This window comes from Sporolactobacillus caesalpiniae (assembly GCF_040513385.1).
Taxonomy (GTDB): domain Bacteria; phylum Bacillota; class Bacilli; order Bacillales; family Sporolactobacillaceae; genus Sporolactobacillus.
This window is the reverse complement of the sequence record NZ_JBEVCB010000008.1, coordinates 57,672-115,342: the sequence shown is the minus strand read 5'-3', so window position 1 is coordinate 115,342 and position 57,671 is coordinate 57,672. Positions and strand designations below refer to the sequence as shown.

Sequence of the window (57,671 nt, the reverse complement as noted above, 5' to 3'; positions counted from 1 at the left end):
GTGCCGGCGGATTGATCCGCGCTTACGCTCACGCAGCAAGCAACGGTCTCAACGCTGCGGAAGTCGTGAGACAGGTACCTTCCGATCAATGGAGCGTTAGCGTTGACTATCATCTGAGCGGCACGCTGGAAAATAAACTACGCGAATCGCATTACGCCGTCAATAATGTGAGTTACAGTGACAAGGTCACCTTTGACATTTACACGAGCCAAGTGGACAGTCCCATTTTTAGTGAATGGATCACCAATCTGACAAGTGGGCAGGCACAGACGCGCAAACAACGCGAACTTTATATATCGGAAAAGATTTCATCCTAAAGAGTTTACGTTTGTACGACTAATGTTTCAGCAACCAGGTGAGTGACCCATTCGACACATTTCATAGATATTTTGCGAATTTTGCCGAAAAAACGCGGATTTCACATTGATGGAATAGGTGGACTTAGGTAAAATAAAGCTATTATTAAGAAACATGACGATGGACCTATTAGAAAACTTGGCTTCGCCAAGCCTCTGGCGAAGGCGAAACCTTAGTTGCGACGGCCATGGACGGCCTAGTGTCCGGTGAGCCGCAGGACGCGGCGTTTTTTCGGACCACTTACACTCGTTTCCTTGAATCTTTAATTTTTTTATACTTTCTTATCAGTGTTAGAAAGCTTGGCTTCGCCAAGCTTTCTTGCGAAGGCAAAAACTTAGTTGCGCTTATCTGTGAAAGACTGAGAACCTGAAGGAGAATACGTCGAAGATGGCATTGAGCAGAATAGAAAACCAAAAGAAAAAAAAGCATGGCAAGCGAAAAGCAATTATTTTGATTATTTTAGCCGTTCTTCTTGTTCTGGCGGGAAGCGGCGCAGCATACGGCTATTACTTAACGAAGAAACTTGAAAACGTAACAAGCCATGCACAGAACAAGCTGTCTCGCGGGAACAAATCGGATCTTCGAGCTGAGCAGGTCGATCCGGTGAAAGACGATTTTTCTATTTTATTTATGGGAATTGACAAACGAAAAAATGAACCAAGCCGCTCCGATGCACTGGTCTTTGCCACCTTCAATCACTCAACCAACAAGGTGCACATGGTCAGCATTCCGCGCGACTCAAAAGTACAAATCATCGACCCGACTCATACACGCAATTATGGCATATCTAAAATCACGCACGCACACGCTTATGGCGACGCAAACAACAACCAAGGCGCGGATTACACAATTGCTACAGTTGAGAACCTATTCCAGGTTCCCGTCGACTATTACGTTCAAGTAGATTTTGATGCATTCATTAAGATCATTAACGCCCTTGGCGGTGTCGAAATGAATGTTCCGGTCAAGCTTCGCACTCAGAACAGCAAGGATAAGACAGGCAAAGACGCTATTGTTCTTAAGCCTGGGAAACAGTTGCTTAACGGTGAACAGGCTCTTTCACTGGTTCGAAACCGCAAATCGCCGGGTTCCGGAGGTGATTTCGGACGTGGGAAACGACAAATGGCCATGATTGAAGCGATCGTTAAGAAAAGCGCAAAGCTCTCTTCAGTGACAAAATACAGTAATGTAATTGATTCACTCGACAAAAACTTCGAGACGAACTTGACATTCGGGCAATTGCTCAGTCTACGAAAATATGCAGGCTCGCTCTCTGAAATTAAATCGTTGCAGTTGAAGGGATCCGATGATATGAGCACCGGCATTTACTATTACGCGCTCGATGATAATTATTTGAACAAAGTGCGTTCTGAGCTCAAGGAGCAACTAAATTACAAGTCAATCGCCGGAAGCAGCAGCGAATCAACCAGTGACGAATCCTCTTCAAGTGCTCCAACTACTGATGATTCCGGACTTGCCACCGACTCGTCCGGAACGAGCAATCAATGAAATAAAGTAATACGTAATAAACACTAGAAAAATTAAAGGACCTTACTTCTATATAGTTTCCGAAGCAAGGTCCTTTCTTGTTGCCTTTTTCCAAGTTGGTTTCACTTTGCAAACCTCCTGATTCATATGGCCGGTGTAAAAATCGGTTATGCTGTCATGCGCCCTCAGCAGATTGCTGCTCGGTTGCGGCTGCCACCTTTCTGTGCTTTCATCAGCAGTTCCAATCATCTGTGTCATTTGATCTATACCCTCAGTCATTTGTTCCATCACTTCATCGATTCTGCACCAACGTCTACAGTCTCGGAAGCCTTGTCCGCATGCGTTCCTGCCGCGTCAATTCTCTTGGAAATCCCTACATACATCGGATAACTCATTAAGTTGCGTTCACAACTTGTTACTATTCATATATAATTAACGCAAAAACCGTGGAGCGGCTCATTGTAACCACTTCACGGTTCTTTTTAACTGATCTCTTTCTTATTCAACTCTAATTATCATTTAACCTTAGCAAAGCTAAGGAGCCGCTTGTACGTGTTCAACAGCGGTTTGTAATTGGCACTCACAAGTCCAACAGTTTCAACGACCAACTCGATCATCAGCATGACACCTATGATGATAATCATTGAGCCAAGCAAAGTTGATGTCGAGAAGACGATCGCCGCCAATGCGAACATCGCACTCATACCATAGATCAGAACAACGGTTTGGCTTTGAGAGAATCCGTAACGAAGCAGACAGTGATGCAGGTGCGACTTGTCCGGCGCAGTTAACGGTCTTCTGTTGACCAATCGGCGAATGATCGCGAACAATGTGTCCGAGATTGGAACCGCCAAAATAATAATTGGAACAACCAGCGAGAACAAAGTCACGTTCTTAAAGCCAAGCAAAGCGAGTACGGAAATAACGTAACCCAAGAAATAACTTCCCGTATCACCCATGAAAATTTTTGCCGGATGAAAATTGTAAGGCAAAAAACCTAATGTGCTGCCAAGAAGAATCGCGCTGACAGTGAAAACAAACAAGTTGCCCTCTGTCAGAGACAATCCGGCAATCGTGAGAAGCACAATACTCGAAACGCCGACAGCAAGTCCATCCAGTCCATCGATCAAATTGATGGCATTTGTAATTCCCATAATCCACAACAAGGTAAGCGGAATGCTAAGCCAGTACAAATGCAGAATCCCATTAAAGGGAAGATTAATAAATTCAACGCTGATTCCGCTATGAACAATTACTAACGCGGCGAAAAAGTGAGCCACCATTTTTACTCTTGGAGACAATGAATACATGTCGTCCAAAACACCTGTGAGAATAATAATGACACTGCCGATAATCAGCGGAAGTGTAAAGCTGCTGTCCGGCCACATAATCAGCATACCAATGATAAAAGCTAAATAAATTGCTAAACCGCCCATGCGCGGCATGATTTTTTTGTGTACTTTGCGGGCGTTCGGCAGATCAGTCGCGCCAATACGAATTGCCAGTTTCCTAACTAAAGGTGTCAAAGCAACCGCAGCAAGAAAACAAATAATGAACGTCACATAGACCATCATTTCAGCCCGCCCTTTATAATAAATTCGGATTTGCGTTCGATACAAGAATAGTAAACTTAAACTTTCTTATACGGAATTATACCACATTGTAAAAACAATGCCACTGGTAACTTAACAATATCTCAACAATCAACACAATCCGTTAAAATTAGTTTACAATATTAAAAGCATTAGACACCAAATTCGGTATTTTTTTGATGATTCAAAGAAGCAACTGAAAGCTCTTGTAGGATAAAACAACACACAAGAAGGCAAAATAAATTATAATCGCTTCATTATAAGGATGAATTTTGATGACAGAAAAAAAACAAGTGGGCACCATCTACATGAATGATTTTCAGACAAAACAAGAATTTGTGACTGTGTTCACCGACAGTCTTGCGGATCACCAATCCATGAACCTCTATTTTCTTAATGATCACGGATTTAATATTGCGCAAAAGGATCACGACTACGCGTCGGTGCTGAACCGTGCCGACTACTTGCTTAACGACGGTATCGGTATTAAATTAGGTGCGAAGCTGTGGGGAGTTACTCTCGAGGAAAATCTAAATGGGACAGACCTTATTCCCCTGCTTCTCGGCGAATGCGCGGAAAATAACTGGTCAATTTATTTACTCGGTTCGACGAAAGAAAATGCGCAGAAGTCAGCACAAAAATTAAAGGAACAGCATCCCATGTTAACCATCGCCGGCGCCCATAGCGGTTACTTTACTTCAAGCCAAGAAATCGTTGAAATAATCAACCGCTCGGGTGCCGACGTTCTGCTCGTCGGAATGGGAATGCCGCTGCAAGAAAAATTTATTGATCGAAATTCCGACGTGTTGAAACCATTGGCGCGTATTGCCGTCGGCGGATTTATCGATTTCGCATCCGGAACGAAGCCGCGAGCGCCAAAAGTGATGCGTCAACTCAATCTTGAATGGTTGTTTCGTATGGCTCTGGAACCTCGAAGAATGTGGAAACGCAACGTTGTTGGTCATGCGCAATTTTTTATGAAGGTGATTGGTTTGAAATGGAGACATGATCATCGAAAATGACCATTTTTATTTTCAGTGATCGGTCATCAGGCGACTTCCTCTCACGATAATGATAGAATTATAGGCGACTATTATTAATGAAAGAAGGATCCTCATGGACAAAAGTTTTTTTATCCGGAATCGCAAGAAGCTTTATGAAACATTGGAGGATCAGTCCCTCACCGTGCTTTTCGCCGGAGAAGCAGCACACCAGTCAGCAGACGAAAGCTATCCATTTTATCCGAATCGCAATTTTTATTATATGACAGGCATCATCGAACCTAAAGTGATTTTCGTTGCTGCTAAGTTCGGTGGAAAAGTTGAAGAAACACTGTTTATTGAACGCGCCGATCCTTGGATGGCCCGATGGGTTGGCGAAACCATTACACCCGATCAGGCGCGCGATGCGTCAGGTGTTGAAAACATCGAGCTGCTCGATAAATTTGAAAGCTATGTACGGTCTCAGATGGACAGCCGTGTTTACATGCATCTGCACCTGGATCTCGAAGCGAAATCATGGGAATTTCCGGCAAAACCGTCCAATAAATTCGCAGCGGAGGCCGCTGTCACTTACCCATACTTGACGATCCACAATTTATATCCAGTCATTTGCAAGTTCCGTGTTGTTAAATCAGCTGAAGAAATTGAGCTGACCCGCGAAGCCGGCAAAATCACTGCGGACGGAATTAAGCACGTTCTCGCAAGCGCGAAACCGGGCATGAGAGAATATGAATTGGAAGCTTACTTTAACTTTGTTTTAAAGAGTCGCGGCTGTACGGAATTCGCTTTCCCGACCATTCTCGCCAGCGGCTTTAACGGAACCGTTCTCCACTACTCCGCAAATACAGGAACAGCTGAAGACGGCAGCCTCGTCCTTCTCGATCTCGGCGCACAACACAAGTACTACAACGGCGACATCAGTTACACCTTTCCTGTCAACGGCAAGTTCACGCCGCGTCAAAAAACAATTTATGATATTGTGCTCCGTTGCAATCAGGAAATCACGAAAATGGCGAAACCCGGACTTGCGTTCAAAGCACTGAATGAATTCACGATCAAATTTTATACAGAAGAATTGATGAAAATTAATCTGATTAAAACGCCTGAAGAATTACGCAAATACTACTTCCACGGTGTCAGCCATTCACTTGGTTTGGATACACATGATGTGGGTCCGTACCGAGATATGAAGTTGGTTCCGGGCGAACTAATCACCAATGAACCCGGACTCTACATTCCCGAAGAAAGTATCGGCATCAGAATTGAAGACGACATTCTCATTACAGAAAATGGCTCAGAAGTACTCACCACCGGGTTACCGCGAACGACCGATGAGATTGAAAGGTTCATGGCGGAAAATAATAAAAATCTTAAATGAGCAGCTAGAAAAAGAGATTCCAGGTATTCAACGGAATCTCTTTTTCTTTGTCGATGAGAGCCGTATTTTGTCATTTCCCCGGAAATAAATGGGACGCGGCATCGCCTGTACCATTGAATCTGATACAATAAAGAAAAAGCGCTTAGTCAAAAGGATGAACACAAGATGAATCAACGAAAAATTGTCATCGCACCCGATTCATTTAAAGAAAGTTTAACCGCACTTGAGGCTGCTCAAGCCATTCAGGAAGGACTCATGCATGTATGGCCTGATGCCGACTATGAACTTGTGCCGATGGCCGATGGTGGTGAAGGAACCGTTCGCTCACTCGTCGATGCTCTACAGGGAGAAATCGTGGAACAAACGGTAACCGGTCCGCTAGGAAGTCCACTCACCGCCTTTTATGGATTGGTCAACAACGGTCGCACGGCGGTAATCGAGATGGCCGCCGCCTCAGGCATTGAGCATACTAAGCCTGAAGAACGTGATCCGCTCACAGCAACCACATACGGCGTTGGCGAGTTAATTCGTTCCGCCATGGATCACGGCGCCAGACACATGATTCTTGGCTTAGGCGGAAGCGCGACCAATGACGGCGGATGCGGCATGGCACAAGCACTTGGCGCGCGCCTTCTTGATCGTGACGGGAATGAGTTGCCCAGGGGCGGTGCGGCATTAAGTCATTTAAATTCAATTGATCTGACCAAACTTGATTCGCGAATAAAAAATGTGCGGTTTGAGGCGGCAACCGATGTCACAAATCCGCTGACCGGAACGAAAGGCGCATCGGCTGTGTTCGGACCTCAAAAAGGTGCTTCTCGCCATGATGTCGCAGAATTAGATCAGGCTCTAAAACGATTCGCAGAAATTGTTATGCGTGACTTTAACACCGATATCGACCAGGTATCCGGAAGCGGAGCCGCGGGAGGCTTGGGAGCCGGCACTCTCTTCTTCTTGAACAGCAGCATTCGTCCCGGTATTAATTTAGTCATTAAAGAATCCGGACTTGAGCGGAAGCTATCCAATGCCGCACTGGTCATTACCGGTGAAGGAAAGATTGATGGTCAAACGATTTATGGAAAAACGCCGATCGGTGTCGCGCGGTGTGCCAAACAGCAGCATATTCCGGTGATCGCGCTTGCCGGAGCATTGGCTGATGGTTGTGACGCTGTCTACGCTCATGGGATTGACGCGCTTTTTTCAATTGTACCCGGCGCGATTCCGCTCGATCAGGCATTAAAAGATGCGAGAGCAAATCTAATCCGCACCTCATCGAACATCGCACGCGTTTGGCAGCTCGCTCATAAGTAAATCGACTGGCTGTAAGCAGCCGCAGACCAAGTTGAATTAAAAGTCTGCGGCTGTTTTCCTGTATACCGTTCTCGCTAATGTGCTCTTTATTAGCGCATCGAGTAGGAGGAGATAATTTCTCCGACCTCTCACACCACCGTACGTACGGGTCCGTATACGGCGGTTCAATAGCTTAAGTGTACATGCTCGAACAGATGGACTAGATTTTTGAGTCCCACCTGTTCGAGTATTTTGTTTGTGATCGACCGATGTAAGATATGGCTACAGGCGATGCGCCAGTAGCCTTTTCGTGTATTTGCCCATTCCCATGCTTTTGGTTTTGGAACGTTAAGTTTCATGAGACTTTTATATCTCGTCTTGACTTTCTTCCAACGTTTCCAAATGATCTGGCGAATTCTTCGCCGGAGCCACTGATCAATATGCCGAATATAGCTCTTCATATAGCTTATGCCATAGTAGTTGATCCATCCTGTGGTTACTTCATTAATTTCTTTAACGATCCCACGGATGTTACCGCTTCGGCTTCTTTTCGTCAGTTGTTTGAGCTTTCGCTCAAAGCGCTTTTTCGACTTGATGTGGGGGCGAAATCCCAATCCCTGCTTGGTCGTGTGCAGGCAGAATCCAAGAAATTTAAGTTTCGTTGGGCTGCCGACCTGAGTTTTCTCCCGATTGACGGTTAGTTTCAGTTTATCTTCCAGAAAGGTGGTGATGCTCTTCATGACTCGTTCGCCCGCTCTTCTGCTTTTGACGTAGATCGTACAGTCGTCGGCATAGCGAACAAACTTATGTCCTCTTCGTTCCAGTTCCTTGTCCAGTTGATCAAGATAAATGTTGCCTAGAATGGGCGAGAGATTCCCCCCCTGGGGAACACCGGCCTCGGTCGGTACAACCTTTCCATTCGTATGCACACCACTGCGCAGGAACTTGCGAATGAGTTGAAGGACGATTTTGTCCTTAATCCGTTTTTCCACGCAATACATCAACTGATCATGATTCACTGTGTCAAAGTAGGCTTTTAAATCAAGATCCACCGCATATCTATATCCTGCTTCGTAGTAAGCCTTGACGCGTTTCATTGCGTTATGGGCACTGCGGTGCGGGCGGAAGCCAAAGCTGTTGTCTGAGAACGTCGGATCAACGATTCGTTCCATCACTTGAAGGATCGCTTGTTGCACCAGTCGGTCACAAACAGTCGGAACGCCAAGGTTTCTTTTTGATCCATCGGGTTTGGGAATTTCCACACGTTTTACCGGTTGTGGCTCGTACGAGCCATTCGTGATCTGTTGGATAAGCTCATCCCTATTTCGCATGAGAAAGGGAAAGAGTTCATCAACGGTCATTCCATCAATTCCGGCTGATCCTTTATTCGCCTTAACACGCTTATAGGCTCGATTTAAGTTCATTCGGTCGGTGATTCTCGTGATGAGATCATGCACACCATCTCTTCTTTCAGTTTCACCGTGAGTCGTACTGCACACTTCTACCGTACCTTCGGATTCCATCCTATTCTTCGATAGATAGCCATCTTTTGATGTTGTCTGTGATTGTCGCATGACTCACACCTCCGCTGCTTCCAAGATTACTATTGTTCAGCCCTTCGTCCTGTCGGACTACTATGGCTTCTGCTGACTTCTTACAGTTCACCAAACCATCACTGGCTCGGTTGCTTCTGTGGAAATTTTCTTTCCTCTTGTCGGAGGCCCCTGTAAGATCTCCCCGGGTAAGAACGACCGCTTTCCTTCCATGTGGCTGCTGCATATACTGTTTGAGATTCGGGCAGTATTGGACTTCACCTTGTTACGCAGGCTTATCCGTCTCTATTCAGCCTTAGTATGCAGTTCTTGTTCATCAGCCCAGAAGTTTGCCTCCGGCTTCCTTCAGATTCCACCTCACGGTGGACACCCTTGCCTTTGGCTAACAGTTCCTACTGCCAAGCCTGTAGCGGACTTTCACCGCCTAGCTGTCGTCCATGCCGGGCGCACATAGAAAAACCGGTACGCGCCAGCGACCGGTTTCACGTGATTCATTTTCATTCTACTTAATCTAAGCCCCACTGATTGCTTATGTAATCAATCCAAATTTTTCGTCCAGCTGTGTTCATTGTTTGCCCATCGTCGCCTACGACATCTGCTCGTCTGGCTCCCTTGGGCCATTTTGCTAAATAATTGAGTACATCGATTTTCTGCTTTTCAACATATGTTTTCAAATCATCAATACGATCATTCATATACGGCTTCTGAGATGAATAGTTCGGTAAGGAAACAAGGAATGCAGCTTTTGGATACGTAATCTTTACCTTTTCCGAAAAAAGAGTGACGATGGTTTCCGTATCTTCGGTGCTGACCTGCCGATCATCGTTATAGAGAAGCGGGGTATAAACCACAAGATCCGGGCTGCCATCAACACTTTGCATCAAGTCTTTTATTTTCGCCTTGTTTAACGTTAGTGAGTTGGTCTTCCCCAAGTCTTGTGCCGATACTTTAAAAAATGACTCTCCATAAACATCGTCCAGTTTCTTTTGCAGCAAAAGTGCCAAGACCTGCTCGCTGTCACTTCCGACCAAAACTATTCGGACTTGTCCGTTTTTCTTATTGGCCTCGGTTGCAGCCTGACGCAATACTTTTGGAAGCTTCGCAATTCTCTTGGTAATGGCGTTATCTGATACGTCTGAATCTGCGGTGTCAGTGCCAGAAAGATCTTGATCTTGCAGACTGCTCGCTGCCTTCACTTGATTTAGTTTATGATTCCAGTACAGCTTGCCTCCAAACACACTCGCAAGACAAAGCACAGCAACTAAAATCAACCAAAATTTTTTCAAATCAGCACACCCTCAAATCGATACAATGATATACGATAGAAATTGCTCATGTATCTAATATATCGGTTAGCCCTACAAGATGCAATCATTTATCAACTGAATCAATGCTTTTTCAACACGAATCACTCGGAATCAATCTTCTTTTCCTCACGGATAATGACAATATTCACACGTCTGTTCATCGCTTTGTGCGTCGGTGTATCGTTTTTCACAATCGGTTTGTACTCACCGTATCCTACAAAGTGCATTCTTTGTGGGATAAGATCGTCCTTTTTGATCAAATAATTCATCACTGTTTGCGCGCGAAGACCGGATAATTCCCAGTTGGAGCGAATAGCTGAACTCTTGTTCCTGAATGGTGTATTATCGGTATGTCCTTCAATACTGATATCATTAGGCACACTTTTTAAAATATTACCGATTCGGCCCAGTACCGCCTTCGCATTTCCTCTAAGGTTTGCTTTTCCAAGATCAAACAAGATGCTTTCACGGAATGTTAGCTGAACCCCTCGCTGCGTCTCCGTAAGCGATACGTCCGGACTTAAGTGATTGTCTTTGATATATTTATCTAATTGAACATAGAGCGCGTCCAGTTTCTTCTTATCCTTTTGTTTTTCCGAATCACTGATTGACTGTGACTTCTTAACTAAAGGAACGCTGGGCTTTGTTTGCCCCTTATCCGCACTTGGATAGCCTATCCCCTGAAGAATCGAATCTCCTTGAAAAGAAGATTTCAACGATGAAACAAGTGCATTAAATTTTTGATTTTCAATGCTGCTCATCGAAAACATGACGATAAAGAAAACAAGTAATAGGGTAATCAAGTCGGAATACGTTACAAGCCAACGTTCTGAGTTGCCGCCACTCTCTTCTTCGTGTCTTGCATAACGCTTTCTTCTATGCCGACTCATGATGACTGCCCCGCTTCTTGAAACTGGCGATTGGTATCGGTTCCCTTATTGCCGCCGCTAAGCGCCTGTTCCACATCCTGGCACTCTTTCTCAGTCAGAAAAGCGTAGAGCTTTTTCTTCAAAATCATTGTACTCTCGCCGTATTGTATGGATAGAATTCCCTCGGTTTTTAACTGACGGATCATAATCTCACTCGCCAAATTGTTCTTAATCTTCGTAAAGATCGGTAAGTAGATGACGTTTGCGCTCCCTACCCCATAAAGTGTGGCAATAAAAGCGACGGCGATCGCAGGACCAAGTGCCGCTGCGTCTTCCAAACTGCCCAAAACATGGACAAGTCCCATTACTGTCCCGATGATGCCCATCGTAGGCGCATAACCTCCGGCTGATTCAAACATTCGCGCAATCGACAGGATCTTTTGTTCGTAGAGTTCTATATCACGATTCAGTATGTCGTCGATAACATCAGAATCTACTCCATCGACAACCATCTGAATGCCATTTGACATAAACGAATCATTCTGGAAGTTGCTCTGTTCACCTTCCAAAGCAAGCAAACCTTCGCGCCTTGAGATATTTGCAAGATCAATAAGCTTAATGATTGTATCGCTTGGACGCTCTTTCGGTTTAACAAACGCATATTTCAAAATAAACGGGGCCTTGGCCAAAATCTTTCCCGGGAAGCTGACAATAACTGCGCCAAATGTCCCACCAAACACAATTAAGAAGGCGGTAATTTTCAAAAGCGCGATTAGTTCGCCGCCTTCCATCAGAAAACCAAAAATCAAAGAAAGCAATCCGACCAGCAAGCCGATGACTGTTGCCACATCCATGTAAGTCAACCCTTTCCGCTGCTCTAATACCATTCTCAATTTTTATCGGCAGTTTTCTTGAATAGTTAAAGAGATTTCTTAAATTCAATGCGGCAGACCTATGAATAATGTTAATTGATCTAGGAGTTTATACCTACATTTGTCGTTTATAAATGCTAGTGAATAGCCTCATCTGATTTTCACCGAAAGAATCATTTGGATAAACTGCTTTCATTTTTTACTTCCGTTTTTTAACAACCCTTGATACAATGATAAAAGCGATTTATTTTCAAAAAAATGAAAAAAAAAAAAAAAAACGTAGTTCTACTTATTCATTGGGAGTCATCCCCCCATCAAACTAACTAAATCGATTTACGCAGCACGAAGGATTTGCAAAATTAATCGGGAGTTATCGAACGGAGTGAATGACTCTTATGTCAACAGTCGTACCACTGGAAAACTTGAAGGAAGGAAGCATTCTAGCCAAGGACATATATATCAAGTCCTCTGTGCTCTACCGAACCGGGATGCTGATTACATCTGAATTAATCAGTTATCTGAAAAGGAGAGGTGTTCTTTCTGTCACAATCTTCGATGCCCCTCCAATTGCGCCATTTCGGAATACCTACACACCGATGTCAAAAATGACGCCTCATAAACGAAAGGAGCTTACTGAACGATTTCAAAATGAGATGACACAGATCGCCGATGAGCTCCGTTGCGGTAGAATTTTACATTCCGAAGACTCGTATCGATGGCTTCACGCTCTCTATTTAAAGTATTTTTCCAATCCAACAGTCCGGTTTCTCTTAGACTGTCTGAAGCAATGGGATCCTGTCTGTTACATCCATTCACTTGATGTATTTGTACTAACCAGCCTCTTTTACAGACATATGCATTGGCATGTAAGTCAGGATTTTATTCTTGGTTGTTTGCTGCATGACATCGGTAAACTGTATACACCGAATGAAATACTATTAAAAACCGGGAAATTGACACAACGAGAATATGAGAAAATCACTTTGCATACCGTTGACGGTTATGACTTACTCAAACGAATGAATTTTCCAGAAGAAACATGCCGAGTCGTTCGCTCTCACCACGAACGGATTAACGGAAGCGGGTATCCGGATCATTTACGTGTGAAGCCAAATGATCGTGATTTAAAATTAATGATGATCGTCGATGTCTATTCTGCTTTGACCTTAAATCGTTCCTATCGAAAGCCGATGCACACAACTAAAGCAATGCAAATTATTCTGAATGACAGTTGCAATAACCATTTATTTGACATAAAGATTTGCTATTCATTTATCAATTTCATACATATATTTCCATCTGCAACACGAGTGCTGCTGTCTACCGGTGAGGAGGGCGTCATTCTGAACAATCCCTCAGGATCGGATATCTTGCCCCGTATACGACTTGAGAAAAGCGGCAAAATCATACAACTGCCCAGTGACCTTTCGTTAACTGTCAAAACGATCACCAGTTGGGACAGCCATGAGGTACTCACGCAGGCAAAACAAATATGGAGTGATTACATCAATTATTTGATTGACGGGGACAGTGTCAAAGCGGTTGATTGTCTCGACGCGCTTTCCGATGGTATGCGAATTGAAGATGTGTTTGTCAAACTTTTCGAACGCTCTTTAGATGAAATTCAAGAACGCTTATCTCAAAAAGAATTCATGACAGCCGATTACATGGTTGCGGCGTTTACGACGCTAAGACTGCTCAGCTGGAAAATGCTGAAGGTCTTTCATCAACTTCCAAACAGCGATATTGGTGAAATTGTAATCGCTAATCTTGAATCATTTAACGGATTGACGCGAACCAAATTAATGGACGATCTATTTGCGATCAGCGGATGGACTACAGACTTTCTGCCGGTAATTGATGGGCTAGCTATGATTCGCAATCAGATTCTGCGAAAAAAGGCGGACTATCTAGCTGTCTTATGTTCCGATTGCGCGCATGACGCATTCCTTATCGATTTGTTGAAGCAGCTCAAGAATGAATTTCCTGGGCTGACGATCTTTGTCCATGGCAGTGAGTCATGTATTGCTGAAAAAGCCGAATTGAACCACTTATTGATCAGTAAGAATCTCAGCGAATTGATTCGCAACATGAAGCAATTCTTTACCACTGAAGTTGTCTTGTAAACATCTCTAATACAATCCATTTAAATTATAAACGGGCAACCTTGGCTAGTACTCAAGGTCGCCCGTTTTTTCACTCAATGATTCGTTAATTAGTTATTCAACTGTTCATTAATCATATCATGGACTCTTTGTTTTTCAGCTGATCCGACGACAAGATAGTAAATTCCATTAATCTTCTGGCCTTGCCCTTTTACTTCGTAATTAATGGAATGCTTCCGCGCGTCACGATAATTAAACGCAAGATTCTTCATGTCGTCAAAAGTCAGGTTTGTCTTCACATTGTCACCAAGTGCATTGAGAATCTGAGTGTAGCGCGAAACTGATGAAACAGTCGCCATCTTATTTACAATAGCCATGATCACATCACGTTGTCTCTGATTCCGTCCGAAGTCTCCTTGAGGGTCGAGGTGACGCATCCGTACGTAGCCCATCGCTTTTGCCCCTGTGTCCAGAGTAATGTTGCCGCGCGCGTAGTGATAACCCTTCTTATAGTAGCCTTCATCGTTCCAGTCAAGCTTGTTATTTACGGTTACGCCGCCGACTGCATTGACGAGTTCACTCATACCTTCCATATTAATTTTAATGTAGAAGTCGAATGGAATATCACCGATAAATTTCTCTGCAGTATCTTCAGCCATTTTCGTACCGCCGTACGCGTACGCCGCATTGATTTTATCAATGGTTCCGCGACCAACAATCTCTGTTCGCGTATCACGTGGGATGGAGATCATCTGCATCGTTTTCGTCGTTGGATTCAAGGTCGTCGCAATCATCGTATCGGAACGACCGCGATCACCTTTACGTTCATCGACACCAAGTAGGAGCAAGCTGATCGCCTTTTTTTGCGAAACCGCCTGATGATTTCCTTTTCCTCCGGAAGTTTCGTACATATTGCCTGCAGTGGCTGCAACCGAATGATACATCCACCAAACATACCCCCCACCCGCGGCGAAAAGGACAACAATAATACTTCCGATTGTCAGTAATATTTTCTTTTTCATGATCTCTTCCCTTTTCTTTATAGATTCATCTTTGTATTCGAGTACATCACAAATGATAGTGAAATCATAACATGTCCCTTAGAGAATGTGAACATCATCATCGTACCCCGAAACATACCGAAAGATAAACTTCGCTCTGTTATTTTGTTAATTAGGGGTTATACGACAAAATAGTTGTTTTTCCGGTACTATGTAAAAAGAAGGCGCAACAGATAAAAAATCCGTCGCGCCTTCTCATTAATTGATTGGTACTAAATTAGTCAACGACTTCGATCTTGTCTTTGCCGCCGAATTTGTCATACCAAGGAGTTGCGTTTTCAGCAAGAATCGCGTTGAGTTCTTCAACGTTCGCCTTACCTTGAGAACGAAGCCATTTAATAGCTCCTTCTTCTCCACCCTTGCCGTATGCTTCAACGCCGTCACGCCATGTAGCGCGGCCGCAAAGTACGCCATTGTATTTTGCACCTGCATCATGTGCGAATACGAGTGTCTTCTGGAAGAGTTCAGTTGAAACGCCTGCGCTCAGCCAGATGTAAGGGATCGTTGTCAGTTTGTCTACTTCGAGGAAGTAGTTCTTTGCTTCTTCAGCAGTGTAAACAGGAGCATTTTCGCCAACACCTTCAACGCGGCTCATGTCAACAGGAACTTCCAATTTCAGAACGTCGATACCATAGCGTTCTTGTGTGAAGACCTTGATCGAGTCAAGAACCTTTTGCGGTTTAATTTTCGCATATGCTTCTTTGTCAGTAACGTTTTCATCATAAGTTACGATTTCGAAGAAGAGCGGAATATCTTCTGCTTTACATTCAGAACCAATGCGTTCTACGAATGCTTTCTTAACATCGTTGATTTCATCTGGTTCATCAGGGTCAAAGTAAACGAGCAATTTAACAGCAGTACCGCCGTTTTCTTTGATACGTTTTACAGACCAGTTAGGAAGAAGGTCAGGAATACGGCCGGCTTCAGTAGCGTCGTAACCTGTTTTTTCATATGAAGTCAAAAGACCACAAGAAGCTGCGCGTGCTTTGCCCGCTGGAATACCATATTCAGGGTCAAGCAGAATTGCGCTTGCATATGGAGTTAATTCTTTAGAAACGAGCGTTTTGAAATCCGCCAGTTCTTCAACCGTAGCGTCTTTACCTTGAGCTGCGCCGATCATTCTCTTCAAAGAACCACGTTGATCGATCGCGAGTGCGGCGATAACGCCATTTTTGTCGGACAACTGTTCGAGAAATTCAAACTTACCTTTGGAAATTTTAACCATTACTGATAACCTCCAGAAAATTTATTGGACAACAAACATGTCCGATAATATAAATAAACGACAAACAACCGTCGCACCTTCATCAGGTGGCCTATCGTTTTTATCTCACAAACTTCATTTTACGTCATTTTCTGTCATAAAGTCAATTTCATAAATTCAATAATCCTGTGAACAATTTTTTTCTTGATTTCAGAGTGAAAGGCCACGAAGTGTTTGATCACGTTCACGGCCTTTTAATAGCACAAGAATCCTATTATTCTGCTTCAGAATACGCTTGATTTCTCTTTTTCATCTGGTGAGCGTACCATACGAACAAACCGATATAAACAATCAATGCAATGATTGCGTATAAAATAAATTGCGCGTTACCTTCAGTCGCTTTACCAACGAGTACCGCAAGAACCTTTTCAAGTGGTCCTTCCATTGTGGAATGGGTTATTAAGTGGGTCGATGCGACACCTGCTGGGAACGCCCCTACCGCCTTAGCTGTTTGTGTCACAAACGGAGCGATCATTGTTCCTGAAACAAGGAACAGTGGCAGCAAAATTGTGCCAATTACGATCATACGAATCAATTTCCCACGAGTGACAACAAGAAGTGCAGGTGTTAGACCCATTGCAATGATCCCGCCAAGTGGAAGAATATGATTGCTTGGTATGATTAAGGCTTCGACAAGCAAAATTGGAGCGAGCACGTTCGCAGCCGCCCAAATTTCGGCGCGGCCTGCGATAAATGGCCAGTCAAGCCCAATATTGAATGTTCTTCCTTTAAAATGCTTGCTTGTCATATTCGTAATTCCTTGAGAAAGCGGCTCGACAGCTGCAATAAACCATGCACCGATTAAAGAGAACAATTCAAGACAAACACCGGCTGTAAAAGCAAGTGTGAATGTATCTTGCAGCGATTGTCGAGACACCAGACCAATGAACAGGCCTAAGTAGACGCCGATAGCAAATTTACTTCCCCAAAAACCAATTTTCTTATTTAATTTTGCGGCATCAAAATCATATTTATCAAGAAACGGCAAAAACTTATCGAAGAATTTATCAAAAAGCATGATGACCGGGTTCAACATATAGTTCATATGCGTCGATGTCATCGGATTACTTTTCGGCGCATGCAAAAGATCAGTAAATGTTGGTTTCATCAAGTCGGAATTAATGATCTTCATGGCACCAATGACAATAACCAATAATGTAGCTACAAGTAGATTATGGCTATAATACATGACGAGAAGACCCGTAATTGATAAATGCCAAACGTCAAAAACATCGACGTCAAGTGTATTAGTCTTTTTAATCGATAGCATGATAACGTTTACAACAACAATAATTAATAAGAAATAAAGCGTGTAAGCTGAGCCCCATGTGATTGTGGCAAGCGGCGCCCAACCAACATCCGTAATAGATAGATTGATACCGGTCGATTTAACGAACCCAACTAATGCTTTAGAAAATCCACTAGTTAAGATGTTAATAACCGCGCTAATACCTGTCAATGCAATAGCTAATTTCAAACCGCCTTCAATCGCTTTTGTCGGCTTAACTTTCATAGCTAGAGCGAGCACAGTTAAAATAATGAACATCATCGGTGGCGCACCTAGAGAAATGATCGGCTTAAAAATGGTATTCGAAAAATCGACAATACTTTGAATCATCTCTTATTCCTCCCCGCTCGCGCATTCTATGCGCAATGAACCTTTTTATTTTTTTAATCCTTTAAGAACCGTTTCAAGTTCATCGAAGACCGGTGCAGACATGGCAGGTATACGGTACAGAATTGGTCCTGCTTCAACTACAGGTATATTAATTTCAAAACCAAGATCTGGAGTCGAAATGGGGACAAATACATCGTATTTACTGATGACTTCCTCATTGACATCCTTAATCATCAAGGCATCTGCCTGTACTTCAAAACCTCTGTTTCGCATTTCTTCCTCGACCGCATCCTTAATTTGATGACTTGAATTCACACCTGCGCCACAAGCTGCTAGAATTTTAATCATAGTCAATTCACCCCTTATGTTTATTTTGAATTAAGATACTGAAAAATTTCTTCACTGTCCGTCATTTCGCTTAATTTCGAGACGCTGTCCGTTTGCGTAAAGAACGACATGAGATAAGACAATAGATTCGTTTGGCTGTTCTTCTCATCATTAAGGATAAAAAACGCGAAACGCACAGCAATATGTTTGCTTGGAGCAATCATATTTCTAAAATCAATTGGGTTCTTCAGAATTGCGACCGCAATCCCCTTCCAGTTACAAAACTCAACTTCGGTATGCGGAATCGCCACATTTGGGGTATTGGCCCCAACAACACGTAAATCCAAGCCTGTAGGGAAGTTCTTTTCACGTTCAGCAAGTGAAGGAACATACCCCTCTTTAACAAGACCTCGATCAAACAATTTCTGACCAACCGATTTGAAAAGTTCTTCTGCGTCACCGACTTCTTCAAAAAATATCAGATCCTTATCAAATAGTTGTTGCGTTCCCATCATTGAACTTTTCCTCCTCCCTGTAGTGACTAATCTCAACACGCATCAAAAACGGTACAATCTGTTCACTATCAATAAAGCCTGTTTTATCTTCCATAGCATTTAGGGTTCCAAAGGTGACACCATAAGCAAGAACTCGTTCTAATGGTTCATTGCGGCTGATTGCGTAGGCGAAACCAGCAATCATAGAATCTCCGGAGCCAACCGGGTTAACCGTTTTCATTTTTGGCGGAACCGCTTTATATAGGACACCGTTACAGCATCCAATCACACCGTTTTTGCCAAGAGAAACCATTACATAATCAATCCCTGATTCTTCTGCCAAATGTTTGACCGTATCGATGATTTCTTCTTCATTGGCTAATGGTCTGCCAATGAGTGCGGCTAATTCATCCTGATTCGGTTTGATCAGCGCAGGACGCGCTTTAATTCCTTCAAATAATGATTCACCGCTTGTGTCGAGCAAGAATGGTTTTCCTTTTTCTCGAGCGCGTTCAATCAACTTCTGGTAGAAGTTCGGTTTTAAGCCTTTGGGAAGACTTCCGGAAGCGGTGACCACATCCGCTTTATCAAGCAATACTTCATAATGTCTGAGGAACGCATCTGCCTCTTCTTCGGAAATGGTCGGGCCGCCTTCAAGAATCTCTGTCTGATTTCCTTCATGCATGATCGCAAGGCAGTGACGGGTATTTCCCGCTATAGAAACAAAACTATTTCTGATTCCCCTTTTACCAAGCTCTTCGGAGATGAATTCTCCTGTTTTTCCGCCAAGAAAACCCGTTGCACAGACCGGCTCATCGGCACATTGAAGGACGCGCGTGACGTTAAGTCCTTTACCTCCTGGTGTCTTCCCAACCTGTTCACAGCGATTCACCTGATCCATCAATAATTTATCGAGCCGGTAATTCATATCGATCGCAGGATTCAAGGTTAAAGTTAAAATCAATGATTCCACCGACTTTCTGATCAATTTTCACGTTCAATCGTGATAATAACCGGCCGCCCATTTTTCGTTATACTCATCAAAAATATGTGCATTGTGATTAGCTTCATCACTCATTGGAATGCTGTCAATTTTTTCGATCAGTGCTTTATTTTCCGATGTCGGTTTATAGTCCGCTTCCAGGAAAGCATCTACAATATTTTCAATAAGACCGATTCCGGAAATTCGGCCACCCATTCCGATCACATTAGCGTTCAACTGTTCCTTCGCGTAAACAGCTGTGCCGACATCACGGACAAGTGCCGCGCGCACACCTTTAACTTTATTCACACTGTTAGTGATCCCAACGCCGGTGCCGCAAATCGTAATCCCAAGATCTACTTTTCCTGATGTGACCGCTTCACCGACTTTGCGTCCGTAAATGGGATAATGCGTTCTCACTTTGTCATACGTGCCGACATCAAGTACTTCATATCCTTTTTCTTTCAAGTATCCGACCATGTGATCTTTGATCTCTGTTACGATGTGGTCACACCCAATTGCTACTTTCACTGTTCATCGCTCCTTAAACCTATTTCAAATTTTTCAAATCTCAGCGGGTTTTCTCAGCACATTCTGTTTAACATATCGACGCGTACTTGATGACGTCCACCAGCGTAATCGCTTTCAATAAATGCATTGGCACAGCCTTCAGCCAGCTTTTCGCCGACAATACCTGAACCAAGCGTAATAATCGACGCATTATTATGGCTACGCGTCATTTTCGAAGAATGTTCGTCGGATGTTTCTGCACAGATCACACCTTTAAATTTGGTCGCGACCATAAACGATCCTGCACCATATTCGTCAATCGCAATACCGCGGTCCCCTTCTTGCTCCTGCATCGCTTTCGCAACTCTGGAAGCGGATTCAATAAAGTCCACACCGGATTCCGGTGTTTTATCAACGACTTCATACCCTTTTTCTCCTAGATACGCTTTCAGATGTTCCTTAAGTGCAGCACCTTTTCTGTCCGAACCAATAATAATCTTCATTTCTCGTTCCTCCTGTGAGTTAATAGATGAGCTGTGTGTAATTCTTGTAAAACTCAGCTGTTTCTTCATCGATACCAGGATCTGTAACAATGCCGGTCAAATCACTAATTTTATAAAAACGGTGGAATGCTTCCATACCGAATTTTGAATGGTCGGCAACCACATAACGTTCTCCGGCATTATCCAGAATCAGCTTCTGTCCACTGCCCTCATCTTCATTGGCGGTGGTAACATAAAGATCAATAATTCCATTGGTCCCTATAAACGCTTTGTTCACATTAATTTGATTCAGTAATTGATTAGCGAAATATCCGATAAATGTTCCCGATCTTTGCCGATAACGTCCACCAATTAGTATCACATCAAATCTGCTGTCTTCTTTAAAACGCTCGAAAATCGTAATTGCGTTGGTGACGATATCTGCGTGCTGGATGTGGTTCAAATAATCATAAATTAATTCGTTCGTCGTTCCTGGGCCAATAAAAACCGTTTCATCATTTTTAATTAGTTCCGCACATTTCGAAGCAATGTAGCGTTTCTCCTCAACATTGATGGTTCGTTTTTGACCATGTGAAAGTTCGGTGTAGTTACGAACTCTTTTCTTTCTCGCTCCTCCATGGATGCGCACAAGCAGCTGTTTGGCCTCAAGATCGTCTAAATCACGACGAATCGTCATTTCTGTGACATCCAATTTTTTCGCCAAATCGGTGACTCTTACAGTATCTAATTGATCAACTTGCTGCATGATTTTTTGAAAGCGTTCCTCTTTCAACATCACATCATTCTCCTCCTCCTCAAGAAACCACTCAGAATAGATTCACTCTTCGGTTCTTTTGATTTACTATTTTCATTAATGTTTTAAAATGTTCTTTTTTGTTTACAAATGTAGTTTATCATGTAAACGTTATCTTTTCAACTGTTATTTTCTATTGTCACAGCTTTGACAAAGCTTCTCTTTTTACCATTAAATAGGGTTTATTTGTACTGATCCAGTCAACGGTTTCATTTTTGTTCGATTATGTTTTTTTATAAAAAAAGAATCCCGACATGCGGAATTCTTTTCAACTTTCTGTATGAAGTTCATTCATGTTTATATTATCCAAAGAATGTTTGGTAGAGCAGGAAAACATTCAAACAAATCACGACAGCTGCGATTGCCCAGGCGGTGGCAGTTGTCACTTTGTGGTTCACAAGCTGCCCCATAATTGCCTTATTACTTGTGAAAACAATGAGCGGAATAATTGCTAATGCGATGCCAAACGATAAAACTACTTGGCTCATAACAAGTGCTTTTGTCGCGTTTGCTCCCGAGATGATCAGGATCAGCGGCGGAAGCATCGAACAAATGCGTCGTAAAAAGACCGGAATACGTTTATGAATAAACCCCTGCATCATAATATCGCCTGCCAGCGTGCCGACCGATGAGCTCGACAATCCCGCAGAGAGAAGACCGACACCGAACAAAACACCGGCAATCGGACCGATATACGTACTGAATCCGTGGAAAGCAACGGACAAATCATCAATAATTTCATTGCCGAAAAATGTGGATCCTGCCACGGCAAGCATAATTGCGTTAATCACACCGGCAATAATCATCGCAATCAAAATATCAATGAGTTCGAATCGGAAAATCTTTTTGCGTTCTGCGTCGTTCTGTCCGATGACCCGACGGCAAGTGAGCCCTGAGTGCATGTAAATGGCATGCGGCATCACTGTGGCGCCAAGGATCCCCGCAGCGAGCAATACACTATCGGCTCCTTGAAACTGCGGAACAAAGCCTTGGACAAACGGTTTGAACTCAGGCAAAGCAAAAAGTATTTCAAAGCTGAACGCGATAACCACGATAAAAACCATCAAGGCGATCACCATTTCAAGCGGACGGAAGCCCTTGACCTGAAATACAAGAATCAACAGCGCGCAAATCGCAGTCAAAATTGCGGATGGAATCATTGGCAATCCAAAAACGAGATGGAATCCAAGCGCCGCTCCGATAAATTCGGCAAGATCGGTCGCCATAATCATGATTTCTCCTTGAATCCAATAAAAAATCGAAACTTTTCGCGGCCAACGGTCACGTATAATCTCCGGAAGATTATGTGACGTTGCGATGCCGACTTTAGCGGATAACGTCTGAATGAGAATCGCCATTAAGTTGGAGACGACGACTACCCAAAGAAGCATATAGCCGAATTGTGACCCGGCCTGAATATTTGTCGCATAGTTGCCGGGATCAATATAAGCAACCGCCGCGATAAACGCGGGTCCAATAAATGGAAGCATTTGCCTCCAACCTTTTGATTTCCCAATTGCCTGATCAAATGATTGCGTGTGTGGTTCTGAGCCGATTGAATCGGGAGATTGTCTTTTCACCATAGTCGTTTTTTCTAATTTGTTCAGTCCGATCTCGAGTATTCTCGGACGGACATGACGCTCCTCCTTTTTTGCTCAAAGAATATATGTTTCTCAAAAGAAACTTATGTGCCTATCAATAACCTACTTTATTCTTCTACATATTGCAACTAATTTTTCCTTTAATTTTTGTTAGGTGAGTAAAATAATTTTCAATAAAAGACATTTTTCATCAAAATCAGCGTTGTTTTTCAGGAAGGCGCACGAAGCACATATAGATGAAAATCACGGCACATAGCGCGCCATACAGAGGATAAAGCGTGGAGATGAGTGAACCGTAGCCAAACTGTCCGATAACAAAGGTACAGATAATTAATGTGAGCATGGCAAAACGAATCGTGAACAGCGCTGGAAACACGCTGTGAAGCTGTCTGGTCAGACCGAATATATTTCCAACAAATGTAGTCAGTATTTCTCCGAAAATGACGCAGACAAATGCTATATGCATCCATGAACCAAGTGGTCGTACCATCTCCGCCATGGGCAGTTCGTACAGAGCAATATCGGATTTCCCCAACATCATCAGATGGGATAGGAAGAGAAGCAACGCGAGTCCGCACCCTCCAAGAATCCCTCCATATTTCAGTACGCGTTCGTCTTTAAACTCCTTCGCCATCGGAACAAGCACAATAAGCGCCGTGGACAAATTAAAGGCAGAATAATTAAACGCCGCAAAAAGCCAGCGAATATGTCCCGACTCTGGAAAGAATTGAGCACCTGCTTTATTTGTCCAAAACGTGAGCAGCACAAAACTAACGAGCAAGGGAACAACAAGTGAATTAACAAACAGTAAACCACGGACACCTTTTATTAGAAAAAGAACTCCTAACAAAAGAGCAATTAGAATACCAATTTGACGGTTCCAGCCCAGTTGTTCACCAAATACCGCTCCTGATCCAGCCAGCATCACTCCGGTCATGCCCAAAATGATAAAAAATAACAAAGCTTGAATCACGCTGCCGATTCGCTCACCAAATAATGCAGTAATTAATTCATTAAAAGAATAAGCATCCATTCGCCTTGCATAGATCATCATTTTTGTACCGATCCATGTCATGAACACGCCACTTAGAATGGCTCCAATCGTACCATACGCATGGTATTGGGTAAAGAACTGAATAATTTCCCTTCCCGAGGCGAAACCGGCGCCGACAACCGTTCCAATGAATGTCGCCGCGACCTGTAAAACACCGATAGCTTTTCCTTTCATTTGTATCGCCTCTTTTTCATTCACTGCCGCGCATGTCTTTCTGATTCATCTTATGCGCGGCTTGTCCTGTCCATGCCTTTTGAAATCTGCCTTTACAGCGATGATGATTCCTCGTATAATGAGTTGAGTAAATTTAGTTTAGGAAAGGGGATCTGTCTTATGGCAAATGTAACGAACATTACCGCATACAATCTCATTGTCGCGTGCCGCCGGTCCCCAATACTCAGAAACATCTGAATGTTGTACTGACTATTAGGGAGCGGGGGCCTGTCACAGGGCAACTTCCATTTTGTGAGAAGACCGTGTGAACGGTCTTTTTTTCATACCTAATTTTCTTTCAACAGGAGGATTTTCATTGAACTTAAAAATGTATGGCTGGAATCATCATTTAGAAGAAACACCCTTGAATCTTGAAAGCGGTCAATCGGTCGGCCGCGTGATTTCCGAATATAAAGGACAGTACAAGTTGATTACGGAACGTGGTGAATATTTGGCCGAAGTTGCCGGAAAGATGCGCCACCAAGCGGATACGCGCGAAGATTTCCCGGCAGTTGGTGACTGGGTCATTATTCGTGAACGTCCGTCCGAACACAAAGCGACCATTGACTGTCTTCTACCCCGTTTCAGTAAATTTTCACGTCATGCGGCCGGCGGGGCAACTGTTGAACAGATTGTCGCCGCCAATATCGATACCGTATTTCTGGTCATGGCCCTCAACCATGACTTCAACATACGCAGGCTGGAACGCTACTTAACTATGGCCTGGGAGAGTGGCGCGAACCCTGTTGTCTTGCTGAGTAAGATGGATCTATGCTCAGATCTCAAAACGAAAATAGCGGAGGTCGAAGCGATTGCCTTTGGCGTTCCGATTATCAGCGTCAGCGCGCTCCATGATGATGGAAAAGATCAATTTGCCGACTATCTCGGTTTAGGAAAAACAGCTGTTTTTCTCGGCTCATCAGGTGCCGGAAAATCAACCTTAACCAACTGGCTCTGCGGTAAAGACATTCAGCTTGTAAACACGGTTCGCGCGGATGACGACCGCGGTCGCCACACGACAACGAATCGTGAACTGATCATCCTGCCCAATGGAGGTGTGCTCATTGACACGCCGGGTATGCGCGAGCTGCAACTCTGGACAGCCTCTGAAGAATCGCTTGACCATAGCTTCTCAGACATCGAAACACTTGCCGCTGCATGCCGATTTCGCAACTGCACGCACCATAATGAGCCAGAATGCGCGGTGCAGGCCGCACTGCAAGACGGCCGATTAACTCAGGAACGTTACACGAGTTACTTGAAACTGCAACGCGAGCTCGCGTTCGTGAAACGTAAAACTGATGTTCAGGAGCGTCTCAAGGAAAAGGCGCGTTGGAAGAACATCCATAAGGAAATGCGCCGCCGCCATTAGAAAACTGGGCTTCACCAAGCCTATGGCGTGGGCGAAGTCAAGTTTTCTAATAAATCATTCTGGTCCTTCATTAAGTAACGTGGCCGGAATAAAATAAGCGGAGATTTTCCGGCTATTTGCATCCTGGCGCTTGTTTCACAGGTAAATAAGGGTAATTTTTCCGCTTATTCACAGAAAAAGGCTCCATTTTCACGTTTTTCGATTCGATAAGCGGAGTTTCTCCGTCTATTTAAGCGATTTTTTCCTTCATTTTCTAATTAAGCGGAATTTTTCCGTTTATTTCTCAGATTGGGCGCTTACCTGATCGCCTAGCCCAACCGAATCTTATGACCTTATCGGCGTAACGGCAAGGCAAAACGCTCTACTTTTGTACCAGTGAAACAAAGACCTTCGTCTCAAATTGAGCGGAGGTCTTTGTTCTTGTGTATCTCATCTATGCTAAACTAATATTGAGTATTTTGACATGCAAACAATGAACCTGTCTCATATGGACATGGAGGAAAATGAATGAATCAGCGATTAAAACCATTGAAACACGGGGATTTTGACCTTTTTTATGAATTAATGAGTAATTCGTTTCCTCGCGCGGAATTTCGGTCCCGTGACAAGGAATTCGACCTATTAAATCAAATGAATTTCACCATTTTATCCCGCTATGATCAGTCAGGAAACGCACTAGAGGGAATTATTGCAGAGTGGTCTTTTAACGATTTTCTGTTTATCGAACACTTTGCCGTACAGTCAAGCTTGCGCGGACATGGAATCGGATCGCGCATGCTCAGAGAATATCTTAAGCGCGCGAATAAACCGGTGCTTATTGAGGTCGAAACACCAATGACTGATCTTGCGAAACGCAGAATCCAATTTTATGAACGGCTTGGTTTCACGCTTAGTGAATTTGGCTACATACAGCCGGATTTGCAGCAAACCGGCGAACACGTTCACTTACTCATGATGCAGTACCCAACTCCCTTGACCGAACAAGAGTTTCTTGCGTGTAATGAAGAAATTTTTCATTCAGTTTATGAAACAACTGTATAGAGATTATGTACAAAAGGATCGGCGCGGGGACACATCCGGTCGATCCTTTTTCCTTAATAAGCCCAAGAAGCACCAATGATGATTAAGAGAATAAACAGAACAACCACCAACGCGAAGCCTGAGCTTTTTCCATATCCTTCTGAAGCACCCATGATCCTCATCACCTCCACATGATTTTCCTTACTATCGTATGCGAATGCCCGAATTCGTTTCGCCCGTTTTTCGTTTTCTTAGTTTGCCTTGCTCTACATCTGTATGCCTAAGCTTCTGCACTGTGATAAAATGGCAATGATTGGTGTCAAGAATGTTGCCTACAGTGGTAACGATATTAAATGGACGGATCCTACAGGGGGCTTATTGAATGGATAATTTTGAAACGTTACTTGACCATTATGCCGATATTACGGTCACAGTTGGTCTTAATGTGCAGAAAGATCAAGATGTCATGATCTTTGCGCCTATTGAATCACCCGAATTCGTGCGGAAAGTTGTAAAAAGGGCTTACGAAGTTGGGGCGCGAAATGTCTTCGTTGATTGGGATGACGAACAGATAACACGTCTCAAGCTCGGACTTGCTCCTGAACAGTCATTAAGCCATTTTCCTGACTGGCGCGCGCGCACTTTCCAGGAACTTTCCGATCAAAATGCGGCATTCCTTTATATCTACTCACCCAATCCCGAACTGCTCAAAGGAATCGATCCACTACGAATAGCTGCGGCGCAAAAAGCTGCCGCGGCCGCGAATAAACAATTCTCAAATGATAAAAGCAGCGCGAAGGTAAGCTGGACAATAGTCTCAGTCCCAACCCTAGCCTGGTCTGCCACCATTTTTCCAAAAATGGAAGAGTCCGAGCGAATGGATACGCTTTGGCAGCATATTTTTAAAATTACCCGTGCGGACCAAGCGAATCCTGAAGAAGCATGGCAGCAGCATATTCAGTCACTGACAGACAAGCTCAACTATTTCAATGAGAAGCGCTTCAAAAAATTACACTATAAGGCTCCGGGCACTGATTTGACGATTGAGCTTCCCGCAGAACATCTTTGGGTCGGCGGCGGTATGGTCAATGATCAAGGCACTCCGTTCCAACCCAACATGCCGACCGAGGAAATATTTACGATGCCGCATAAAAATGGAGTCAACGGGACGGTTGCCAGTACAAAACCATTAAACTATGGCGGTAATTTGATTAACAACTTCTCAATTACCTTTAAAAATGGCAGAATCGTTGACTATCATGCAGAACAAGGACAAGACACACTCAAGCAAATCATTGAAACTGATGATGGCGCTCATTACCTTGGCGAGGTCTCCCTCGTCCCGCATCATTCACCAATTTCAGAAACCAATCTCATTTTCTACAATACATTATTTGATGAAAATGCCTCGTGTCACTTGGCCATCGGTCATTCCTTTCCATTAAACTATCGCGGTGGACGAAAGATGTCTCTTGACACACTGGAATCACTCGGCGCAAATCAAAGTTTGACACATGTAGATTTTATGATTGGTTCAGGGGAATTGGCTATTGATGGTGAAACGGCGGATGGAAAGCAGATTCCTATTTTCCGCAAAGGCAACTGGGTTATTTAATTTAACAAACTGTCCTGAAAAAACAGGTCTGAGAGAAATTCTCAGACCTGTTTTTGTATGCCCTTATATAACTTACTTGGTGATCAAATCTTGAACCGTTTGATTTCTTCCTGCATCATCTGGGCCTGTTGATCCAGATCACCGGCCAGTTTATTCAACTCTTCCATCGAAGCTGTCTGTTCTTGAACGGAAGCGCTCATTTCCTCTGTGCTCGCTGCCGTCTCTTCGCTTGTTGCGGCGATCGTCTGCGCACCTTGAGTTATTTGCTCAATTTGTTGATTCGTGTTAATAATCGCATCGGCAATCGTCTTCATGCCCGTAACGTTGCGTTCAATCGTTTTCTCGATTTCTTTAAACGCATCATTGGATTCGGCGACTGCCGCATCTTGACCTTTCAGGGTATCATTTGTTTGCTCACAATAAGCGACCGCCTGCTGGATCTCCTCATTCATCGATTGAACCATATCGGTGACTTCTTTAAGCGACTGATTGGTCTGCTGAGCAAGCTTCCGAATCTCGCCGGCAACCACGGCGAAACCTTTCCCTTGTTCGCCTGCATGTGCCGCCTCAATGCTGGCGTTTAGCGATAACAGATTCGTTCGTCTCGCAATACCATCAAGCACATCAATGATCTTGTGCACACGTTTAGCATGCTCCTCCAATTTCAGAACCGTACTAATGATCCGGTGGGTCGTATCGGCGGAAGTTTTTGATTGAACGGATAGATGATCCATCTTGTCAAGACCTCCACGGGCGAACTCCGTCATCCGATATGCTCCACTAAGAACTTCTTTACTGCGCTCATCGATTCTATTGACCTGCTTCAAAAGATCCTGAAGCGACGATTGACTATCATCAATGGATTTAGACTGATTTGATGCCCCCGCAGCGATCTCAGTTACCGTTGCACTGATCTCATTTGCCGAAGCGACATTTTCCTCGGCACTAGCCACCAATGTCTGCGAAGCGCCGATAATTTGATGCGATACATCAATCATTTTCTTAAACGCTTCACGGTTTGTTTGCGCCATCTGATTTACGCTTTTGGTTAATTGTGATAATTCATCATTGCCTTCAACGGGCATTTTAACTGTTAAGTCGCCCTTTTCAATCCGACCGGCAGCTTCCTGAAGCTTTCTCAAGCGCGCGATCATCCGTCCAAGTATATAGCTTGTCAATAAGATCGCTACCGCAATAATAATGATCAATGTCACAACTGATGGTAATGTGATTAGATTCGCTTGCTTAGAGATCTCGCTTTTATCAATAATTCCCATAAGGGTCCAACCGGATGTTTTATTCGTATCGAACGAAACAAGTTTTTGGGATCCATCAATCTTTGCGTAAAATTTACCGCTATTACCCATACCGCGCATTTTCTTGTAAAAATCCTGACCTGCGACGCTCTTACCCAATTGGTTTTTCTTCGGGGATGCAATATAAGTACCTTTGCTGTCAAGCAGCGTCACATAGCCGGTTTTACCTAATTTGGCTGCACTCGCTTGATTAACAATCGACTGGATGAACAGGTCCATCTTGACAACGCCTTTAACTTTTCCTTCATCAACAACGGCCTGTTCCACACTTACTACTTTTTGTTTTGTGACTTTGTCATTGTAAGGATCGGTCCAAACCGATTTCCCGTTTGCGGCAGATCCCGCCTTATACCAGCCTTCTGTAGTTGGATCGTAGCCCTTTGGAAAAAAGTAAAGAGGCGCACGCACAATGTCCTTGTCCGCAGATGCATAGCTGATTGCTTGATATTTTGTATTGGAACTGAGCACGTTTTGGAAAGAAAGCTGGATGTCATCCTTATCTTTTTGCACATTTCCAAGCGTTTTACTCATCGTAAACTGGCGAGCGACAGACTGCGCATCGTCGAAGTATGTATCAAATGTTTGATTCGTTGCCTTCAACTGAGCCATCGTCGATTGCGTTAGTTGGCTTGTCGTCTGCCTCGCTCCATAGAGATAGCTGAATAATCCTCCAATAATGCCAACAATAGCGATAATGCTGACAATTGGAATCAATAGTTGTTTTCGAAGACTCATCGTTGATAAACTGCGTCCACTCACATTTTGCAGCAGCTTTCGGATAAATTTGCCCATCGAATTTATCTTCTCGCCCATCAATCGCCAACTATTCTTCGAATGTTCCTCTGCTGCAGTTTTCGGTTTGATTGTCTTTTTTGCGTTGCTCTCCTCTTTTTTCATTTATGATTCCCCCCAGAATACTATGCTTGCATTTTATCTATACATCGATCCTAACTAGCCCATGCTTAATTTCTATTAAGAAAGCGTGTAACCCTTCAGCGCTTGCCGGATAATTCCCGCGTCTGCTTCCAAATCGGACGCAAGTGTGGTCAAGTGCTCCATGCCGGCAGTCTGTTCTTCAATCGACGCAGTCACTTGCTGCGTACCCGCGGCTGTCTGTTCGCTGATTTGAGTAATACCGTCAATATGTTCTTTAATCTCTTGTGTTCGCTCAGCCATATCATTGATCGAAGAAGAAATTTGGCTGATTCTGTCTTGATTGTCCGATACAGCTTCGGCAATTCGCTTGGACGCCTTCTCAAAATCGCTGACAACCACAAATTGTTCTTCGAGCACTTTACTCGTTTTTCCTGCAAACGCAACGGTACTCTCTGTGTCGGAGCGAATACCGTTCATCAGATCAGAAATTTCCTTGAGCGCCCGATCCGTTTGCTCCGACAATTTTCGAACCTCATCGGCAACAACGGCGAACCCTTTACCTTGTTCACCGGCACGCGCTGCCTCAATTGCCGCATTCAAAGCGAGCAAATTCGTCTGTCCGGCAATTTCCGAAACAGTTTCGATAATCTTCCCCACATTCTTCGATCGTGAATCCAGTGACGCAATGGCGTCGATAATATCCGCCGTGGTGCTGATCGTCCGCACTGAATGATCTCTCAGCTTAATCACGGATTGCTGATTCTTTTCTGAAACCTCTGCTAACTGTTCGGCACCTTGTTTCATCAAGCTTGTCTGTTCCGTAATACTTCCCATTCTCTCTTTCAACTGATCGGTCGCTTCTTTATTTTTGACCATCAGCTCCGCTTGATCGGAGGCTCCGGCGGCGATTTCAGTCATTGTCGATCCAATCTCGTTTGACGATGCGGTGTGTTCCTCCACACTTGACACCAGTGTCTGAGATGCATCGTTTACTTTATCCGAAACCTCAGACATGCTCTCAATCACACTATGGTTCATTCGAATCATGTGGTTGATGCCTTCAGCAAGACGGGCAAGCTCATCATTTTCGGAATCTTTGACGATGACACTCATGTCCCCGGTTTCCGCTCTTCCGACCGCTATCCTCAACTTGTGTACGCGTTTGTTATAGCCTATAAAAATAAAGCGCAGGGCAATTCCGCCTACGACAAGCAGCACAATGGCGGCAGCAACAGCAGGAAGAACCATTTGGACAGTCCCGAGGAAATAAAACGCTGACGCCACACCCAAAACACCAATAAAAAACATTACTAAATAGAGGCTTTGAAGGTTAAAACGTCTTGAATTCAGACTGCCTTCCGCCTTTTTCTTCTTTAAAGCCATGCCGATCCATCCCTTCAAGCCCAATCCGATCACTCTACATGCTTGCACAGCCCATCATATATCACTTATTATATCGGTTTGTATATCTGAAAAGTTTATTAAATTTTAGCAATTATCCATGCTGCTCGGCATGCAGACGTGAGGAATGATGACTGCCGGTGTAAAAGAGATAGTAGTAGAGATCAAGAATGAACACGATGATCATCGCTAAAATCATTCCTGCCAAGTCAAAGGTAAATGTATCAATCAGATGGCCGGTTCGGCCCGGAACAAACGTCTGATGCCATTCATCGAACATCGCGTAGCACAGAGCGATCGCGGGACCACAGAGATAGCAAAGCATTCGAGGCATAACGGTCGTCATAAAGAGATTAATAATCATAAAGGTTAAAAGAAAATATTCAGTCACATGACTTGCCTTTCGGAAAACAAATTCAAACAAAGCATATGGATCGTCGGAAGTAATCCGCTCTCCTCCATAGTTAAAATCGACATGCGGAAAGGTCTCAGAGGTCCATTCAAAGTGCGCTTTAAGAAAAGGCTGCAGATTCTGCTCCGCATACGGCGTTGATGATCCCTTGTAGATCATCCCAACAATAAGCAAAATCAATACGAGCCAAAAAATGAATGCCTTAGGATTTTTTAACATAGCTCAATCCCCCATCATAGAATTCCATGCCCATCAAGAATTCAAATTTAAATAATGTCAGAATAAATGCTGTAACAGCGTCAAGTGTAAATTTCACAAAATAAATTCTTAATATTTCTCCATTATAGCGCAATTGTCCAGGTCATTTGTAGGTGTTTTGTGACATTGGCACAGGATAAGGTAATCTATTCGTCAGAATAATAGGAATTATGTCCGTGCGTTTATTAGAATACATCACGTCGTGTTCAGCAACTTTTTTATGAACGCAGCAAGAGTTTTCGCACCGATCAATCGTGAAAAGCCCTTTTATGATTGGTCAGCGGCTGACGATGATCCTCCTCCGTCAACTCATTAAAAAGTATAATTCAGCTCTAATTTGAGCACTCTAATCGTTGTTCCACACAAAGAATAAAGGAGTCTTTTCTCATGAACAAAGAACAAGAATTCAATCGCCAATTTAAGGCAAGGGAAAATACAGGCGAACACCGCAACGGACGACTGGCTCAGCAAAAAAACAATGCCGACGGACACGATGTTCCAAACGAGTACACAAGTCATCAGGATAAAAACAATCATTAATCAGCAATCGGACGAACCCCGGAAGCCTGCGCATAGTAGGCTTCCTTGTTCTTTTCAGGAACCATTCCGCCCCCGGTCGCCCAGAAAAGATGGCACGCATTGACCATTTTATCCGTTAATTGGTGCTCTGCTAGGTAGCGTTGGCCGGCGCGACTATCCAAAAGCATCTGCGGTCCGATGATACCGGCCGCGGCAGATGGCTCGATCCAATGATTTTCCGTATCCTTGAGTGCTTTTAAATACTGAAAAAGGCGTTCATCCGACACGGTCATGCAGCCGGAGATTAAGTGTCCGGCAGCTTTTCCGGCAAAAGCCGATGGACGCGGAACAGCTAATCCGTCAGCCGCCGTACGATTATCAAGTCCGAAATCCTGCACCGATACTTGATCATTCAAGCCCGTCAATAGTCCGAGCAAAAAGCAAGGCGCATGAGTCGGTTCGACAAAAAAGACGTGCACATGGGAACCGAATGCTTGCTTCAAACCAAACGTTACCCCCGCTGGTCCACCGCCTACTCCGCATGGCAGATAGACAAACAGCGGGTGATCCGCATCCACCGAAATCGCCGCGTCGGCAAATTGTTTTTTCAATCGATTACCTGCTGTGGCATAACCGACAAACAGGTCTTTCGAATTTTCATCATCAATAAAATGACAATGGGAGTCTTGAGCTGCTTGCTTTCTCCCTTCTGTGATCGCCACACTGTAATCTGCCTCATACTCTTTAACAATCGCGCCTTTTTCCCGAAGCATATCTTTTTTCCACTGACTTGCGTCGGCCGACATGTGTACGGTCGTGTGAAAACCAAGTGTTGCCCCAACAATGCCAATGCTGAGTCCAAGATTCCCTGTTGATCCGACCGCGATCGAATAATGCGAGAAAAAGGTTCGAAACGATTTCTCCGCAAGTTTTGCGTAGTCATCTGTTTCTCTGAGCAATCCCGCGCTCATCGCCAATTGTTCCGCTGTCTTCAGCACTTCATAAATCCCGCCGCGCGCCTTAATTGATCCAGATATCGGCAGTTCGCTGTCTGCCTTCATCATCAGCCGTCCGGAAATCGACGTGCCGCCGAATTTCCCCAGAAATGCCCGCATCTTGGGCAGCGTGTAAATCGGCGATTCGATTCTTCCGCGTGAAGCACGTGTTTCCGGAAAAGCAGCGCAAAAATAAGACGCGAATCGCTGTAACCGAGACTCAGCATCCGAAACATCCTGATCGGAAACAAAATTCGCTCCCTGTTCGCCGTAATGCGGATTGAGCCATAACACTTCACTGCCCGCTTCGATTTTCTTAACGATTGGATTCACACGTTCCCATTCCGTCAATGATTTTCCGCCGATTTGATGATCCATGATTGCCCCCTAACGCAGTGTTTCCTGCGATATATTTTGCTCATTCAAGCTGTCTAACAAATTAAAAATCAAATGAAAATTCGAGTACCGTTGCACTGAATGCGTCCCTCGCTCGATAAATGTCCAACTGTCATCAAGAGAACCTTGAACTGCAAAAGCGTTGTCTTCAAAGAATTGATGAAAGAGTTCCGGACAACTGCTGCATTCTCGTTCAAATTTTCGCGAGCGGTTGATTTTCTCTTCAATGCTCATGTTCCGATCATTATAAATGACATGGTCGAGGTTGCAAGAAAAATAGTAAAGAAAGTAGTAGATTCCCGACATGATCTCATCCGCTGTACTCATCACCCGCAGCTCGGATGCTTTCATTTTATTCCTTTTTTGTATGTACTGGCGAATCCCGCTATTTGCTACGACAATTCCGGATTCACGATAAACCGGATCCTTACCAACCGAATCGTTTACAGTAACATCCTGATCATCGACAAACGCCCCGTCTGTATCTGTGAGCTGAATAACCGCTAAGATTTCTTGTTTGCGATATTTCGTTTCATTCATGATTTTTCGAACCTGATCCGAGACACGCGTTTTAACGCTTTTTCTAACACCCGGTCTCGTGAACAGATCACCATGAGTGACATGGATGTAAATCGTATAGTTATAGGACACGTATTTTCGAATAGCTGCCACTGCGCGTTCATCTGAAACTCCCTCAACAATAAAAACAACCACTTTCTTCTTAGCCATGATTTAATTCACCCGCTTCATCGAATGCCTCCATGATCTCGTAGCGATCCGTTTCCTGATAAACAGCCTCTCCGTCATTTCCGAGCTGAATCGCGCGAAAGTAGACATCACGTATATTATTGCTGTCTCGAATGCCCTTCAGAACAATATAGCGATTTTCCGGATTGGTCGATGTAAACACAAGATTCTCTTTTTCCAGCACTTCCAAAATTCTCAAGTTATGCGAGGTGAACAGCAGTTGTCCCTTGCCGCTGTCATTCAAAATTTTCACGAGTTCTCCAAGCAAAAATTCATAAATGCCCGCGTCCAGTTCGTCGATCACAATACACGCGTTCTTATCGTTATACATCACAATCAAAGAACTCAGCACAGTGAGCAATTTCTTCACACCATCAGATTCACAGGCGATCGGTAGTGACCGCCCCTCCCGTTTCGCTACGAGTGCAACACGCACGCCGGGATCGCCATTACTCATCGTCTGACTTCCTAAATTCTTCGCTTCCACCGTCAATCCCGGAACAATCTCTTTAAGTATCTTGCTGATCGCCGTGAACATTGTATGCAGAATTCCATAAGTGTCCATGTCGACCTTCTTAGGTGCGTTAATTGGCAGTTCCACCACACCATAACCGTCCTCATCCAGATTCAACGCCGCACTCCGGCAATGAATCGGAATCGAAAGATTGGCGAGCGACATGCCGGATTCATGGTTGCTTAAAACGAAGAGACGACTGGCGAAAACATTCTTAAGCGCCTGCAACAGTTCGAAAGGTCGCTGCTCGAGCGCCCTGCCAAGCAATTGAAAACCCTCGGCGCGAAAAATAAAGGACGTATGTTCCTTATGAGCAAGCTCCGCATTGACTTTGTATGAAACCACCAGATCTTCTTTTCTGGATTTCATTTTCGACGCAACCGCATTCGGCGACAGCTTCGTCTCCTCCCCTTCCCGCGTGAACGCAAGCACTGTTTTATAACGCGCGCCTTTAACTAATTCCTTGTAGCGAATTTCCTCATGCGAAATAAACACCGGATCATGCGCACGATCATTTGCCAAATTCACCGCGTCATCCGCATCCAAGTCCCGCTTGGTCAGCGCAACGTCATACACAGCCTCATAATAGTGGCGCTCAACACAGATCAGAAAGGTGAACACAAAGCGCACCGTATCACTCCGCTGATAAATCAGCCGGTCAACATCCGGACTCAGCGGCTTTCCACCGAGCAGCGTACGCAACACGTCAAATGCAGAGACCACAGCCGTCTTTCCGGACCCATTTTGCCCATACAGCCCCAGCACATCCGCTCGTTTCATCGAATGACTTTTCGCACATGGAAAATACAACTTCCCCTGCACAACATTCTTGCAATTATATAGTTCAATACTGGAAACACGTACTTTACAATTCATAATAAGTACCCCTTAGAAGACATCATTAAGATGATTGTCCAAAAAGAAAAACAATCCTCACGATTATTATCTTGGAAAGGGGCGGGTTGTATACATGATTCATGGGTTCTATTTATTTCTGATACGTTCAGTTCAATATATATCAGGATTCAAGCTAAATTTTCATTTTTAACAGTGATTGTTGTAACATTAAGATTACGCTAAATCAAAACGGCAAAGTAAGAAAATAGAATTCATAACATCCATGAAACTTGAGAAATAAAAAACAAAATTCATCCATGACAAAACTCCAATACAGCATACTATTGGATATTTCAATTTTATAGAAATAGAGAATCAAAATCCTCAGGTTTACCGATCTCTACTTCTTCGAATTGTTTGTCATTCGTCATTTTTATGATTGTGACGAAATCCTCAGATTTATTGATTTTACTACGTATTTCATGTTCTAGTTTGATGAGATTGGATGGTGTAATGGTTCCTCTGAAAACTGATTTCTGATAGTGTGTAAGATATTTCTTACATATTTTAAAGATCTTTTGAACTCTTTTCTCATTTACATCATAGAAGACAAAGGCATAGTTTGCATTGAGACGTTTCATTTCTTCACTTCCATGTTGAAAGGAACAAAGGGTGTCCCTTCGGTGATACGTTTGATCAGCTTGTACCCATCAAGCTTAATCGCTCCCTGAAGTGATACCTTTCTCTTTAATGTCTCATGTGCGAATACGGATTGAGTTCTCTCCTCAAAGGATTTAATAAAGATTTTTTTGCCAGCTTCATTCAATAAACAGTAGTTTAATTCTTTATCAAAGTGTTTTCCAACTTGTAGCTTCCGGTTATTAATGCATTCAAAAATGGTTTTAAAGACAATAATTGGCTTAAATACTTCACATAAATCTAATGATAAAGAAAAGCGCGCTTCGCTTGGCTCATGAAGAAAACTTATGGATTGATCGAGATGTGTTCTATAAATTTGAGCGATTGTCTTCGAATAAAGCAGTGAATTACCGAAGGAGATTAGTGCATTCATTGGATTATCAGGCGGTCTCCTGACTCTTTTGTTAAAAACAAAGGTTTCCGGTAAAAAAATTGAAAAGGTTTCATAGAATCGCTTCCAGATGGTTCCCTCAAAGAATAATAATTGATGGATGTCTCTTTCGCTTGTCGCCAAAATTGGGACGTCTTTCCGTAACCAATCCAAGAACGGTTTTAACTCCTTTTTCCCTTGTCTGTAGTAATGGTAGAGAACAAAATGAATATTTTTTGCTATTCCTTTAATGATTTGAGCAGCGACTTCAGTTCGATGTTCTTTAAAAGCAATGGCCTGACGTACTACTAAACGGCCACTAATCAGCTGCTCTTTCGGATAAAAGCTTCCACAATATTGTTGATAGTAATTAAAAAAATGAACAATGATGCCTGTTCTTCCCAATATATCAAGTAATTTTGTGTTTATACTGATCTCATTAAGGCAGTAAAACTCGCGCACACCCTCAATGGGAATATGAGTTGATCCCTTGGTATTTTTAAAAATAAGTGTATTATCTTTTCGATGCAGTTCACCCATGGTCAGTAAATATTTGGTCGTTCCCATTATTTTTCCTCCTCAAATATAGCAGTAATCATAGTAGGCACAACGTCTGCATTTTTTATCGTACAGAGGCGGTTCGGGAACATCCTTTGTCACACATTCTTCTATTTGTTGTAGAACATCGTCAAGTTCTTTCTCCAACTCAATGGTTAAATTGTATTCGATCACTCTGCTCGTTTGTTTATTCTTCTCAGCAAATGTTAGTTTACCCCTTCTTTCAATCCCCTTATTTTTCAATATTTTTAGATAATAGAGGAGCTGCCATTTTGCCGCCTCAACATCTGCATCCGATTTTTTAAATTCGACGAGAAAACGTTCGGTAATTTTGTCCACCTTTATACTTTCAATAGCCACTTCACTTTTTCTCGCTTTCTTTTCTTCAATTTCATGTAATATCTTTCCAATACGCACATTCTCGCTGTTATCTTCCATATTGAATTTGTTTGAGAAAAGCCAGCACTGACGGCGGCAATGAAAAAAATAATTGATCATCGTTCCGGTCACTTTCATAGCAAGTCCCCCTCGCTATCCTCATCATATTTTTCCGGCCTAAATTTTGATGCACCAATTATTTCATCCCATTCGACATACCTTTCTCCATCTTGAACATAGTACATATTTCCAATCTTCTCGTCATAAAATTGTGGTTCTTTAAATGTACTGAAGGTAAAATAATCTAATTTTTCACTAACCTCCGACAATCTGACTTGCTTCTCAGCATAGGAAATTTCATTATCTCTAAGCAACTGCTTAAAAAGATTCCAAGTTGCTTCTCCGGTGGTTTTGCCCCCATTCATTTCAATTGAAAAGTTGAGAACGAGCGAATAAGTCTTTTGATTAATCAATGATAAATACTTTGCCAGTTCTGGAAATTGTAATTCATTCACCAGTTGATCAAAATGATGATAATCATCATTTCTTTTTCGTCTAATTTCAGCAAAGCGCTGAAAAACAAGCTGATAGAAGTCGTCAAAATTTTTACTTACTAATGCCTTCTGATAGTCCGAATTTCGCAAATCCTTTTCCAAACGCAAATCTTTTCCATAAATAGAGCTGGAAGCATCAAGGTCAAAAAAATAAGACCAGCTGTCTTTTTTTGATGAAGCACGATTAATTCGTCCCAGAAATTGTTCTTCGCTATCTAAGAGTGAAATATCCTTCATACCAATATCCATGTCAATATCAACACCTGCCTCAATCACTTGAGTTGCAAGAATAATAACATCTCTAATTGGCGGATGATCTTTTGTTCCTTGAATCAACGCAATCATTTTGCTTCGAACGTAGCGACTGTCATCACCAGTCAATTCAATGATTGTTTGATCAGGCATCACATTCCTTAGTTCATGGTAGAGCGTGCGAGCCGATGTTTTTTTGATCAGTTCGACAAGCAAACGAACGGCACCATGTTTTTCTTTAATTCGTTTAATCTCCTGAACCAACTGATCAATAGATAACTTTCTTTCCCTTAACAGATCAAAATTCACTCGAACACGATCTTTGAAAATGGGGTTTAAGAAATAATCATTTTTATTCACAACGAGTGGTGTAAACGTTTCCCCGGTTTTCAACAATTTATCTAGCTTTGGCAAGGTCGCGGACATGATGATCAATACAATGTTATATCTTTCGCTCATATCATTGAGCATCTTGATCATTTCCGGCCAAATGTCATTACGATAACTCTGAATCTCATCAAGAATAACCACACTATTTGCAAGTGTGGCTAATCCCAAGTTGGATTCTCTACCAGTACCGAACAGGTGATTAAAAAAATTGACATGAGAGGTTAGCGTGACCGGGTACTGAAGTAGCTGTCTTCGCAACAATTCTTCATCATAATTTACATCTTCAGATAATGATTTCTCATCCCTATCTTTCATTTCATTCACTCGTACAATTGGAGTTACTGAATTCACAACCTGTATACGATAGCGCGACTCAAGAACAGAAAACCACTCATCCAGCTTATTTTTTGTTTGTTCAATCAATGTGTTAAATGGGAATATATAGATGATTTTGTTTAATTCGTTTCTGCGCTCCAACAGATTCAAGGCAAGGTTGACCGAAACGACAGTCTTCCCACTGCCTGTTGGCGCTTCTAGATAGTAAATCGAACGGTCGATATGCTTGACTAACTGCTCTTCAGTTTCAATAAAAAGTCGCGCACGCAATTGGTTAATCGGGGCTAGTTTTGAATGTTCCGGATTATCTCTATAGCTTTGGACTGACTGATATATTCCGGATGTTTTAAATTGATTCAGAAGTACTTTTTTATCTGCTTTGTTTAAAAAATAGAATTGCGGCTCATTCTGATTGAAAAACTGATACGTAGCCATAAAGTCACTGGTAACGAGGCAAGAATAAAGCATCTTGGCTAGCAAATAAAGAGATGTCCCCTCATCTTCATCGCTGATGCAATTATTTTCGTTTTCCAGATAATAAGTAGCGTCCATGCTATTTTGTTCCAAAAAATACATGTTTGGCAATTGTTCTTTAGCTGAGTAATATCGAAGTACGTCTTCATTTTTTAACAATAATAAATATAGAGCATTCAATTTCTGTGCGTAGTCATGGAGATTGAAGTCGGTTAAGTATGTATGGTGGCGAGAGATCACATATGAAAAAATAACCATAATGTATCTGAGAAACGCTTTTTTCCAAATATCGATTGAAAGTCCAGTTAATCGTTCTTCCGAAATATCTAAGTAGAGAAGGGCAGACAGCAATGAATGATTCGAGTTATTAAACGCGCTTCGTTCAATCCGTTGCCCCATTTTTACTCGTTGAAATTCACTATTAATCTTTCCGATATCATGAAATAAAATTGCATTTTCAAATTCATTACGGATGAAATGTATATCTTCCTGATTCAGAGGTTCACCGTCAAAAGTGATACTATTTAACAAGTTGTCTAGGCTCAGTTGATTGTGTTTTGACAGTTTATGAAAGTAATCCATCACCAAATTGGAATGGTCTTTTAACGTTTCCCGTCGCACTCCATCGACATGCGCAAACAATTCAGCATCTTTATTCAGATAATCTGCTATATTCAAAGATTTCCCCTCCAAACAGATTATTCAGATCCTAAATAAAATAAAGGGTTTTCATCTCTGTCTGAAAAATTTTACTTTTATCCTTGACTTCTTGTATTCTTTTATTCGTATGAGCAAGTTCTCTAAGTCTGTAGTGATTTGTCCGCCTTGTTAAATCAACCGGCATCCACTCGCTAAAATAATAAGGACTGGATACTTCATCCACAGTTCCCCTACGCGCAAATTCCACCTCATCGACAGGAAACAACGAATTAATTCCATCAATCACATCTTGATTTTCAAGCTTAATAACTCGTACTCCGCTAATCCTTGCCGGATGATCGTTTTTTCCTAAATAGGGGATATATGTGGATTGGCGATTAAGCAATAATTTTTTTAAGTGATTATAAATATCTGATGACACATTATTCTGCAACAGATAGATTGTCCAATAAGGATTTTCGAGCCATTGTTCTCTTACAATAAGATTGCCGCCGGCTTCCTGGCTAGCATAACCAACGCTGTTGTTAAAAGCCTGAATTTTTTTGGCAAAATAACCACGATCTCCATGAGGAACAATGGAAACACTTATTGAATGCAAGCGTTCAAAAAATTCCGGATAACGATTTTGCTCAGTCTCTCCATCACTCTGCAAGGATTCATACTGTTGCCAATAACCACTGAGACCAAGAACAGAACCGAGCAATCCCAGTAAAGCAATTTTATGAATATGACTGTATGTGAAATAGGCATATTCATTAACATCCGGTTTCTTAAAAAAAGCCGTTTTTCCGGAAAGTTCAAATGCGATTGCTTCCATAAATCTTCCTCCTCGTATAATAAGTTTTGAAGTTAATAGTCATCCCTGTTCAGCTCGGGTACTGCGTGATATCCTCTAGTTGTTCATTGGAATGGATCCAACTGGACTAGGCTTATTCCTCCTGTAGTTCGACTACGTTTAAAGTCTGCCGCCCAGGCAACTGCCAGATATGCTGACGCACAAGATGTAGCGGCTGCGGTTCAACTCATCAGAAGCAGGATGAGGCAGCTTTGAACGCGTAGTCAGGGTCTACTGATCGCGAGGTCGCGTTCATGCAGTTGTAATTAGGGGACATCACAGAGTATCCGAGCTTATTCCAAAATTGATCAGGAAAGGAGGTCCTTCCCAATGAAATTGTTTGTTGGTATTGATGTGAGTTCACAGAAACTAGACGTTTGCTTTTTGGACAGTGATCAAAATAAGCTGATCCAAAAATCTTTAGCGAATAATCTGATCGGTGCTGGTGCCATTAAGGAACTGGTGTTAAAGTTCCACTCAGCCGCTCACTATCAACGGGTGGTGATCGGCATGGAGTCTACATCCATCTACAGCTTTCATCCGGCCGTGTTCTTTCATGAAGATGCGGACTTGAAGAAGCTGCCTCTGGATGTCGTAACCCTCAACCCAACGATGATTCATCGTTATAAAGGGCTGTTTGACGAGGACAAGACCGATACGATTGACGCCTTCCGGATTGCCGATTTTCTACGTATTGAACGCTATCAAGTGCCGGTGATCAAGGAAGAAAAATATGTTGCTCTCCAGCGTCTGACACGAACCCGTTACCAACTGATTCATCAAATGACCGAATGTAAACAGCACTTCTTAGAAAATCTATACTACACGTGCAACACCTTGACTCAGGAAATTCCGACTTCTGTGTTCAGCGCGTCCATCATGGACATCCTAAGCGATTCCCTGTCTCTTGATGAGATCTCCCAGATGAAGATGGAGGATCTTGCGGAACACCTAAACAAGGCCGGGAAAGGACGTTTCAGTGATCCGGAAAAGCTGGCCAAAGCGATTCAGAAAGCGATTCGGGATTCCTACCGCATTGGCAAAGTCCTTCAGGATTCCGTTGATGTCGTGCTTGCCACCTATGCCCGTATCATCACCGGGTTGAAGAAACAAATTCAGACACTGGACAAGAGCATTGAGTCCCTATGCGTCATCATCTCGGAGGCGCAGAGTCTCATGAGTGTTCCGGGAATCGGTCCGGTCTACACGGCCGGTCTGATTGCCGAGATTGGTCAGATTGACCGCTTTGACAATGAGGCTCAGCTCGCTAAATATGCCGGCCTCTACTGGAAAGTCTCTCAGTCTGGAACTTTTCGGGCAGAACGCACGCCACGAACACACACGGGTAATGAATACCTTCGCTACTACTTAATTGAAGCTGCCAATTCAGTAAAGCGATGTGACCCGGTTTATCGGGCCTATTACCAGAAAAAATTCAACGAAGTTCCTAAGTTTCGCCATAAACGTGCACTCGTACTAACAGCAAGAAAACTAGTTCGGCTGGTGGACGTGCTGCTTCGCGACCACCTGATTTACACGCCGAAGGGAGGTGGAATCGCCGATAATCAGTAAAGATCCGCCTCCTTATCGCCTTCAAAATTTTGGTAATTAGTGAAGGCTTAGGTTTGTGTACTCTCATTTTTGAAACATCGGTGAAGAGCACAGAAATAAATCTTATTTAGGTCTTGACTTAATACCACAAGACTCTCAGATTTATTCATTACAAAAATTCGGAGGTATAAATGTTTTTCACATCGTTTTCATTACCTTTAAATTCGATTTTAAACGGATCAGCGTAGTACTCAATACTTTCAATCTGATCTTGAAAAGGAGACAACAACTCGTTCAATAGAGTAACATCAATCATACTTTTTCCATCAATTTTCTCATAGGCAACATAGTTGTCCAACTGTGGAAGGTAGACATTTTCGCCTTCCTTAAACGTTATGAAAAGAGCAAAAGAATTGCTTACTCCAGATTTGCTGTTTGTATTTAAAGCCGTAGCGCCGACCATTGCCGCCCGCTTAAATTTCACATATGCTTCCTCCGAATATCCATCAAATCCGTCAACCATTGGGATGTATTCATCATAATTTTGCGGATTGACGGAAAAAGGATAAATATAGTGAGCTTCATTACTGACAATTTTTTTACCTAAACTAGAAGCATCCGCATCCTCTTTTTTACTGTTACGAAACGGAGAAAGAATATCCTGAATTTCTGTAACCGTATCCTCATATTGATTGACGCCCTGACCAATCTGAACTACACCCGTCAAGCTAATATTTTGATCCTCAACAGCAAACGTTGCGCCAAAATTTTCAACGTCAACAGCCGATAATAGATTGCCAAGTACTTCATCTGCGGATTCCTTTTTCTTTAATTCCGTATTAAATACTTGCTCATATTGTTCTTTTAATTCACGGGGCTGAAGTTTTCCCTTGTTCATTTGATAGCTTCGAATGTACAGCACCTTCTCCCCTTCATTGACCCAATAACGTTTCATCGCATATTTCAACGCTTTGTCACTACCAAACACTGTGCCATCAGCCAGTGATTTGGGGCGCCCCGTAAAATCCGCATTCCAATTTGCAAGCAAACTTGAAACACCGATTAACCCATATACGCGCTTATTGAATTTAGTCATTTGACTCCCCGCCTTCCTGTGTTTGCGATTCTTTTTTTTGGAAGAAAATATTGTTTGCTAAAATTCCTGCCATTAAGTAGTCTCGCTCTTCATTTTGGATCATCTTCTTTGTTTCGGGATAAACTTGAATGGCCGCAAATGCATTTTTAAAAGTAATATTACCTGTTGAGATCGCATGACTATAAGTCATAAATAGATCGTCTAATTGTCTTTTTAGCAAAGATGGTTTCTTAGCCCTTAAAACACCTTCAAACATCCCAAAGTTTTTTTTCTTCGTTTCACTTTGTGACATCAGATAGTAGGCCAGTTGTCCCGCCGTGAAATAAAATTCTTGATTAGTATTTAATTCAACAGCTGTCTTTTGTGAAAATTTTTCTTTGAGTCCCTGCACAAGTTCTGTTAACTTCTGCATCTTCTCTTCACTCCCGTCGATATTAAAATAACGAAGCCATGCCAATCTCAAATTATAGGCTTGTCCCAAGTTACCGATGCTTACCCCACTAACAGTTTTTAATAGCTGAATCTCTATTATCTCTTGTGAAAGACGATCAATCATCGGTTTTAATGTAAGATCCGTACCTTTGAAAAAGAAATCATACAGTGCTTGTCGGCTGTTCAAAAAAGAATTGAGCATTTCTCCTGGAAAAACACCCGATTTGATCTTTGGTTCATCGTATAACATGCTGGAGTGTAAATAATTTTTAAAGAACAGTTGACTGGTTACTTGCAATAAACTCTTCGGATTCAGAATAGGTTCACGATTTTCAGCAATTTGATAATGTTTTTTGTCAACCCATTCTCTCGCTTGAATAATATTCTCAAGCAAAAAAGGCTTATCCAGTTGATTGCCTCGCGAAAAGGGAGTCTTTTCATAGTAGTTTATAACACCGTTGCCGTCTAACCTTAAATGAATCGTTTCATTAGCTTTACTTTTGTTATTTTCGCCAAAAAGTTCTCTTTCAGCTATTTGGTGAACAGCGAACGCCTTTTGTGCTTGTAACCATGAGAAGAGATTTTTTCTAAGTGCCGATTCCTCGGGGGAAACCAGTAGCGGAACTTGGGATTTTTTTGTGCGTGATTTTAAATAAGGTTTCTTACTATTAAGACCGACGTTGTAACTAGGTACTCCAAAAATGGAATCTCCATACTCAACGTTAAAATCATTTTTCAAAAATATGCTTGGATAAACATAAATTTGATATTCTTGTTCATAGGTTTTCTCGTCAGCCTCAAAAAACAGTCGCAGATAATTTTTGGCTTTGTGATCATTTTTCAATCGATGAATCCATTGAATGAGGTTGGAATAATTGTTAAGAAGAAATTTGAGGATACAGCTTCGTATGGCGTGTCTTTCTTCACTGTCCAACCATTTTTTTAGCTCTGCATAGCCGGTAATGTCTCTTAATTTTTGATCAGCAGCAGCCAGTTTACTCGTGTAAAAAGTATTTATGTAGTCTTTCCATTCATCTTCAAGAAGAAACTTGTCTTTTTTCGATTGCTTTTCCTTTTGAGGATCATCTGCAATAAACGTATCCAGCTTCATAAAAAGCGACAAATAATTCGTATTATGTAATTTCTTAGTCTTAGTGTCCACAAACTTATTTGCTGATATCGCACTGCAATAAAAATCTCTTGGTAAGAACCAGTCCCTCAATGTCAGCGTCGATGTATCGAGTTCTGACTTTTTTCTGATGGTAAGTACCCGATCGGACTCTTCCAACTGATTTGACTCTAGAGAAAGATTCGGGTTGATTTTCAAGTACAAACCTTCCTTGAGTTCATAATTATCCAAGATAATTTTTCCATCAGTATGATCAATAGCTTTCTGATACAAAAACTGTAAATCTTTGATCAAGGCGCTTCCACCTTTCATCGTTATTTAGTAAACAAAACAAAATCCAGCTCCAATGGATGAGGACTTCTCGCCAAGACCAGCAGAAGCAACGATTTTCGCGAGTGATTGCGACACATCATCTGAACGAATAAAAACCTTTAACTTATTACCTAAATAGGTCATGTTCTTATAACGCGTTACTGTTGGATTCCGATTGATCATCTCTATTCTTTCAATAAAATCAGTGCTTCTCGGCCCTACCGAAAATAATTTCTTATACTTCTTTTCTGCATTCGTTTCTAACCGTTCTTTTAATAATGACAAATTGTCGTCGGGCATGAACGGACCACCATCAATAGTCACAATAACCGGTGTTGCTGTGTAAAGCATATTGATAAACTTAGGATGAAATTTGTGGATTTCAGAAGATATTATTTGAAAAGTGTCATTTCCAAGGTTAAATAAGCATGACTTTATCTTTTTCACAAATGTTTCTTGAACTGCTCTGATTCGGAAGATATACAGCTTACCTTTTTGATAGACTCCGGACTTTTCAATTGGGTAAAGATTGTTAAATGAATAGAATTTATAATCGTTTTTTTTATGAAATACTTTTAAATGATCATCTTTAAGCATCGACAAGTTAATTAATCGACCAATTTCTTCTTGGGCGTTTTGATAAGGAAGGTTGCGTTTGAGGAGAGTGGTTACAACGATCTCATATCCCATTTTTATCACTCCTGAATTTATCCTAGGACTTATTATACATGATCTAGTAAATGTTGTGAGCAAAAGTTGAGAATATTCTCCGTTTTTAATCCAGCTATTTTTCGACACATACTACTATTTTTTTGTTATGTCCATAAATGAAACGCTCATTTAAAATGGTCCTTTTCTTTTAAAGAAATTAATCCATTCGTCTAATGTGGAGCGAGATAAACTATATTTTTTGATTATCTCTTTTTTCTCTTTTCCTAAAAAAAACTGGCTAACGACAAGATTTTTAAACTCAGGTGAGTATGTTCTCTTTCCCATTTTTTATTTACCTCCTCTATAAAATCACAATTTAATTCCGAATTATAAAAAATATGAAAACATAATATACATCCATGTTCTAGTTAGATGAAAAAATAATACTATTGAAAAAATAATACTATTTTTCAATACGTTAAACGTTAAAAAATCTATATTTCTTTATATATTAATTTCACCCTTATATTTTGTCAATATTCTAATAAATGTAAATTATAATTTTCAGCGCTGGTTTAGTAAAATAATAGCGAATGAGAAACTATGAGTGAGCAAAATTCAATACATCCATGTTCTAGTTAAACCTTGTTACTCAAGTTACGATGCTTGGCAATATGGAATTTCAATGCATCCATGTTCTAGTTAAACTGTCTACGAGTGGCAGATCATCTGCTCCGTTTGCCAAATTCAATACATCCATGTTCTAGTTAAACAAAATACTCGTGACGTTTTGCGATGGCAGTACTCAATTTCAATACATCCGTGTTCTAGTTAAACCCGCAACCGGATCGGGTCCGGCGAGCTGGTACCAATTTCAATACATCCATGTTCTAGTTAAACGCTGAATACCCAGCTCCCAGAAGCGGGCTAGATTTCAATACATCCATGTTCTAGTTAAACATTATCATTTATCGCGGACGTCCAGCAGGCTGTTGAATTTCAATACATCCATGTTCTAGTTAAACTGACATTGAAGGTCTTGAAATGCTCAGGGAAGCATGATTACAATACATCCATGTTCTAGTTAAACTGGGTCAGTTTGGCAGTTATAGCCATCCTCTGAGTAATTTCAATACATCCATATTCTAGTTAAACTTTCCGCGGCAGAGCCGACCGGCAATCTGACAAGCGGATTTCAATACATCCATGTTCTAGTTAAACACGTCCTTCCATTCTGACCCATTCCATAAAAAAGAAATTTCAATACATCCATGTTCTAGTTAAACTAAGCCAAGTGTGACCGGTGCGAGTGGTGAACTTTTGAATTTCAATACATCCATGTTCTAGTTAAACGCGGTCAGTGGAAGGGGATTAAATGCAACATTCCATATTTCAATACATCCATGTTCTAGTTAAACACCCTCTTTTTGGTTGGCTCGATGCTATATATGATTATTTCAATACATCCATGTTCTAGTTAAACCACAGAAGAATTTATCAAGACGAAAGTCAATCTGCTATTTCAATACATCCTTGTTCTAGTTAAACAGCGGTCAGTGGCAGGGTATTAAATGTAATATTCCTTATTTCAATACATCCTTGTTCTAGTTAAACTCGCCTTCAAATGCTGCAATAATTTTCTTAACCGTATTTCAATACATCCATGTTCTAGTTAAACATATTATCGCAATCAGGATGTCCTAGATGCTGCCATATTTCAATACATCCATGTTCTAGTTAAACTCCTCCATTCCGAGTCACCCCATTTATTTTATATATAATTTCAATACATCCATGTTCTAGTTAAACACTTCCTGCGTCCCTTAGAGCGGTTGAAAAGCAGATATTTCAATACATCCATGTTCTAGTTAAACAGATTTTCGTATTCCCTACAGCCTTGACCGCTGAAGATTTCAATACATCCATGTTCTAGTTAAACAAATGTCCACGCACAAAACAAAGTACAAGACATTTAATTTCAATACATCCATGTTCTAGTTAAACGGTTTTTTTCGTGCTTTGGAAGTAACGAAAAATCAATTTCAATACATCCATGTTCTAGTTAAACAAGACGGGGCGCAGCGTATTTAAACGTTTTAAATCCCATTTCAATACATCCATGTTCTAGTTAAACCAATATGTTAACTAGTTAAAAAGCTGATCTAACTATATTTCAATACATCCATGTTCTAGTTAAACATTGCCTTGCCCCGGTAGAGCCATCGTCATGACCAAATTTCAATACATCCATGTTCTAGTTAAACTGATAGGAGCGGAACGAAGTGGAAGCGTATATCATATTTCAATACATCCATGTTCTAGTTAAACGCCGATCGCGCGAAAGCTGGCCGAGGACCTTGGCATATTTCAATACATCCATGTTCTAGTTAAACCGAAACAGATAATGATACGATCGCTGATATTGCTCTATTTCAATACATCCATGTTCTAGTTAAACGTGACACGACGTTCCGCAGTCAGACCTTCATAATATATTTCAATACATCCATGTTCTAGTTAAACTATCTCCCCCGGTGTACATTGGATTGTCTCTCGATCAATTTCAATACATCCATGTTCTAGTTAAACCTATTTGGCTCTCAATTTAAGAATTTATATACGCAAATTTCAATACATCCATGTTCTAGTTAAACGGAACTTAAAGACGATGTAAATGTGTAAGAAAAATAATTTCAATACATCCATGTTCTAGTTAAACGATGTTGTGACGTTCAAGAGCAATCCGGATGTGTTTATTTCAATACATCCATGTTCTAGTTAAACCCGCGGCTGCGTTGCTTGTTCCCGACCGACCGAACGAATTTCAATACATCCATGTTCTAGTTAAACCATCTACCGGAAACCAACGAGTGGCGATCTTTCCGATTTCAATACATCCATGTTCTAGTTAAACATTACCAGTTGACTCATCTTTTGGAGCGAGGGCATAATTTCAATACATCCATGTTCTAGTTAAACCAACAGTGTCGTCACTAGTGATGGGAACATCGATCATTTCAATACATCCATGTTCTAGTTAAACCTATTGACTGTCTCTGTACTCATCACATCTTCTTCGATTTCAATACATCCATGTTCTAGTTAAACCGTGCGATCGTAGCGGGGACAGGCACAGGAAAGATAATTTCAATACATCCATGTTCTAGTTAAACTACTGCGTCTGCCGATCATTCGTCCCGATCATCACAAATTTCAATACATCCATGTTCTAGTTAAACGCAGATGTAGATGCCCTCTGCTGCCAGTTTCTTAAATTTCAATACATCCATGTTCTAGTTAAACAATGATCTGCGATGCTTTGGGGATCGGTCGTAGTGATTTCAATACATCCATGTTCTAGTTAAACCAGAAGGAACTACTTCAAGACCAAGTTGATAGAAATTTCAATACATCCATGTTCTAGTTAAACACGGCTTGCGTCGGTTCTCCGCGACAAGCGTAGAATATTTCAATACATCCATGTTCTAGTTAAACCAACATCCGCAGGATCAAGCGATAGCCAAAGCGGTATTTCAATACATCCATGTTCTAGTTAAACATAAATACTAGAATGCCACATACCATTTGAACAATATTTCAATACATCCATGTTCTAGTTAAACGCGCACGGTCTCATCTTATGTGGCTTGGCGAGGATATTTCAATACATCCATGTTCTAGTTAAACTTTAACCCCGATATGTGGCACGGACGGAGGCTTAAGACATTTCAATACATCCATGTTCTAGTTAAACTCTGCTTGACGACGGTTTAAAAGCGTTGTTTCCTTATTTCAATACATCCATGTTCTAGTTAAACCAGAGACCAGATCGGCAACGATATCACTCATTGATATTTCAATACATCCATGTTCTAGTTAAACGAGTACGGCGTATGCCCAAATTAACGCGCCAAACTAATTTCAATACATCCATGTTCTAGTTAAACTCGGGCGGCGAAGCCTTCACCGAGCTTATGACAATATTTCAATACATCCATGTTCTAGTTAAACCTTAACGCGATATTTCCCGTTTGCGCTTCGACTCTATTTCAATACATCCATGTTCTAGTTAAACACGATTACAATTTGCGTGTTTCATATAACCAAGATAATTTCAATACATCCATGTTCTAGTTAAACGGTTCCCATTTCCATGTAAAGTGCGCCAACTTTAATGATTTCAATACATCCATGTTCTAGTTAAACGTCTCAAGAGAGCCTTTCAACTGTTCAACGGTTCCTTATTTCAATACATCCATGTTCTAGTTAAACCTCTTTTCTATTGCAAAAAAAGGAGCGTGACCAAAAGATTTCAATACATCCATGTTCTAGTTAAACGACGGATTTTCGCTACCCTGAGCATATCGAGAATATATTTCAATACATCCATGTTCTAGTTAAACGATCGACACGATTGATTGGGCAGAAATGCTTTGCATATTTCAATACATCCATGTTCTAGTTAAACCCTACAGCTTGGTTTAAATCCGGACCACTTGGACAAATTTCAATACATCCATGTTCTAGTTAAACCTCCGTTCTGTGCGAGTATGGCTTGCTGTTGCTTAAATTTCAATACATCCATGTTCTAGTTAAACAGTCAACGGCGAATCACAAGACCGTGCTGAAATTTATTTCAATACATCCATGTTCTAGTTAAACGCAGTTTGTAGAGGGCGAAGATGATGGTTTTGGCGGATTTCAATACATCCATGTTCTAGTTAAACAGCTGCTGCTTCATCAGCAATAGCTGCCGTGATGGTATTTCAATACATCCATGTTCTAGTTAAACAGAGCGCGCCGATTAATACAAACCGGCGCTCTTGTATTTCAATACATCCATGTTCTAGTTAAACACTGCCCTGCCCCGGCAGAGCAATCGTGAAAAACATATTTCAATACATCCATGTTCTAGTTAAACAAGATTCAACTCGATTGATTCGAGTACGCATTCTGAATTTCAATACATCCATGTTCTAGTTAAACACAAACTTCTTTTCTACCCCATTAACCGTAATTGCGATTTCAATACATCCATGTTCTAGTTAAACAATGATGGAAGTCCTTGAATCTGGTCAGATGCTTCTATTTCAATACATCCATGTTCTAGTTAAACTGGATAGCACGACTGGCGAAATCGTTGCCATTCGAATTTCAATACATCCATGTTCTAGTTAAACATACTTTCCAAACGCTAAATTGCTTCAGCCCAAAAATTTCAATACATCCATGTTCTAGTTAAACACTAAGCAATTCATTTGAGCGTCGTAGAGCGTTGCCGATTTCAATACATCCATGTTCTAGTTAAACGATAGGGATTAGGCATCCTATTGCGCCGCATCCCAATTTCAATACATCCATGTTCTAGTTAAACCGTGATCGGTGCATTAATCGTTATCGCTCTATTTTTATTTCAATACATCCATGTTCTAGTTAAACGGCGGCTGTCGGTACTAGTGGCCAGCTTGTGCAAAAATTTCAATACATCCATGTTCTAGTTAAACTTCCGGTGTCCACTGTGGGCGGTGCCACAGTGCCGAATTTCAATACATCCATGTTCTAGTTAAACAGAGCCTAGTACAGCAAAGCATTCTGAGAAACCAAATTTCAATACATCCATGTTCTAGTTAAACCTTATGAAAAAGATCAACTAAGTAGGTGAGTTTTAATTTCAATACATCCATGTTCTAGTTAAACAGCCATCGGTAATCATTTCAGTTGACGCGATGACCGAATTTCAATACATCCATGTTCTAGTTAAACACGTCTTTTGATTTTTCACAGATACCGAACACAAATATTTCAATACATCCATGTTCTAGTTAAACTATTTTTTGTGTTTGGCGAGGAACTCCATTTTTCATATTTCAATACATCCATGTTCTAGTTAAACCTTCTTCATAACACGCTTCCGGACCTTTTTCCCAAATTTCAATACATCCATGTTCTAGTTAAACTAATTCGCTCATATTTAATTCTCCTCATATACCATATTTCAATACATCCATGTTCTAGTTAAACATTATTTCGCATCATTTATCCCGCTCCCATTGCGCGATTTCAATACATCCATGTTCTAGTTAAACTCTGATGGGGGACATCGAGCGGAATATGGCTACGGAATTTCAATACATCCATGTTCTAGTTAAACGTAAACTTCTCCATTTGGAGCAACATGGACTCCTTCATTTCAATACATCCATGTTCTAGTTAAACTATACCAAGGTAACCCATTAGCAAGAATAACTTCTTCATTTCAATACATCCATGTTCTAGTTAAACGAGTGATTCCACTTACTTATGGTCGCCGGTTAGTTGATTTCAATACATCCATGTTCTAGTTAAACTATTGATAATCTTAAAGATGGAGAAGTCATTACTATATTTCAATACATCCATGTTCTAGTTAAACGGACGTACAGAATGCATGGACAAGCGAGGCGCTTGTATTTCAATACATCCATGTTCTAGTTAAACTTTCAAGATTTATTATACTCCGGAATGCGGTGGTAATTTCAATACATCCATGTTCTAGTTAAACACTCTACAGCGCTGTGTATAAGGTGAACGGAATCGAATTTCAATACATCCATGTTCTAGTTAAACGTTTCAAACAGAAATGTGATGAGGTCGGCGTATCAAATTTCAATACATCCATGTTCTAGTTAAACGAAGACTATCTGAAGCTATGCCCTGATCTAACCACATTTCAATACATCCATGTTCTAGTTAAACATTAGATCAAGTAAATCATTAACTGCGTCTATCTTATTTCAATACATCCATGTTCTAGTTAAACCGCGGCCGATAGCAGAGATATCCTGTAAAAGCTTCAATTTCAATACATCCATGTTCTAGTTAAACTATGGAAAGGAATTAGTACAGACGAGATTCAGCGATATTTCAATACATCCATGTTCTAGTTAAACCAAAGGCGTTGATGCCATGGCAAGATCTATGTCCAATTTCAATACATCCATGTTCTAGTTAAACCAATGCGCCACACGTTGTAGCAGCTGAAGGAGTGCTATTTCAATACATCCATGTTCTAGTTAAACTAATAACATTTTTCCAAGTTGACGTATTTGTTTGTAAATTTCAATACATCCATGTTCTAGTTAAACCGTCGGCGGTCATGTGGGCCTTGGTATCGTCTCGAAATTTCAATACATCCATGTTCTAGTTAAACAAAATGAGTGGGTGTATAAAATGGATCCTTTAAAGGATTTCAATACATCCATGTTCTAGTTAAACAAATCGCTCGTCTTGCACGCGCCGAAATAGAAAAAGATTTCAATACATCCATGTTCTAGTTAAACCGTTACTATGTTTAAAACCTCCGATTTGTGGTACAAATTTCAATACATCCATGTTCTAGTTAAACATGGCTTAACATTGCCCATCATCGCCGGATATGGTGATTTCAATACATCCATGTTCTAGTTAAACCTCAATCGGCAAAGATCGCCTCATTCCGCTTACCATATTTCAATACATCCATGTTCTAGTTAAACTCAAACGTTATCTCGCAAACATCAGCTAGGCTGCCATATTTCAATACATCCATGTTCTAGTTAAACTGTTCCCCGACGAGTACAATTTGCCGTTGCAAACGAATTTCAATACATCCATGTTCTAGTTAAACGATTCGCCCTGCATTGAGCGCAAAAGAGTTAATCGTATTTCAATACATCCATGTTCTAGTTAAACGTTAATCATCATGCTGAATCATATGAAGTTGACGCATTTCAATACATCCATGTTCTAGTTAAACCTCTACTGCTTTGAGTATTCCGCAGGAAGAGATTCTATTTCAATACATCCATGTTCTAGTTAAACGTCTGACTAACGTCCGGAACGTAGCGATTAACGAGATTTCAATACATCCATGTTCTAGTTAAACGTTCACCACTCGCACCGGTCACACTCGGCTCATTGTATTTCAATACATCCATGTTCTAGTTAAACTGCCGCCCCCTTCGCCCGTTCGATCCGGGCTTTCAGATTTCAATACATCCATGTTCTAGTTAAACCAATTAATGTGACGAATATGCAGGACGAGCTTTGGAATTTCAATACATCCATGTTCTAGTTAAACAGCTGTCAAGGGAACATCAGACGTCCTATTTCCACTATTTCAATACATCCATGTTCTAGTTAAACGATGCTCTCTGAATTTGTTGGTGTACTTATGGATCATTTCAATACATCCATGTTCTAGTTAAATGCATTCTCTTGGTTTAAATTGAACGCCTCGACGAAATTTCAATACATCCATGTTCTAGTTAAACTCGTTCGTTAGCTGTTTGCTGTGCATCCTGTTTCAATTTCAATACATCCATGTTCTAGTTAAACGGTTATATGCCTGCCAAGACGCTTACCGCCATCCAAGATTTCAATACATCCATGTTCTAGTTAAACGTTGTGGCAGATGGAAGAATATAAGAACGTAGCACCGCATTTCAATACATCCATGTTCTAGTTAAACGCCAAGCGGTAGGACTTTCAAATGTTTCAGCCGTAGCATTTCAATACATCCATGTTCTAGTTAAACGATTAACGCACTGATCGCTCCGGCAGTGCAGGCGATTTCAATACATCCATGTTCTAGTTAAACACTATCCTCCCTTTGATGAGATAATTATACATTATATTTCAATACATCCATGTTCTAGTTAAACGGATTGCAAGCCATTGCAACGCGCGTCAGCACCGGATTTCAATACATCCATGTTCTAGTTAAACCGGCCGTCCATCACCGATAGATGCACCCGCTTATCGTATTTCAATACATCCATGTTCTAGTTAAACTGAGTTTTTGAATACATTTATCAAGGACATCCACTTATTTCAATACATCCATGTTCTAGTTAAACACTGGTGTCGATGCAACAGGAACATTCCAGGCTTTATTTCAATACATCCATGTTCTAGTTAAACATCCACAGACAATGTCGGCTACGTCACTGAAACGTAATTTCAATACATCCATGTTCTAGTTAAACGGACAAGCTTGTGATTAATGAAGATGAGAAGCAAGATTTCAATACATCCATGTTCTAGTTAAACAAGTACGTGCCTAAGTTCTTCATATCGCCGCGGTCAATTTCAATACATCCATGTTCTAGTTAAACTCATATTTCTGCGAAAACTCGCTAAGCACTTTACTCATTTCAATACATCCATGTTCTAGTTAAACCGGTGTGAATCCCTACTCTTACATCCCCATTGCTTAATTTCAATACATCCATGTTCTAGTTAAACAAATACCTGGCAGACGGAAGTTGTGTTGCAGAACTATTTCAATACATCCATGTTCTAGTTAAACGGTATTCGGTGCGCTGTCGTCGCTGGGCATTATCCAATTTCAATACATCCATGTTCTAGTTAAACCAGGCTATCAAATACGCCATCAATTACTTTAACCTTATTTCAATACATCCATGTTCTAGTTAAACGCACGGTTTCGCTGTCTATCCAGGGACGATATTATATTTCAATACATCCATGTTCTAGTTAAACTCTTGCCGCATTTCATCAACTTCGACTTTGGAATAAATTTCAATACATCCATGTTCTAGTTAAACATTTTTGCTCCATTATCGCACCCGACACGAATGTAATTTCAATACATCCATGTTCTAGTTAAACTGTATTTCTGTGGCATGTCCTTCGCCTCCTTGTCTGATTTCAATACATCCATGTTCTAGTTAAACTTGTTGGACACTGTGGTTTGCAGACCGTCAAGAGTTATTTCAATACATCCATGTTCTAGTTAAACGTTCATGTATTCCTGCAGCTTGGTATACGAATCATCATTTCAATACATCCATGTTCTAGTTAAACTCAGGTAATACATGCAAAAAAGCCGTTGCTTATCGGATTTCAATACATCCATGTTCTAGTTAAACCAGGGATTTGCTCAGCGTAACTTTTGGGCGGCTAAATTTCAATACATCCATGTTCTAGTTAAACACTAAGGGGGTAACAAAATGGACAATCAAGAGATCAATTTCAATACATCCATGTTCTAGTTAAACCGTCCGCAACGACAGCCACGCCGTTGGCTTCAATCTATTTCAATACATCCATGTTCTAGTTAAACGTAGACAGCTAAAGCGAAGGAAGGAGATCGGACAGCATTTCAATACATCCATGTTCTAGTTAAACCCATAACGCGCATCAACCGAAAGCACTGGTGTATACATTTCAATACATCCATGTTCTAGTTAAACTTATTTTTCTCACGACCATTTTTAATTAGATAGCCGATTTCAATACATCCATGTTCTAGTTAAACGTTTAACTTACCAGCTGCATACTGCTTATCAAGCGTATTTCAATACATCCATGTTCTAGTTAAACTCATTTTCGTGCGATTTTCCGACATTTAATTGATCATTTCAATACATCCATGTTCTAGTTAAACACCGGCGGGAGAGTACGATTTCACAGTTTCAAAGTTATTTCAATACATCCATGTT

The 57,671-nt window shown here is 41.6% G+C and carries 44 protein-coding genes and 1 CRISPR repeat array (2 of these 45 cut by a window edge); of the genes, 11 read left to right on the top strand and 33 right to left on the bottom strand.

Annotated features, from left to right (window positions below):
* Together ABWW58_RS16165 and ABWW58_RS16160 are read left to right on the top strand one after the other, a co-directional pair.
* Positions 1–317 carry the 3' portion of a YigZ family protein gene (locus ABWW58_RS16165; protein ID WP_353870105.1) on the top strand. 325 nt of this gene lie to the left of the window's left edge, so 317 of the gene's 642 nt are visible here — the last part of the coding sequence; the start codon falls outside the window, past its left edge; its stop codon occupies positions 315–317.
* Between the two features lie 427 nt (positions 318–744).
* Positions 745–1,866 carry an LCP family protein gene (locus ABWW58_RS16160; protein ID WP_353870104.1) on the top strand — a complete coding sequence of 374 codons (1,122 nt, stop codon included), beginning with the start codon at positions 745–747 and terminating at the stop codon, positions 1,864–1,866.
* Between the two features lie 48 nt (positions 1,867–1,914).
* Here ABWW58_RS16160 and ABWW58_RS16155 read toward each other — a convergent pair whose 3' ends face one another.
* Complete coding sequence (locus tag ABWW58_RS16155) at positions 1,915–2,124, bottom strand: hypothetical protein (RefSeq protein ID WP_353870103.1); 210 nt, start codon at positions 2,122–2,124, stop codon at positions 1,915–1,917.
* A 236-nt stretch (positions 2,125–2,360) separates the two neighbouring features.
* Positions 2,361–3,416 (bottom strand): glycosyltransferase family 4 protein, encoded by a 1,056-nt coding sequence (locus tag ABWW58_RS16150; RefSeq protein WP_093673587.1) that lies wholly within the window; start codon positions 3,414–3,416, stop codon positions 2,361–2,363.
* 296 nt (positions 3,417–3,712) lie between these two features.
* On the opposite strand from ABWW58_RS16150, the gene ABWW58_RS16145 reads away from it, so the two are divergent.
* From ABWW58_RS16145 to ABWW58_RS16135, 3 genes are all read left to right on the top strand, one after another.
* Positions 3,713–4,459, top strand: coding sequence for a WecB/TagA/CpsF family glycosyltransferase (locus ABWW58_RS16145; RefSeq protein ID WP_353870102.1), 747 nt, complete (start codon positions 3,713–3,715; stop codon positions 4,457–4,459).
* Positions 4,460–4,553: 94 nt separating this feature from the next.
* The gene (locus tag ABWW58_RS16140; RefSeq protein WP_353870101.1) at positions 4,554–5,816 is read left to right on the top strand and encodes an aminopeptidase P family protein; all 1,263 of its coding nucleotides are present in this window, start codon (positions 4,554–4,556) and stop codon (positions 5,814–5,816) included.
* 165 nt (positions 5,817–5,981) lie between these two features.
* Positions 5,982–7,127, top strand: coding sequence for a glycerate kinase (locus tag ABWW58_RS16135; protein WP_353870100.1), 1,146 nt, complete (start codon positions 5,982–5,984; stop codon positions 7,125–7,127).
* A 164-nt stretch (positions 7,128–7,291) separates the two neighbouring features.
* Here the strand turns inward: ABWW58_RS16135 and ltrA are convergent, their stop codons facing one another.
* From ltrA to ABWW58_RS16115, 4 genes are all read right to left on the bottom strand, one after another.
* Positions 7,292–8,680, bottom strand: a complete 1,389-nt coding sequence (gene ltrA / locus ABWW58_RS16130) for a group II intron reverse transcriptase/maturase (RefSeq protein WP_353867335.1) — start codon at positions 8,678–8,680, stop codon at positions 7,292–7,294.
* A 485-nt stretch (positions 8,681–9,165) separates the two neighbouring features.
* Positions 9,166–9,945 carry a hypothetical protein gene (locus ABWW58_RS16125; RefSeq protein ID WP_353870099.1) on the bottom strand — a complete coding sequence of 260 codons (780 nt, stop codon included), beginning with the start codon at positions 9,943–9,945 and terminating at the stop codon, positions 9,166–9,168.
* 122 nt (positions 9,946–10,067) lie between these two features.
* The gene (locus ABWW58_RS16120; RefSeq protein ID WP_353870098.1) at positions 10,068–10,856 is read right to left on the bottom strand and encodes a flagellar motor protein MotB; all 789 of its coding nucleotides are present in this window, start codon (positions 10,854–10,856) and stop codon (positions 10,068–10,070) included.
* Positions 10,853–11,689 carry a flagellar motor protein gene (locus ABWW58_RS16115; protein ID WP_353870097.1) on the bottom strand — a complete coding sequence of 279 codons (837 nt, stop codon included), beginning with the start codon at positions 11,687–11,689 and terminating at the stop codon, positions 10,853–10,855. The genes ABWW58_RS16120 and ABWW58_RS16115 overlap by 4 nt, the downstream gene beginning before the upstream one ends.
* A 413-nt stretch (positions 11,690–12,102) precedes the next feature.
* Here ABWW58_RS16115 and ABWW58_RS16110 point away from each other — a divergent pair, with 413 nt between their 5' ends.
* A complete protein-coding gene (locus ABWW58_RS16110; protein ID WP_353870096.1) occupies positions 12,103–13,833 on the top strand; it encodes an HD-GYP domain-containing protein in 1,731 nt (576 codons plus the stop codon).
* Between the two features lie 89 nt (positions 13,834–13,922).
* Here ABWW58_RS16110 and ABWW58_RS16105 read toward each other — a convergent pair whose 3' ends face one another.
* The 11 genes from ABWW58_RS16105 to ABWW58_RS16055 all read right to left on the bottom strand — a co-directional run bounded on the left by ABWW58_RS16105 (position 13,923) and on the right by ABWW58_RS16055 (position 24,193).
* The gene (locus ABWW58_RS16105; RefSeq protein ID WP_353870095.1) at positions 13,923–14,834 is read right to left on the bottom strand and encodes an LCP family glycopolymer transferase; all 912 of its coding nucleotides are present in this window, start codon (positions 14,832–14,834) and stop codon (positions 13,923–13,925) included.
* A 256-nt stretch (positions 14,835–15,090) separates the two neighbouring features.
* Positions 15,091–16,098: a tagatose 1,6-diphosphate aldolase gene (locus ABWW58_RS16100; protein ID WP_353870094.1), complete on the bottom strand. Its 1,008-nt coding sequence runs from the start codon at positions 16,096–16,098 to the stop codon at positions 15,091–15,093.
* A gap of 253 nt (positions 16,099–16,351) precedes the next feature.
* Positions 16,352–17,755: a PTS transporter subunit IIC gene (locus ABWW58_RS16095; RefSeq protein ID WP_353870093.1), complete on the bottom strand. Its 1,404-nt coding sequence runs from the start codon at positions 17,753–17,755 to the stop codon at positions 16,352–16,354.
* 45 nt (positions 17,756–17,800) lie between these two features.
* Positions 17,801–18,103, bottom strand: a complete 303-nt coding sequence (locus tag ABWW58_RS16090) for a PTS sugar transporter subunit IIB (protein WP_353870092.1) — start codon at positions 18,101–18,103, stop codon at positions 17,801–17,803.
* Positions 18,104–18,123: 20 nt separating this feature from the next.
* Positions 18,124–18,597 carry a PTS sugar transporter subunit IIA gene (locus tag ABWW58_RS16085; RefSeq protein WP_353870091.1) on the bottom strand — a complete coding sequence of 158 codons (474 nt, stop codon included), beginning with the start codon at positions 18,595–18,597 and terminating at the stop codon, positions 18,124–18,126.
* Positions 18,572–19,540: a 1-phosphofructokinase gene (gene pfkB / locus ABWW58_RS16080; RefSeq protein ID WP_353870090.1), complete on the bottom strand. Its 969-nt coding sequence runs from the start codon at positions 19,538–19,540 to the stop codon at positions 18,572–18,574. The genes ABWW58_RS16085 and pfkB overlap by 26 nt, the downstream gene beginning before the upstream one ends.
* Positions 19,541–19,573: 33 nt before the next feature.
* Positions 19,574–20,089, bottom strand: a complete 516-nt coding sequence (gene lacB, locus ABWW58_RS16075) for a galactose-6-phosphate isomerase subunit LacB (protein WP_353870089.1) — start codon at positions 20,087–20,089, stop codon at positions 19,574–19,576.
* 53 nt (positions 20,090–20,142) lie between these two features.
* A complete protein-coding gene (gene lacA, locus ABWW58_RS16070) occupies positions 20,143–20,571 on the bottom strand; it encodes a galactose-6-phosphate isomerase subunit LacA (protein WP_353870088.1) in 429 nt (142 codons plus the stop codon).
* A gap of 19 nt (positions 20,572–20,590) precedes the next feature.
* Positions 20,591–21,346, bottom strand: a complete 756-nt coding sequence (locus tag ABWW58_RS16065) for a DeoR/GlpR family DNA-binding transcription regulator (RefSeq protein ID WP_353870143.1) — start codon at positions 21,344–21,346, stop codon at positions 20,591–20,593.
* 320 nt (positions 21,347–21,666) lie between these two features.
* Positions 21,667–22,947 carry an Nramp family divalent metal transporter gene (locus ABWW58_RS16060; RefSeq protein ID WP_353870087.1) on the bottom strand — a complete coding sequence of 427 codons (1,281 nt, stop codon included), beginning with the start codon at positions 22,945–22,947 and terminating at the stop codon, positions 21,667–21,669.
* A gap of 214 nt (positions 22,948–23,161) precedes the next feature.
* On the bottom strand, positions 23,162–24,193 hold the full coding sequence (locus ABWW58_RS16055; protein WP_353870086.1) for a YkvI family membrane protein: 1,032 nt from the start codon (positions 24,191–24,193) through the stop codon (positions 23,162–23,164).
* Between the two features lie 355 nt (positions 24,194–24,548).
* Between ABWW58_RS16055 and rsgA the strand changes: the two genes are divergently transcribed.
* The gene (rsgA, locus tag ABWW58_RS16050) at positions 24,549–25,604 is read left to right on the top strand and encodes a ribosome small subunit-dependent GTPase A (protein WP_353870085.1); all 1,056 of its coding nucleotides are present in this window, start codon (positions 24,549–24,551) and stop codon (positions 25,602–25,604) included.
* Between the two features lie 507 nt (positions 25,605–26,111).
* On the top strand, positions 26,112–26,645 hold the full coding sequence (locus ABWW58_RS16045; RefSeq protein WP_353870084.1) for a GNAT family N-acetyltransferase: 534 nt from the start codon (positions 26,112–26,114) through the stop codon (positions 26,643–26,645).
* A 53-nt stretch (positions 26,646–26,698) separates the two neighbouring features.
* On the opposite strand, the gene ABWW58_RS16040 is transcribed toward ABWW58_RS16045, so the two are convergent.
* Entirely contained in the window at positions 26,699–26,797 is a 99-nt protein-coding gene (locus tag ABWW58_RS16040) for a YjcZ family sporulation protein (protein ID WP_353870083.1), read from the bottom strand.
* 209 nt (positions 26,798–27,006) lie between these two features.
* Here ABWW58_RS16040 and ABWW58_RS16035 point away from each other — a divergent pair, with 209 nt between their 5' ends.
* Positions 27,007–28,239 (top strand): aminopeptidase, encoded by a 1,233-nt coding sequence (locus ABWW58_RS16035; protein ID WP_353870082.1) that lies wholly within the window; start codon positions 27,007–27,009, stop codon positions 28,237–28,239.
* A gap of 83 nt (positions 28,240–28,322) precedes the next feature.
* Here the strand turns inward: ABWW58_RS16035 and ABWW58_RS16030 are convergent, their stop codons facing one another.
* From ABWW58_RS16030 to ABWW58_RS16020, 3 genes are all read right to left on the bottom strand, one after another.
* Positions 28,323–30,452, bottom strand: a complete 2,130-nt coding sequence (locus ABWW58_RS16030) for a methyl-accepting chemotaxis protein (protein WP_353870081.1) — start codon at positions 30,450–30,452, stop codon at positions 28,323–28,325.
* Between the two features lie 75 nt (positions 30,453–30,527).
* On the bottom strand, positions 30,528–31,814 hold the full coding sequence (locus ABWW58_RS16025; RefSeq protein ID WP_353870080.1) for a methyl-accepting chemotaxis protein: 1,287 nt from the start codon (positions 31,812–31,814) through the stop codon (positions 30,528–30,530).
* A 112-nt stretch (positions 31,815–31,926) separates the two neighbouring features.
* Positions 31,927–32,463: a VanZ family protein gene (locus tag ABWW58_RS16020; protein ID WP_353870079.1), complete on the bottom strand. Its 537-nt coding sequence runs from the start codon at positions 32,461–32,463 to the stop codon at positions 31,927–31,929.
* A 426-nt stretch (positions 32,464–32,889) separates the two neighbouring features.
* Between ABWW58_RS16020 and ABWW58_RS16015 the strand changes: the two genes are divergently transcribed.
* A complete protein-coding gene (locus ABWW58_RS16015) occupies positions 32,890–33,042 on the top strand; it encodes a hypothetical protein (RefSeq protein ID WP_353870078.1) in 153 nt (50 codons plus the stop codon).
* On the opposite strand, the gene dsdA is transcribed toward ABWW58_RS16015, so the two are convergent.
* The 8 genes from dsdA to cas5b all read right to left on the bottom strand — a co-directional run bounded on the left by dsdA (position 33,039) and on the right by cas5b (position 41,998).
* Complete coding sequence (gene dsdA, locus ABWW58_RS16010) at positions 33,039–34,394, bottom strand: D-serine ammonia-lyase (protein WP_353870077.1); 1,356 nt, start codon at positions 34,392–34,394, stop codon at positions 33,039–33,041. The two genes, ABWW58_RS16015 and dsdA, sit on opposite strands and share 4 nt — an antisense overlap.
* A 9-nt stretch (positions 34,395–34,403) precedes the next feature.
* Complete coding sequence (locus ABWW58_RS16005; RefSeq protein ID WP_353870076.1) at positions 34,404–35,141, bottom strand: hypothetical protein; 738 nt, start codon at positions 35,139–35,141, stop codon at positions 34,404–34,406.
* On the bottom strand, positions 35,134–36,549 hold the full coding sequence (locus ABWW58_RS16000) for an AAA family ATPase (protein WP_353870075.1): 1,416 nt from the start codon (positions 36,547–36,549) through the stop codon (positions 35,134–35,136). Before ABWW58_RS16000 ends, ABWW58_RS16005 begins: the two co-directional genes overlap by 8 nt.
* Before the next feature lie 320 nt (positions 36,550–36,869).
* Positions 36,870–37,151 carry a CRISPR-associated endonuclease Cas2 gene (cas2, locus tag ABWW58_RS15995; protein ID WP_353870074.1) on the bottom strand — a complete coding sequence of 94 codons (282 nt, stop codon included), beginning with the start codon at positions 37,149–37,151 and terminating at the stop codon, positions 36,870–36,872.
* The gene (gene cas1b / locus ABWW58_RS15990; protein WP_353870073.1) at positions 37,148–38,146 is read right to left on the bottom strand and encodes a type I-B CRISPR-associated endonuclease Cas1b; all 999 of its coding nucleotides are present in this window, start codon (positions 38,144–38,146) and stop codon (positions 37,148–37,150) included. Before cas1b ends, cas2 begins: the two co-directional genes overlap by 4 nt.
* A 12-nt stretch (positions 38,147–38,158) precedes the next feature.
* Positions 38,159–38,653: a CRISPR-associated protein Cas4 gene (cas4, locus tag ABWW58_RS15985; RefSeq protein WP_353870072.1), complete on the bottom strand. Its 495-nt coding sequence runs from the start codon at positions 38,651–38,653 to the stop codon at positions 38,159–38,161.
* Positions 38,650–41,199, bottom strand: a complete 2,550-nt coding sequence (cas3, locus tag ABWW58_RS15980) for a CRISPR-associated helicase Cas3' (protein ID WP_353870071.1) — start codon at positions 41,197–41,199, stop codon at positions 38,650–38,652. The genes cas4 and cas3 overlap by 4 nt, the downstream gene beginning before the upstream one ends.
* 31 nt (positions 41,200–41,230) lie before the next feature.
* Positions 41,231–41,998 (bottom strand): type I-B CRISPR-associated protein Cas5b, encoded by a 768-nt coding sequence (gene cas5b, locus ABWW58_RS15975; RefSeq protein WP_353870070.1) that lies wholly within the window; start codon positions 41,996–41,998, stop codon positions 41,231–41,233.
* Positions 41,999–42,346: 348 nt separating this feature from the next.
* Between cas5b and ABWW58_RS15970 the strand changes: the two genes are divergently transcribed.
* Complete coding sequence (locus ABWW58_RS15970) at positions 42,347–43,588, top strand: IS110 family RNA-guided transposase (RefSeq protein WP_353867488.1); 1,242 nt, start codon at positions 42,347–42,349, stop codon at positions 43,586–43,588.
* Between the two features lie 148 nt (positions 43,589–43,736).
* Here ABWW58_RS15970 and ABWW58_RS15965 read toward each other — a convergent pair whose 3' ends face one another.
* The 4 genes from ABWW58_RS15965 to ABWW58_RS15950 all read right to left on the bottom strand — a co-directional run bounded on the left by ABWW58_RS15965 (position 43,737) and on the right by ABWW58_RS15950 (position 47,532).
* Positions 43,737–44,663, bottom strand: a complete 927-nt coding sequence (locus tag ABWW58_RS15965; protein ID WP_353870069.1) for a type I CRISPR-associated protein Cas7 — start codon at positions 44,661–44,663, stop codon at positions 43,737–43,739.
* Complete coding sequence (locus tag ABWW58_RS15960; RefSeq protein ID WP_353870068.1) at positions 44,656–46,518, bottom strand: hypothetical protein; 1,863 nt, start codon at positions 46,516–46,518, stop codon at positions 44,656–44,658. The genes ABWW58_RS15965 and ABWW58_RS15960 overlap by 8 nt, the downstream gene beginning before the upstream one ends.
* Before the next feature lie 24 nt (positions 46,519–46,542).
* Positions 46,543–47,226 (bottom strand): CRISPR-associated endoribonuclease Cas6, encoded by a 684-nt coding sequence (cas6, locus tag ABWW58_RS15955; RefSeq protein ID WP_353870067.1) that lies wholly within the window; start codon positions 47,224–47,226, stop codon positions 46,543–46,545.
* A 150-nt stretch (positions 47,227–47,376) separates the two neighbouring features.
* The gene (locus tag ABWW58_RS15950) at positions 47,377–47,532 is read right to left on the bottom strand and encodes a hypothetical protein (protein WP_353870066.1); all 156 of its coding nucleotides are present in this window, start codon (positions 47,530–47,532) and stop codon (positions 47,377–47,379) included.
* Positions 47,533–47,802: 270 nt separating this feature from the next.
* A CRISPR array of direct repeats spans positions 47,803–57,671; the repeat unit is 29 nt; unit sequence ATTTCAATACATCCATGTTCTAGTTAAAC (it continues 919 nt past the right edge of the window).

Coding starts and splice junctions, on each gene's coding strand:
- ABWW58_RS16160 (WP_353870104.1), top strand. CDS start 745: ATGGCATTGAGCAGAATAGAAAACCAAAAGAAAAAAAAGCATGGCAAG.
- ABWW58_RS16155 (WP_353870103.1), bottom strand. CDS start 2,124: ATGACTGAGGGTATAGATCAAATGACACAGATGATTGGAACTGCTGAT.
- ABWW58_RS16150 (WP_093673587.1), bottom strand. CDS start 3,416: ATGGTCTATGTGACGTTCATTATTTGTTTTCTTGCTGCGGTTGCTTTG.
- ABWW58_RS16145 (WP_353870102.1), top strand. CDS start 3,713: ATGACAGAAAAAAAACAAGTGGGCACCATCTACATGAATGATTTTCAG.
- ABWW58_RS16140 (WP_353870101.1), top strand. CDS start 4,554: ATGGACAAAAGTTTTTTTATCCGGAATCGCAAGAAGCTTTATGAAACA.
- ABWW58_RS16135 (WP_353870100.1), top strand. CDS start 5,982: ATGAATCAACGAAAAATTGTCATCGCACCCGATTCATTTAAAGAAAGT.
- ltrA (WP_353867335.1), bottom strand. CDS start 8,680: ATGCGACAATCACAGACAACATCAAAAGATGGCTATCTATCGAAGAAT.
- ABWW58_RS16120 (WP_353870098.1), bottom strand. CDS start 10,856: ATGAGTCGGCATAGAAGAAAGCGTTATGCAAGACACGAAGAAGAGAGT.
- ABWW58_RS16115 (WP_353870097.1), bottom strand. CDS start 11,689: ATGGATGTGGCAACAGTCATCGGCTTGCTGGTCGGATTGCTTTCTTTG.
- ABWW58_RS16110 (WP_353870096.1), top strand. CDS start 12,103: ATGTCAACAGTCGTACCACTGGAAAACTTGAAGGAAGGAAGCATTCTA.
- ABWW58_RS16105 (WP_353870095.1), bottom strand. CDS start 14,834: ATGAAAAAGAAAATATTACTGACAATCGGAAGTATTATTGTTGTCCTT.
- ABWW58_RS16100 (WP_353870094.1), bottom strand. CDS start 16,098: ATGGTTAAAATTTCCAAAGGTAAGTTTGAATTTCTCGAACAGTTGTCC.
- ABWW58_RS16095 (WP_353870093.1), bottom strand. CDS start 17,755: ATGATTCAAAGTATTGTCGATTTTTCGAATACCATTTTTAAGCCGATC.
- ABWW58_RS16090 (WP_353870092.1), bottom strand. CDS start 18,103: ATGATTAAAATTCTAGCAGCTTGTGGCGCAGGTGTGAATTCAAGTCAT.
- ABWW58_RS16085 (WP_353870091.1), bottom strand. CDS start 18,597: ATGATGGGAACGCAACAACTATTTGATAAGGATCTGATATTTTTTGAA.
- lacA (WP_353870088.1), bottom strand. CDS start 20,571: ATGAAGATTATTATTGGTTCGGACAGAAAAGGTGCTGCACTTAAGGAA.
- ABWW58_RS16065 (WP_353870143.1), bottom strand. CDS start 21,346: ATGTTGAAAGAGGAACGCTTTCAAAAAATCATGCAGCAAGTTGATCAA.
- ABWW58_RS16060 (WP_353870087.1), bottom strand. CDS start 22,947: ATGGTGAAAAGACAATCTCCCGATTCAATCGGCTCAGAACCACACACG.
- ABWW58_RS16055 (WP_353870086.1), bottom strand. CDS start 24,193: ATGAAAGGAAAAGCTATCGGTGTTTTACAGGTCGCGGCGACATTCATT.
- ABWW58_RS16045 (WP_353870084.1), top strand. CDS start 26,112: ATGAATCAGCGATTAAAACCATTGAAACACGGGGATTTTGACCTTTTT.
- ABWW58_RS16040 (WP_353870083.1), bottom strand. CDS start 26,797: ATGGGTGCTTCAGAAGGATATGGAAAAAGCTCAGGCTTCGCGTTGGTG.
- ABWW58_RS16035 (WP_353870082.1), top strand. CDS start 27,007: ATGGATAATTTTGAAACGTTACTTGACCATTATGCCGATATTACGGTC.
- ABWW58_RS16030 (WP_353870081.1), bottom strand. CDS start 30,452: ATGAAAAAAGAGGAGAGCAACGCAAAAAAGACAATCAAACCGAAAACT.
- ABWW58_RS16025 (WP_353870080.1), bottom strand. CDS start 31,814: ATGGCTTTAAAGAAGAAAAAGGCGGAAGGCAGTCTGAATTCAAGACGT.
- ABWW58_RS16020 (WP_353870079.1), bottom strand. CDS start 32,463: ATGTTAAAAAATCCTAAGGCATTCATTTTTTGGCTCGTATTGATTTTG.
- ABWW58_RS16015 (WP_353870078.1), top strand. CDS start 32,890: ATGAACAAAGAACAAGAATTCAATCGCCAATTTAAGGCAAGGGAAAAT.
- dsdA (WP_353870077.1), bottom strand. CDS start 34,394: ATGGATCATCAAATCGGCGGAAAATCATTGACGGAATGGGAACGTGTG.
- ABWW58_RS16005 (WP_353870076.1), bottom strand. CDS start 35,141: ATGGCTAAGAAGAAAGTGGTTGTTTTTATTGTTGAGGGAGTTTCAGAT.
- ABWW58_RS16000 (WP_353870075.1), bottom strand. CDS start 36,549: ATGAATTGTAAAGTACGTGTTTCCAGTATTGAACTATATAATTGCAAG.
- cas2 (WP_353870074.1), bottom strand. CDS start 37,151: ATGAAACGTCTCAATGCAAACTATGCCTTTGTCTTCTATGATGTAAAT.
- cas1b (WP_353870073.1), bottom strand. CDS start 38,146: ATGGGAACGACCAAATATTTACTGACCATGGGTGAACTGCATCGAAAA.
- cas4 (WP_353870072.1), bottom strand. CDS start 38,653: ATGAAAGTGACCGGAACGATGATCAATTATTTTTTTCATTGCCGCCGT.
- cas5b (WP_353870070.1), bottom strand. CDS start 41,998: ATGGAAGCAATCGCATTTGAACTTTCCGGAAAAACGGCTTTTTTTAAG.
- ABWW58_RS15970 (WP_353867488.1), top strand. CDS start 42,347: ATGAAATTGTTTGTTGGTATTGATGTGAGTTCACAGAAACTAGACGTT.
- ABWW58_RS15965 (WP_353870069.1), bottom strand. CDS start 44,663: ATGACTAAATTCAATAAGCGCGTATATGGGTTAATCGGTGTTTCAAGT.
- cas6 (WP_353870067.1), bottom strand. CDS start 47,226: ATGGGATATGAGATCGTTGTAACCACTCTCCTCAAACGCAACCTTCCT.
- ABWW58_RS15950 (WP_353870066.1), bottom strand. CDS start 47,532: ATGGGAAAGAGAACATACTCACCTGAGTTTAAAAATCTTGTCGTTAGC.